This is a genomic window from Burkholderia sp. Tr-20355 (assembly GCF_017104685.1).
Taxonomy (GTDB): domain Bacteria; phylum Pseudomonadota; class Gammaproteobacteria; order Burkholderiales; family Burkholderiaceae; genus Burkholderia; species Burkholderia seminalis.
Map to the genome: position 1 here is coordinate 1 of NZ_JAAGPK010000045.1, position 51,256 is coordinate 51,256.

The following is a 51,256-nucleotide window of genomic DNA, read 5'->3' on the forward strand; positions in this document are numbered from 1 at the left end:
GGCGGGCAACGGCGCACGACGCCGGACGGCGCCGTCGCCGCGCGCGCACGCTCGCGCCCGGCCCGGCGCAAGGCCGAACCGGCGGGCGCGAAGCGGATGCCGTTGCCGTGTCTCATCTGTCTAGCGTTCCTCGATGCGGGCCGTCACGCGGCCTGCCAGTACGCGTCGAGGCGCGCGTACAGTGCGTCGCGCTGCGCCGGTTCGATGAACGACGCCTCGAAGCCGTTGCGGATCACCGCATGGACTTCGGCATCCGTGAGCTGCAGCCCTTCGGCCGTCGCGAAGTAGTTTTCGTTGACGTAGCCGCCGAAATAGGCGGGATCGTCGGAGTTGATCGTCACCGCGACGCCGCGATCGAGCAGCGCCTTCAGCGTGTGCTTCGTCATGTCGTCGAACACGCACAGCTTCAGGTTCGACAGCGGGCAGACGGTCAGCGCGGTGCGCGTTTTCGCGAGGCGCTCGACGAGCGCCGCGTCTTCGATGCTGCGCACGCCGTGGTCGATCCGGTCGACCTTCAGCACGTCGAGCGCTTCGTGGATGTAGGCGGGCGGGCCTTCCTCGCCCGCATGCGCGACGAGCTTCAGCCCGAGCGCACGCGCCTTCTCGAACACGCGCGCGAACTTGGCCGGCGGATGGCCGAGCTCGGACGAATCGAGGCCCACGCCGATCAGCCGGTGGCGATAGCGCTCGAACAGCGGCAACGCGGATTCGAACGTCGCGAGCGCGTCCTCTTCGGACAGGTGGCGCAGGAAGCACAGGATCAGCCTGCTCGACAGCCCGCGCCGTTCGGCATCGGCGAGTGCGCGCTCGATGCCCGCGACGACCGTCTCGATCGGCACGCCGCGCTCGGTGTGCGTCTGCGGATCGAAGAACAGTTCGGTATGGACGACGTGGTCGGCGAGCGCGCGTTCGCAGTACGCGGCCGTCATGTCGTAGAAATCCTGCTCGGTCAGCAGCACGCTCGCGCCGGCGTAATAGATGTCGAGGAACGACTGCAGGTCGGTGAACGCGTACGCGGCGCGCAGCGCGTCGATCGAGTCGTACGCGAGCTTCACGCCGTTGCGCTGCGCGAGCGCGAAAATCAGTTCGGGCTCGAGCGAGCCTTCGATGTGGATGTGCAGCTCCGCTTTCGGCGCGCGGGCAATCTTGTCCTTGAATGTCGGGGTCATGGCGTCGTTCTTGGTCGGTCAGTAGGTAGGGGAAGCCTGCGCGGACGCATTCGCCTCGACGGCCTGCAGCAATTGCGCGGCCACCGAGATCGCGATCACTTCGGGCGCCTTGTCGATGATGCCTTCGACGCCGATCGGGCAGCGCATCCGCGCGACCTGGGCCGGGTCGATGCCGATCGCCGCGAGGCGATGATCGAACTGTACGCGTTTCGCCTGCGAGCCGGTCATCCCGAAGTACGCATAGTCGCCGCGTCGCAGGATGCGTTCGGCCAGCACGAAATCGAGTGCATGATCGTGCGTCATCACGACGAAGTAGGACTGCGGCGGCGCGGCGTCGACCGCGTCGGCCGGGGCAGCGGCCGCTTCGATCGCGAGGTTGCCGATGCCGGCGAGCGCGTCGGCCGGCGGGAACACCGCAGCGGGCCCGTCGATCCAGCGCACGTGGCACGGCAGCGTCGCCAGCACCTTCACGAGCGCGGTGCCGATGTGCCCGGCGCCGAACAGCACGACGGGGAACGCAAACGGCGCGATCGTCTCGGTCATCAGCGACACGCCGCCGGTTTCCCACAGCAGGCAGTCGGCCCGCGCGGCTTCCGGTTCGGGCTCGCTCAACAGCGGCGCGCCCGGCGAGGGGCCGAATGATACGCTACGCACGGTCGCGGCGCCGGCCGCGACGCGCTTCGCGAGCGACATGATCCAGCCGAGATCGCCGACGTCGAGCCGCTCGAACGCGAGCACCACGGCGCCGCCGCAGCACTGGCCGAGACTCGGGCCGAGCGCGAGCCGTTCGAGCCGGCGCGCGTGCGGCACGTGCGCGCCATCCTTCAGCAGGTGTCGCGCGATCTCGATCGCCTTCCATTCCAGATGACCGCCGCCGATCGTATGGCGGGCCGTGTCGCGCGTGACGAGCATCTTGGTGCCGGCCTCGCGCGGCGCGGAGCCGTCGGTATGCGCGACCGTCACGAGCACGGCCGCTTCGCCGTGCGCGAGCAGTTGCTGCAGATCGCCGAGCCAGGCTTCCATCAGCACACCCCGTTCGGAACGACGCGGCACGACACGCGGCGCGGGCCGGCGGGCGTGGCGATGACGGACGGGAGCAGGGCCGGCCGGCCGCACGGCTGATGCGGGACGACGGCAGCGCGCCGACGCTGCGCGCGAACGGCGCCGCCGGACACGCGGACGCCATGAGGGTGACGGATGCGGATGGTTTGCGTTGTCATGAGGAATCCAGTCGACATTGCGGATCGGGCGCGCGTTACGCAGGGGTGGTGAGACCGCCTGGCCTCGCGCACGTAGATCGCCATCCAGTCCCGAAGATAGCATCGCCGCGCGGCGCGAACATGGCCGGGCAGTGATCCGGGCTATCAGGAGGCGATCATGTCGATCATAGGCCCGCCGCGCGGGATCGGGGCGCCGATGCGTGCGCATCGGGCCGAAACGCACGCGTGACGGGGCGGGGGCGCGTCGGTTGCGCGACGCGCGTTCGTCCGGCGATCCGGGCGGCGGCGGGGTAGGGGTTTACGCGCGGCCGGCCGGACAGGGCGGGCGGAAGCGGCGGTTCGCGTCGCCGGCGTGCGGCCCGATCGGCCGGGCCGCACTTGCCGGCGGCCGCAACAGCGGCCGGTCAGCGGGCGAGCTTGCGGCGATGACGCCAGAGGCTCGCGACGACCGCGGCCAGGATCACGGCGAAGCCGATCAGCGCCCAGCCGGGCAGCAGGATGCCGAGGATCGGCGGGTAGACGGTCTCGCACAGCCCGGCGACCTTGAACATGCCGGGGAACCACTGCGCGGGCGGCAGGCTGTCGACGATCGGCTGCAGCGTGTCGAAGCCGCAGCTGAAGCCCGGATTCATCTGGATCGACAGGTGCCGCGCGGCCGTGCCGACACCGCCGGCCGCGGCGATCGCGATCAGCAGCTCGAGCACCCAGATGCCGCGCCAGTTGCGGATCCCGGCGGCCAGGAACGCGAAGATCCCGATCGCGCAGAAGAAGTAGCGCTGGATGATGCACAGCGGGCACGGATCTTCGTTCTTCACGTACTGCAGGTACAGCGCGCCGGCCAGCAGGGCGATGCACGCCCATCCGAGCAGCATCAGCAGGCGGCGTTCACGGCGTAGCGCAAGCGTGTAGTCGTTCATGTCGGCGGGGTTCCTCGTCGGTCGGTCCGGAAAACAATCGCGCGATTTTAGCGCGAACGGTCTGGCACGAAACTGACAGCGCGCGTGCGGCAACCTGCCGCACCGCGCGCATCGCCCGCCGGCGATCGGCGATGCGGTCAGCGGATCGTGTTCAGCACGGCCTCGACTGCCTGGCCGATCGCGAGCAGCGCGTCGTCGCGATGCGGCGCCGCCGCGAGCATCAGGCCGACCGGCGCCGCGTCGCGCGGATGGCACGGCAGCGACAGTCCGCACGCATCGAGGAAGTTGAATGCGCTCGGGTTGCGCAGGATCAGCGCATTGGTGCGCGTGAACGCGTCGTCGTCCGTTTCGAGGTCGGCGATGCGCGGCGGCACGACCGGCACCGTCGGCGCGACGAGCGCATCGAAGCGCGCCCAGACCGTGTGCGCGGCTTCGTCGAGCATCGCGGCGCGCGCGGCGAGCAGGTCGAGATAGTCGGCCGCGCTCGCGGGTTCGCCCTTCAGGATCCGCGTCAGCACGCGCGGGTCGTACTGGTCGCGATGTCGGGCGAGCAGCGGCCGATGCCAGGCGTACGCCTCGATCGGCGAGAAGCCGAAGCGGTTGATCTCCGGCAGCCGGTCGAGCGCGGCGAAGCGCACGTCGGTGACGATCGCGCCGGCGGCTTCGAGATGCTTGAGCGCGGTGTCGAGCGCGGCCGCGACGTCGGCGTCGACGCCATCCGTCACGTAGTTCGTCAGCACGCCGAGCCGCACGCCTTCGAGCGGCCGGGCGGCCGGCACGTGCGGCTCGAGGCCCGCGAGCATCCGGTCGACGAGGGCGCAGCACGCGACCGTCAGGCCGATCGGGCCGAACGAGTCGAGCGTCGTCGACAGCGGCACGCCGCCTTGCGTCGGGATCCGGCTCGCGGTCGGCTTGAAGCCCGTCAGCCCGCACAGCGCGGCCGGAATGCGGATCGAGCCGCCCGTGTCGGTGCCGAGCGCGACGGCGGCCATCCCGTCGGCGACGGACGCGGCCGCGCCCGACGACGAACCGCCGGAAATCCGCGCATCGCCCGGCACGTCGCGATGGTACGGCGAGCGCGGATTGCCGAAGTGCGGATTCAGCCCGAGCCCCGAGAATGCGAATTCGCTCATGTTGGTGCGGCCGACCAGCACCGCGCCCGCACGCTTGAGCCGCGCGACGGCGACTGCATCGGTGCGCGCGGCCGGCGCGCCGTCGAGCACGCGCGAACCCGCGCGCGTCACCTGGCCCGCGACGTCGAACAGGTCCTTCACCGACACCGGGATGCCCGCGAGCGGCGACAGCACGGTGCCCGCGGCGCGCAGCCGGTCGTGCGCGTCGGCGGCCGCGCGCGCGTTGTCGGCGTCGACTTCGGTGAAGACGACGGCGCCCTGGCCCGACGGATCGGCGATCCGGTCGAGCGCGGTATCGACGAGCGCGCGGCTCGTGGTGCGGCCGGCCGCGAGGTCGGCGGCGAGCTGGGCGAGCGGGGGGAACGGCGTGAACGTGGTCATGAGCGGCTCAGGGGCGAAGATGTTGAAGAAGGGTGGAGCGAAACGAATCGATATGGCGCTCGACGGCGTCGCGCGCGCCGGCGGCGTCGCGGGCGGACAGCCGGTCGAACAACGCGCGGTGTTCGTGCTGGACGTCGGCGAGATGATGCGGTTCGGACAGCGTGACGAACCAGAAGCGCAGCGAGCGCTCGTGCAGCGCGCGCAGGATCTCGGCGAGGACCGCGTTGCGCGCGGCGGCGGCGATCGCCTGGTGAAACGCGCGGTCGAGTTCCATCATCCCCTCCACGTCATGCGTGTCGACGCAGGCCTGTCCGTCGTCGAGCAGCGCGGCCAGGCGCGCGAGATCGTCCGGCGTCGCGTGGCGCGCGGCGAGTTCGGCGCAGTGCGCTTCATTGATGCGCCGCACGTCGATCACCGCGACGATGTCGTCGAGCGACAGCGGCTGCACCATCAAGCCCTTGCGCGGCATCACCGACAGCAGCCCCTCGAGCACGAGCCGATGCACGGCCTGGTGCACCGGCGTGCGGCCGATCCCCGTGCGCGCGACGAGGTCGGCTTCGTTGAGCGCGGCGCCCGGCTTCAGGCGCATCGTGATGATGTCGCGCTGGATCAGCGCGTACGCACGGTCGGCGAGGCTGGCCGCCGGCGCGGCGAACCGGTCGCGGGTGACGTCGGTCAGGGTATTCATGCGATGAGCGGCGCGGCGGCCGGGCGGGGCGCGATCATGGCGCGGGCGATCGGGAGGCGTGGACGATGTCTGGATATTATTGTGATATATCACTGATGTCCAGTGCGGGCGCGCGGCCGGGGGACACGCCCCGGCGCCGCCGGCAACCACTTGCAACAATGGCGACAGGATGTTGCAGGTTTGCCGCGCGATCGTGCACTGAAGCATAATGAATCCTCGTCTATCCATACGCGTGAGCGACGTACCAGACCATCGTCATGAGCGAACACACGCCTTCCCCGGCCGGTCTGCCCGGCACCTCTTCCGCTTCCTCCGATTCCCTCCGTCCCGAGCCGGCGAAAATGCCCGATGCGCCGGCCGCGCAAGCCGCCGCGCAGAACGTCGCCGTGGACGGTGCGTCGCCGGTCACGATCGCGTCCGAGCCCGGTGCGCCCGGCGCCCCCGATGGCGCGGTCGCACCGCCGAAGCCGGGTGCGCCGCCTCCCGGCTTCGGTGCGCCGCCTGATTTCGAAACGTCGCGGCCGCCGCCCGCGAGCGCGCAGAATGCGCCGCCGGCCTACCTGAAGCAGAGCGACACGCCATGGTCGGTGTTCGGCCGGATCGTCGCGGCGCGGGCGCGCCGGCTGTTCGATCGCGCCGGCCAGCGCATCACGCAACGCACGCTGCGCATCGGCGTGTCGGCGCGGATCTTCCATCCGGAACCGGGTGCGAAAGGGCTGCGCGGCAAGACGCTGCAGTATCTCGAGGAATCGATCGCCCACTGGGTGATGTCGCGCGACGTGCTCGTGTTCATGATTCCGACCGTCGGCCACCAGGGGATGATCCACCCGAGCAACATCCGTCTGCGCGACTACGCGAAGCATCTCGACGGCCTGCTGCTGCAAGGCGGGGCCGACGTGTCGCCGCAAACCTACGCGGCCTCGGATGTGCGCCCCGAATGGCCGGGCGATCGCGTGCGCGACATGTACGAACTCGAGCTGCTGCATGAATTCGTCGAGTCCGGCAAACCCGTCCTCGGCGTGTGCCGCGGCTGCCAGCTGATCAACGTCGCGTTCGGCGGCTCGCTGTACCAGGACATCGCCACCGATGTGCCGACCGCGAATGCGCACGTGAGCGAGCATTACGACCAGCATCGTCACGCGATCCGCTTCCCGGACACGTCGACGCTGGCGAGCATGTTCCCCGGGCGCAGCGAAGCGATCGTCAACTCGATCCACCACCAGGCGATCCGCGATCTCGGCCGCGACCTGAACATCGAGGCCGTGTCGGCCGGCGACTGGATCATCGAGGGCATCCGCCATCGTCGTTCGCCGTTCGTCGTCGGCGTGCAATGGCACCCCGAGTTCCATCGTGCGGGCGGCGCGGAGTTGCTCGACTGCACGCCGCTGCTCGATGCATTCCTGCGCGCGGCGCGTGAAACGCGTCTGTAGCCAGCCGTATTTCCGGCGTTGTCCGAAGGCCGGCCGCTTCCCGATAAATTCGAGATGCGGCCGTTTCTTTTTGAACGATAATCGCGAGTTCCGATTCGTTCGCCGGAGTCCGACGTTGGCTTTCCGAAATATTTCCCCTGCACGATGCGCTGCGTGGATCGTTGCGCTGGCTGCCTGCGCGCAAGCGGGCGCGGCCTGGTCGGCCGACGCGACCGCACCCGTCGCCGGAACGCGCCCGGCAGTCACGAGCCTGAGCGGTGCCGAGGCGCCGGCGCCGGCCGCGACGGACGCAACCGCGCAAGGCAACGTCGCCGAGCTGACGCGGATGCTGCACGACGGCCGGATCGTCGAAATGCGCACGACGTACAACGGCAGCTACGGCGCGAGCCTGATGTTCGATCCGCGCGAGATGACGTACTACGTCGCGCTGTTCCAGGACAAGAATCTGTGGCGCGTGATCCGGTCGCAGGAAAAGAACCGCGCGGAGATGGTCTACGCAAACTTCGTCCAGCAGACCGTGCAACTCGCCGATATCGAGATCCGCCGTACCGAACTGCAGGCGCAGAAAGCCTTTCTCGAACGCGTGATCGCGCTGCAGGCGAACCGCGCGCAGCAGTTGCAGGCGGACCTGAGCGTCGCGCGCAGCCAGCAAGCCGAAGTCGCGCAGCGCCAGAAGTCGGCGCAGGAACAGACGCAGGCGCTGCAGGTCGAGAAGCGTGCCGCGCAGATGCAGTTGCGCGATCTGCAGGAGCAGGTGCGGCAACTCGAGAAGCAGACCGAATCGGGGCTGCCCGCGCACAAGTAACGGTTCGTCGGACGCACGGCGAAAACGACCGGAACCCGGCGAAGCGATCTTCGCCGGGTTTTTTGTTGGGCGGGCCCGGGATGGGGCGTCGTCAGTGTGCGAACGCGTCGGGCGTATCGGTCAGTCGGCGGTGGGACAGCCGGGACGTCCAGTCGAACCCGGCGGCGGGGGCGTGCATGGCACGCTCAGGCTGGGTGATGCGCAGCGCGTTTGCCGTCGCGATGAGCGTGAGCGGATCGTCCGGCGTGGCGCCGGCTTCGCGTGTGTCCGTTGCATGTGGTGGCGGGGCAAGCCGATCGCGTGTTTGGGCGCGCGGTGGTTCGGTGCCGGATGGACGGCGCGCCGCCACATGCGCGGTGCCTGGTGTCCGGGCCGGCGCCGCTGCCGTGCGCGAGCCGGCGGTTCGATGCGGGGACGCCGGTGGTGGCGTCGTAGCGCGCTGGACACCGGAGCTTGCCTGCGGTTGAAGCGGCGCCGGGCGACGCGTATCGCGATGCGCGGCCGATCGCGGCGCCGCAGTTTTCGCCGTTGGCGCTGCTGCCGTGTGCCGCGGTGAAGTGTGCCGCGGTGAAGTGTGCGCCGGCGTGTCCGGCTGAACTGGCGCGACCCGTACGGTACCGGTCGAAAACGTTGCATGGTCGCGCGCACCGTCGGTCGCTTGAAGCGCGTATGCAGGCCCGAAACCCGTGAACGGTTCATGCGCGGCGATCAGCCAGCCGATGATGCCGAACGCGCCGATGCTCCAGCAGGTTGCGTATATCGCGCGCCGGTCCCGGCGGTTGCCTGAAGGACGCGGGACGCGCCGGCCGGCGACGACGGGCGCGGCAAGCGATCCGGCCGCCGCCGTCGGCTGCCAGCGGCACTCGCGGTGCGGCCGGTCGACGTCGATGCAGGACGTCGTCAGCGTCGCGAGGCAGTTCTTGCTGGGCCGTGCACCGGATGCGCCGCGAAACTTCCAATCGCGGCCGAACGGCGGCACGTGGTCGAGCGGGGCGACGCGAGGGCGGGCGAGCGCGCCTTCGACGGGGACAAGAGGCGAGTGGGTCATGAGGGCGGCGCGGACATGTCGTCGCAAATCGTGACATTGTGGTCAGCCGACGAAGGCCGGTCGATCAGATCAATCTGATTCTTTTGCCCGTTTCAGGGCGACTCGTACGAGGCGAATGCCACGAAGGCAACGACAGCGGCGCTCCAAGGCAAATGTCGGCTTCGCGTGGCATCATTCGCGAACCATGCCGGTGCAAGCGTCGTTGTGCGATGCGCCACCGGCGGGCAGCGATGCCCGTGCGCGCCGGCCCGGCGCGGCGCGCATCGCCGGGTCCATGCGGCGCGCATTCGCGCCATCCGAGCTGAGCGAGAAAAACATGTCCACAGCGTCACACGCCATCGCGCAGGAATCGAAAGTCCGCACCGTGTTCCGGGTCGTCAGCGGCAACTTCCTGGAAATGTACGACTTCATGGTCTACGGGTACTACGCGTCGGCCATCGCGAAAACCTATTTCCCGAGCGGCAACGCATTCGCGTCGTTGATGCTGTCGCTGTCGGTGTTCGGCGCCGGCTTCCTGATGCGGCCGGTCGGCGCGATCGTGCTCGGCGCATACATCGACCATCACGGCCGCCGCAAGGGGCTGATCCTGACGCTCGGGCTGATGGCGATCGGCACGCTCGCGGTGGCCGCGATACCGGGCTATGCGACGATCGGCGTGCTCGCGCCGGTGCTCGTGCTGCTCGGCCGGCTGCTGCAGGGTTTCTCGGCCGGCGTCGAACTCGGCGGCGTGTCGGTGTACCTGTCGGAGATCGCGACGAAGGGCCACAAGGGGTTCTATACGTCGTGGCAGTCGGGCAGCCAGCAGGTGGCGGTGGTGTTCGCCGCGCTCGTCGGCGTGCTGCTGAATCGCGTACTGCCTGCCGAGGAGATGACCGCGTGGGGCTGGCGCATCCCGTTCCTGATCGGCTGCCTGATCGTGCCGTTCCTGTTCCTGATCCGCCGTTCGCTGAAGGAGACCGACGAATTCCTCGCGAAGCGTCATCGCCCGACGATGGGCGAGATCATGCGCTCGATGCTCGACAACTGGGGCGTCGTGGTCGCCGGCATGGGGATGGTGATCATGACGACGGTGTCGTTCTACATGATCACCGCGTATACGCCGACCTTCGGCAAGGAAGTGCTGCACCTGTCGTCGCTCGACGCGCTGGTCGTGACCGTCTGCGTCGGTGTTTCGAACCTCGTGTGGCTGCCGCTGTCCGGCGCGCTGTCCGACCGTGTCGGCCGCCGCCCCGTGCTGATCGCGTTCACCGTGCTGACGCTGCTGACGGCTTACCCGGCCGTGCTGTGGCTCGTCGGCGATCCGTCGTTCCTGAGGCTGCTCGCGGTCGAGCTGTGGCTGTCGTTCCTGTACGGGTCGTACAACGGCGCGATGGTCGTCGCGCTGACCGAAGTGATGCCGGCCGACGTGCGCACGGCCGGCTTCTCGCTCGCCTACAGCCTGGCGACGACGATCGGGGGCTTCACGCCCGCGATCTCGACGCTGCTGATCCACCAGACCGGCAACAAGGCGGCGCCGGGACTGTGGCTGAGCGTGGCGGCCATCTGCGGGCTGATCGCGACGCTCGTGCTGTATCGCACGTCCGAAGCGCGCAACCAGTACAAGGCGGCCTGACGGGCACCATTCCGTCGCGCACGTCGCGCGGCACGGGCCGCGTGGATCGTATTGAAAAAGGGAGCGCACCGCGCTCCCTTTTTTCGTCTGCGTTCAGGCGTCGCGTCGCAACTGGCCGGCAACCGTGGCCGCGACGTCGAGCCATTCGCCCGGCGCGGGCTGGCGGGCGATCCGGGCCTGCGGATACCACGGGCAGTCGTCGCCGGTGAACCAGCGCCAGTCGGGCGCGAACGGCAGCATGACCCACAGCGGCTTGCCGAGGGCGCCCGCGAGGTGCGCGACGGCCGTGTCGATCGTGACGACGCCGTCGAGCCGCTCGATCAGCGCAGCCGTGTCGGCGAAGTCGTTCAACCGGCCGTCGAAGCGATGCACGCGCGGATGCGCGTCGACGCGCGCGCGTTCGTCGTCGTCGAGCGCGGGTTGCAGCACGATCCAGTCGATGTCCGGCAGCGCGAGCAGCGGCGCGAGCGCATCGAACGGCATCGAGCGGTTTTCCTGCGCCTGCCGGCGCCCCGACCAGGCAAGCCCGAACTTGCGCTTCGACTGCCCGCCGAGCGAGCCGCGAAAGCGCCGACGGGCACTGTCGGGCGCATCGAGGTAGCGCGAGCCGCCGACGATGTCGTCCGGCTGCAGCCCAAGCAGGAACGGCAGGCTCATCAGCGTGCAGGCAACATCCGCCGCGGGCGGCCTGGCGGCACCCGGTGCGACGAGCGTCACGCGCCAGCGCGACGCGGCCGGCGCCAGCAGCGGCACGAGTTCCGGCTGGACTTCGAGCACGAGGTGCGCGCAGCGTGCGCGGGCAAGCGGCACGAAGCGGACGAACTGCAGCGTGTCGCCGAACCCCTGTTCCGCACGGATCAGCAGCGTGCGTGACGCAATCGGCTCGCCTTGCCAGCGCGGCAGCGTGCCGAGCGACGTCGCGCCGGGCGTCTCGTGGCGCGCTTCGTAGGCCGGCAGCCCGCGCGTGAAGTCGCCGAGCGTCAGCAGCGTGACCGCGCGGTGCAGCCGCGCGAGCGTGAGATCGGGCGCGACGCGCAGTGCCTGGTCGAACGCGCGCAGTGCCATCTCGTATGCGCGGAGCGCGTGATGCGCGTTGCCGAGGTTCAGCCACGCGAGGCCGAACGACGGATCGAGACCGACCGCGCGCTCGTAGTAGGGCAGTGCGTCGCGGTGGCGCCCCTGGGCGCACAGGGCGTTCGCGAGCCCGAACAGCGCGAGCGGAAACGGCGGGTGCAGCGCGAGCGCCGCTTCGAACGCGGCGGCCGCCTCCGCATGCCGGCCGACCGCGTCGAACGTGTTGCCGAGATTGAAATGCGCGGCGACGAAGCGCGGCTGCGCGGCGATCGCGGCCTGGAAGTGCGTGATCGCGTCGTCGGCGCGGCCCATCGCGTTCAGCGCCATCGCGAGGTTGTTGTGCGCGCCCGCATGCCCGGGCCGCAGTTCGAGCGCGCGACCGAACGCGGCGAGCGCATCGTCGTGGCGGCCGAGCGCGTTCAGCGCGTTGCCGAGATTGTTGTGGATCGATGCGTCGTCGGGCGTGAGCCGCAGCGCGCGGCCGAACGCATCGATCGCGTCGTCGTGCCGCTGCAGCGCCGCATACGCATTGCCGAGGTTGTAGTGCGCGAGCGGGAATTCGGGCGCGAGTGTCAGCGCGTTGCGAAAGCGGTCGATCGCTTCGTCGAGCCGGCCGAGCGCCTTCAGCGCGTTGCCGAGATTGAGTTGCAGCGCGGCATCGTCCGGGCGCAGCGCGACCGCGCGGCCGACGAGGTCGGCCGCTTCGGCATGCTGGCCCTGCTGGTGCCGCAGCACGCCGAACAGGTGCAGCGCGTCGGCGTTGGCGGGGTCGGAGGCGAGCGCGTTGCGATAGCCGTGCTCGGCCTCGGCGAGGCGGCCTGCGCGGTGTGCGGCGTACGCCCGGTCGAATGCGGAATCCATGACGCGAAAACTGACGGAAAGCGCGTATTTTCCCACACCGCGTGGGGGGGCCGCCGGTCGGCCGGTCGGCATATGGCCCCGTCACGCGGAGCGGCGTAGACTGGCAGGGTCGCGTGTCATCGAGGTTCTCATGGCTGACACACTGTCCGATATCCCGCCCGTGCTGATCGTCGGCGCGGGGCCGACCGGTCTCGCCGCGGCGATGAGCCTTGTGCGTGCCCGCGTGCCGGTGCGCATCATCGATCGTCTCGCGGCGCCCGCGCCGTATTCGCGCGCGATCGGCATCCAGGCGCGCACGCTCGAGCTGCTGGAGCAGCATCGCGCGGTCGAACCGTTTCTCGCGCTCGGTCATCGCGCGCATGCGGCCGCGCTGCATGCCGACGGCCGCGAGATCGCGCGGCTCGATTTCGATCCGCTGCAAACGCGCTATCCGTATCTGCTGTTTCTCGATCAGAGCATCACCGAGCGCCTGCTGGCCGAACACCTGGCGCAGCTCGGCGTGACGGTCGAGCGCGGCGCGACGCTGACCGCGTGCGACGCGGGCGGCACGTCGCTCGACGTGTCGATCCGCCGCGCGGACGGCCGCGACGAGTCGTTCGCGCCGTCGTACCTGATCGCGGCGGACGGCGCGCACAGCACGGTCAGGCATCTGCTCGGCCTGGGCTTTGCCGGGCAGGCGTTCGAACAGACGTTCCTGCTTGCCGATTTCGCGGCGATCCCCGATTGGCCGGACGAAGAGATCCACCTGTTCACGTCGTCCGACGGCATGGCCGGCCTGTTTCCGATGGGCGACGGCCGTTACCGGCTCGTGGCCGACCGTCCACCCGGCAGCGACGCGTCGTCCGATGCGCCGACGCCGACGCTCGCGGAGTGCGACGCGATCGTGCGTCGCCGTGCCGGCGTGTCGATCTCCCCGAGCGATCTCGCGTGGTCGTCCTATTTTCACCTGCATAGCCGAATGGTCGACCGGTTGCGTCACGGCCGCGTCTTTTTCGCGGGCGACGCCGCGCACGTCCACAGCCCGGCCGGCGCGCAGGGCATGAACACCGGCATCCAGGAAGCGTTCAATCTCGGCTGGAAGCTAGCGCGCGTGCTGGGCGCCGGCACGCCCGAGCGGCTGCTCGACACGTACCACGCGGAGCGCCATCCGATCGAGCGCGACGTGTTGCGGCAGACCGGATTCGTCACGCAGATGGTCGAAGCCGAGCGCGGTGCGATGCGGCTGCTGCGCGATCATGTCGTACCGCTGCTGGCGTCGTTCGGGCCGATGCGCGACGCGGTGCGGCGCACGGTCAGCGAGCTCGGCGTGCAGTACCGGAAAAGTCCGCTCACGCTCGAGCGCGTGCTCGACGGCGGCCCGCGCGCGGGCGAGCGGGCACCCGATGCACTCGTGCATGTGCTCGACGGGCCGCTCGGCCGCGCACCGGGGACGGCGCGGTTATACGATCTTCACGATCCGGCGAGCTTCACGCTGTTGCTGCTGGAAGAACCGGCGGATGCCGATACCGGCGAGGTGCCGCCGATGTCGGCCGACGCGCGGGCGCTCGTGCAGGGGCTCGAACGGATCATGCCGGAAGCGGTGCGCGCGTGGCGCGTCACCGATGCCGCAGGCGATGGCGCCGCCGGCCTGGCGCAGGAATACGGCCGCTCGCGGCCGTCGTTCTACCTGTTGCGGCCCGACGGTTATGTCGCCGTGCGCGGGCGCACGGCAACCGACGCGAACGCGCTGCTGCGCCACTGCGAAACCTGGTTCGCGGGCATGACGCAGTCCGCGTAGCGGCGCGATCAGACGCTCGCGGCGGCGGGCACGAGCGAGGCCCGATGCGCGGCGACCGCGTCGCGCACGATCGGTGCCGCGCGTTGCGCGCCTTCGCTCGACGGATTGTCGAGCGCTGCGAGCAACGCGCGGCGCATCCGCGGTTCCCAGAAGCGCCGGAGATGGTCGGCGATGCCGGCCAGCGCTTCGTCGCGATCGGGCATCGATTCGAAGAATGCGCCGATCTGGTTGGCCATGTCGATCAGGTGTCCTTGATCCATCGCTGCCTCACTTGCCTGTCGTCACGGTGTCGGGCGTCGCCGCGCGGCGCTCGAGCAGGTCGATCTGCTCCGCGTTGAAACGCGCATACGCACGCTGCCAGTCGGACGGTTGCGCGACCGGCAGCACCTGCACGGCCGTCACCTTGTATTCGGGGCAGTTCGTCGCCCAGTCGGAACTGTCGGTCGTGATCACGTTCGCGCCCGATTCCGGGAAGTGGAACGTCGTGTACACGACGCCCGGCTGCATGCGCTCCGTCACGAGCGCGCGCAGCACCGTCTGCCCGGCGCGCGATTCGATGCCGACCCAGTCGTCGGTCCGGATCCCGCGATCCTGGGCGTCGTGCGGATGGATCTCGAGGCGGTCCTCTTCGTGCCACCGGACGTTTTCGGTCCGGCGCGTCTGCGCGCCGACGTTGTATTGCGACAGGATGCGGCCCGTCGTCAGGATCAGCGGATAGCGCTGCGTGACCTTCTCCGGCGTCGGAATGAACTTGGTGATCACGAACCGGCCCTTGCCGCGCACGAATGCGTCGATGTGCATGGTCGGCGTGCCGTCCGGCGCGTGCTCGTTGCACGGCCACTGGATGCTGCCGAGCGCGTCGAGCTTCTCGTACGACACGCCCGAGAAGGTCGGCGTGAGCCGCGCGATCTCGTCCATGATTTCCGACGGATGCGTGTAGTGCATGTCGTAGCCGAGCGCCTGCGACAGCAGCAGCGTCACTTCCCAGTCCGCGTAGCCCGCGAGCGGCGGCATCACCTTGCGCACGCGCGAGATGCGGCGCTCGGCGTTCGTGAACGTGCCGTCCTTCTCGAGGAACGTCGAACCCGGCAGCAGCACGTGCGCATATTTCGCGGTCTCGTTCAGGAAGATGTCCTGCACGACGATGCATTCCATCGCCGACAGCGCGGCCGCCACGTGTTGCGTGTTCGGGTCCGACTGGACGATGTCCTCCCCCTGGCAGTAGAGCCCCTTGAAGCTGCCGTCGAGCGCCGCGTCGAACATGTTCGGGATGCGCAGCCCCGGTTCCGGTTGCAGCGTGGCCGACCACGCCTGCTCGAACTGCGCGCGCACGACCGCGTCGCTGATGTGCCGGTAGCCGGGCAGTTCGTGCGGGAACGAGCCCATGTCGCACGACCCCTGCACGTTGTTCTGGCCGCGCAGCGGATTGACGCCGACGCCCTCGCGGCCGATGTTGCCGGTCGCCATCGCGAGGTTCGCGATGCCCATCACCGTCGTCGAGCCTTGCGCGTGTTCGGTGACGCCCAGCCCGTAATAGATCGCCGCGTTGCCGCCCGTCGCATAGAGGCGCGCGGCTTCGCGCACGCGTTCGGCCGGCACGCCCGTCACGTCGGCGGTCGCCTCCGGCGAATTCTCGTCGCGCGACACGAATTCGCGCCATTGCTCGAATGCGCGGGTATCGCAGCGTTCGGCGACGAAGACGTCGGCGACGAGCCCCTCGGTGACGATCACGTGCGCGAGCGCGTTGACGATCGCGACGTTGGTGCCGGGGCGCAGTTGCAGGTGGTGCGTGGCCTTCACGTGCGGGCCGTCGACGACGTCGATGCGGCGCGGGTCGATCACGATCAGCTTCGCGCCTTCGCGCACGCGGCGCTTCATCCGCGAGCCGAACACCGGGTGGCCGTCGGTCGGGTTCGCGCCCATCACGACGATCACGTCGGCCTGGCCGACCGAGGCGAACGTCTGCGTGCCGGCCGATTCGCCGAGCGTCGTCTTGAGACCATAGCCGGTCGGCGAATGGCACACGCGCGCGCAGGTATCGACGTTGTTGTTGCCGAACGCGGCACGCACGAGCTTCTGCACGAGATAGGTTTCCTCGTTCGTGCAGCGCGACGACGTGATGCCGCCGATCGAGTCACGGCCGTACTTCTGCTGCAGCTTGCGGAATTGCGTAGCCGCATACGTGAGGGCTTCGTCCCAGCTCACTTCGCGCCACGGGTCGGTGATCTTCTCGCGGATCATCGGCTTCGTGATGCGGTCCTTGTGCGTCGCGTAGCCCCAGGCGAAACGTCCCTTCACGCACGCGTGGCCTTCGTTGGCGAGGCCGTTCTTGTGCGGCGTCATGCGCACGACCTGCGTGCCCTTCATCTCGGCCTTGAACGAGCAGCCGACACCGCAGTACGCGCAGGTCGTGACGACCGAGTGTTCGGCCTGCCCGAGCTGCACGACGGATTTTTCCTGCAGCGTGGCCGTCGGGCATGCGGCGACGCACGCGCCGCACGACACGCATTCCGATGCCATGAACGATTCGCTTTCGCCCGCGGCGACACGCGATTCGAAACCGCGTGCGGCGATCGTCAGGGCGAACGTGCCCTGCGTTTCCTCGCATGCGCGGACGCAGCGGTTGCAGACGATGCACTTCGACGGGTCGTACGTGAAATACGGATTCGATTCGTCCTTGCGGTCCTTCAGGTGATTCGCGCCGTCGAAGCCGTAGCGCACTTCGCGCAGCCCGACCACGCCCGCCATGTCCTGCAATTCGCAGTCGCCGTTGGCGGGGCAGGTGAGGCAGTCGAGCGGATGGTCGGAGATGTACAGCTCCATCACGTTGCGACGCAGCGACTGCAGCCGGTCCGACTGCGTGCGCACCTTCATGCCGGCTTCGGCGGGTGTCGTGCACGACGCCGGATAACCGCGCCGGCCTTCGATCTCGACGAGACACAGCCGGCACGAGCCGAACGGCTCGAGCGAATCGGTTGCGCAGAGCTTCGGGACGTTGACGCCGGCCTCGATCGCCGCGCGCATCACCGATGTGCCGGCCGGCACCGTCACCGGCTGGCCGTCGATTTCGAGCGTGACGTCGGTGTCGGCATGCCGTTGCGGCGTGCCGTAGTCGGTATCGTCGAACGGATCGCGGGCACGCGCCTGAGCGGCGCTCTTGCACGCGCATTGGCCCGAGCCGCAGCCGCCTTGGCGGACGTTGTTCGTGTCGAGGGACATGCAGGGCTCCTTCTGGGTCAGGCCGCGGCCTTGACCGGACCCGCTGCGGCATCCTTGCCGGCAGCGAGCCCGAAATCTTCGGGGAAATGGTCGAGCGCGGACAGCACCGGGTACGGCGTCATGCCGCCCATCGCGCACAGCGAGCCGGCCAGCATCGTGTCGCACAGGTCGCGCAGCAGCGTGACCTGACGCTCCGACGTGTCGCCGTCGCGGATGCGTGCGATCGTCTCGACACCGCGCGTCGAGCCGATCCGGCACGGCGTGCACTTGCCGCACGATTCGATCGCGCAGAACTTCATCGCGTATTCGGCCAGTTCGGCGAGGTTCGAGGTGTCGTCGTGCAGCACGATGCCGCCGTGACCGACGACCGCGCCGATCGCCGCATACGCCTCGTAGTCGAGCGGCACGTCCCACTGATGGTCGGGCAGGTAGGTGCCGAGCGGGCCGCCGACTTGCGCGGCGCGAGCGGGCCGGCCGCTGGCCGTGCCGCCGCCGAAGTCGAACAGCAGTTCGCGCAGCGTGACGCCGAACGCGAGTTCGACGAGGCCGCCTTGACGGATATTGCCCGCCAGCTGGAACGGCAGCGTGCCGCGCGAGCGGCCCATCCCGTAGTCGCGGTAGAACGCCGCGCCGCGCGCGAAAATCACCGGCGCCGTCGCGAGCGTGATCACGTTGTTGATGACGGTCGGCTGGCCGAACAGGCCCGCGAGCGCCGGCAGCGGCGGCTTCGCGCGCACGACGCCGCGCTTGCCCTCGAGCGATTCGAGCAGCGCGGTTTCCTCGCCGCACACGTACGAGCCCGCGCCTTTCGCGACGTGCAGCTCGAACGCGTGCGCGGAGCCGAGCACGTGCTCGCCGAGCCAGCCGGCTTCGCGCGCGCGGACGATCGCGGCTTCGAGTGTCGCGATCGCGTGCGGGTATTCGCTGCGCACGTAGATGTAGCCGACCGTCGCGCCCGTCGCGATGCCTGCGATGATCATCCCTTCGATCAGGCAGTACGGATCGCACTCCATGATCAGGCGGTCGGAGAACGTGCCCGAATCGCCTTCGTCCGCGTTGCAGACGATGTATTTCTGCGCGGCGTGCGCGTGCCGCACGGTGCGCCACTTGATGCCGGCCGGGAACGCCGCGCCGCCGCGGCCGCGCAGCCCCGATTCGATCAGCGTCTCGCAGGCGGCGTCGCCGTCGAGCGACAGTGCGTTCTTCAGGCCGGCGAGTCCTTCGTACCGCAGGTAGTCGTCGATCGACAGCGGGTCGGTCAGGCCGATCCGCGCGAACGTGAGGCGCTGCTGGCGCGCGAGATAGGGCAGTGCGTCGACGAGGCCGACGCTGCTCGGGTGCGTGCCGCCCTCGAGCCAGTGGGCGTCGAACAGCGCGGGCACGTCGGTGGCCGACAGGTTTGCATAGCCGACGCGGCCCGCGGCCGTGCCGATCTCGACGAGCGGCTCGAGCCACAGCAGCCCGCGCGAGCCGTTGCGGACCAGTTCGATCGCGACGCCGCGCCGTTCGGCCTCCGCGACGATCGCGGCGGCGAGCGCGTCCGCGCCGAGCGCCAGCGCGGACGAATCGCGTGGAACGTAGATGCGGGTCGTCATGCGGCCTCCTGCGAGTGGGCGACCGCGTCGGCGAGCAACGCGTCGAATTTCTCCGGCGTGACCTTCGCGTGCAGCACGCCGTTGACCGTCAGCGACGGCGACTGCGCGCACAATCCGAGGCAGTACACCGATTCGAGCGCGACGGCGTCCGGCGCGCGCGCAGCGGCGGCATCGCCGTGTGCCGCGTCGAACCGGCAGCCCGTGCGCGCCTCCGCATGGGCGGCGAGCGTTTCGCCACCCATGCTGCGGCACGCTTCGGCGCGGCACATCTGGATCGTCACGCGCGCGGGCGGCGCGGTGCGGAAGTGATGGTAGTAAGTCAGTACGCCGTGGACTTCCGCACGCGACAGGTTGAGTGCCTTGGCGAGCGGTGCGACGCAACCCGGCGGCACGTAGCCCGCGTCGTCCTGGATCGCGTGCAGGATCGCGACGAGCGACCGGCCGGCGCGCGCATGACGCTCGACGAGCGCGTCGGGCGCAGGGGAATTCGGGGACATCGGTTATGCTCCTCCAAAATCTCATATGCGCTTGCAGTTCATATAGTGCGCATCTCGACTTCGTTCTGATTGATTTTTATCAACCATAAGCGGAACATTCCGCGGTCGCAATAGGAAATCGGAGTGCATAATTGATTCGGATCGAATGCGACGCGTATCTGACCGTACGCGACACGGAAGGCCGGTCGGCCAGCCTGTCGGACGTCGCGCCGTTGCTCGAACTCGTGGCCGACACGGGCAGCATTGCGCAGGCGGCACAGGCCAAGGGGCTGTCGTACCGGCACGCGTGGGGCATGCTCCGCGCGCTGGAAGCGTGCATCGGCGGCGAGTTGATCGAAACGGCACGCGGCAAGGGCTCGACGCTGTCGGCGCTCGGGCAGGCGGTCGTCGATGCGCAGCGCCTCGCGCGCAGCCGGCTCGACGGGAATTTGCGCACGCTGGCGGCCGAAGTGGCGAGCGACCTGAACCGGCGGCTCGCGCAGCGCGACGGCGCCGTGCGCATCCATGCGTCGCACGGCTACGCGGTCGCGACGCTCGTCTCCGCGCTCGTCGATGCGCAGGCGGCCGTCGATATCAAGTATCGCGAGAGCATCGAGGCCGTACAGGCGCTCTCGCGCGGCGAATGCGACCTGGCGGGCTTCCATCTGCCGCGCGGCGCGTTCCGCGCGCAGTGCGCGCAGATCTACCGGCCGTGGCTCGACGACACGCGCCACGTGCTGATCCACCTGACGCGTCGTCAACAGGGGCTGTTCGTGCTGCGTGGCAACCCGAAGCAGGTCCGCGGTCTCGCGGATCTCGCGCGCAACGACATCCGCTTCGTCAACCGGCAGCCGGGGTCGGGCACGCGCATGTTGCTGGACCTCGCGCTGCGTGCGATCGGCATCGATCCGGAGCGCGTCGACGGCTATGCATCGGCCGAGCTCACGCATTCGGCGATCGCGGCATTCGTCGCGAGCGGGATGGCCGATCTCGGCTTCGGCGTCGAGCCGGCCGCGCATCATTTCGGGCTCGACTTCATCCCGGTCGTCGACGAGGACTATTACTTCGCATGCGAACGTGCGCGGCTCGACGCCCGGCCGCTCGCCGGCGTACTGGCGCTGCTGCGCGACGCACGTTTCGTCGAGCGTGTCGCGCATCTGGACGGCTACGATCCGGCCGCGTGCGGCACGCTGACGGGCATCGCGGCCGGGCTGGCCGGCGACGACGGCGCGCAGGCGCGGCACGGCAATTCCCGGTAACGGGGACGCGATCGGGTCGCGCTGCAACAGCGGGGGATTTGCGCTACGCTTGGCGCTTGATCAACGTTCCAACAAGCACGCCGTTCAGGCGTCATTCCGCCATGAAATTTTCCGTTCCCCACGCCGCGGCAGCGTTGACCGCGGGGCTGCTGGTCGTCGTTTCGCCGTTTGCGTCCGCGCAGAATTCCCCGGGTGTGCCGGGCGGCATCCTGAGCGAACAGTTTCGTTTGAACGAGCATCCGCAGATGCCGTTCGCGGCGTCGGCGCCATCGCAGAAATACCAGGGCGGCAAGAAGTCGGCGTTGCGCCGCAAGGGCGACCTGGGTGACCCGAACGGCTGCAACCTGAAGTGCCCGATGGATACCCAGTAATGCGCTGACCGGCGCGTTTGTGCCCGGGGTGAGGCGCCGTGCTTTCGCACGACTGCCCATCATCTGACCGCGGGTGGACGAGCGTCGATTCCGGGCCTGATGATGGTCGAGCCCCGCAAAGCGTTACCGCTTTGCGGGGCTCGTGCTTTTCGACGGGCCCGCATCCAACGGGGTGCCGGGCGGAGCTGCCGTACGCACGTCTGGCCGTCCCGCTCATTGATCTAGGGTTAACCCGTAATTCAGGAAGGATGTCTTCCAGAAACCTGCCTTATTCTTAAGCATCTGCCTACATAAACTTCGGTTTGTCAGCGATGAACAAGGTGTTCACCGCGAACACAGACAAATCTGGAGGTAGGTCATCATGAAGTCGCTCGTTCAAGCCGTCGTCGTTGCTGCTGCGCTCGTTGCCCCGGTCGTGTCGTTCGCCCAGTCGGGCTCGACGATCACCCGCGCGCAGGTTCGTGCCGAACTGGTCCAGCTCCAGCAGGCCGGTTACAACTCCGCCCGCGGCGAAGATCCGCATTATCCGGAAGCGATCCAGGCCGCGACGGCCCGGGTTGCAGAGCAGCAGCGTGCGCTGGCGCAAGCGCAAGGCGCCGACGTCAGCGGCTACGGCGCACAGGCGCAGGGCGCATCGGCATCGGGTTCGCGTGCGATGGGCGTGCGTCCCGCCAGCGCTGAAGAAATGAAGTCGCTGTATCGCGGCAGCTGAGCCGCGCGTCGCCCGGCGCGAACCGGTCGCGACGACGCGTCGTGGCCGGGGCCGCGGTAGCCGGGCTGGCCGCCGTCAGGCGCAGCGAGTGACTGCGCGGGGGCGGCCGACCATCCGTCACCTCCTGCCGCCGGAGTACCGGCGGCATTCCGCCCGGCCGCCCGTCCGTCAGTGGCTGGGCGCTTTTTCGGCAGGAGAGGGAGGCATGCGTTTCGCCGGCAACAAAAAACCCCGCAGACTTGCGTCATGCGGGGTTCGTGCGACGAGCGCGGAATTTGGTGGAGGCGGCGGGAATCGAACCCGCGTCCAGAAGCGCTCCACGACTAGTTCTACATGTTTAGTCCAGTCTTTTGATTTAACCGCAGCGACGCGGACGAACACGCTGCACTACGGCGATTCGCTAGATTTTCGACCCTGGCGTCGCGACGCCGACAGGGCTTAACTGACGTAAATGACCTCTGGCGGTATTGCTACCGGTCTTGCGACACTAGCCCGTCAGTGAACTAGGCAGAGGACGGCGGCCCTTAGGCTGCCAGTGCGAACGTATCGTCGTTTGCAGTTACGATTTTCCCATTGATTAACGAGGTGACGGGTCCTCGACATGCCCTAGCCGCTTCACAACCCCTGTCGAAACCAGGTCGCCCCCGCGGATAAGATCAATCATTATAGCCCAACATCGCGCAGCAGTTCGCGCAGTTCCTGCGTCGTATCGACGAGATGCTGCGCCTGCCAGTCGGTCGGTGCGACGCCGTCGCCGCAATAGCCGTACGCGGCCGCGACCGTCGCCATGCCGGCCGCGCTGCCGGCCTGAATGTCGCGCAGGTCGTCGCCGACGTAGACGATGCGCGCGGGCGCGAGCGTCAACTGGTCGGCCGCGTGCAGCAGCGGGGCCGGGTGCGGCTTCGGGTGCGGCGTTGTGTCGCCCCCGACGATGCAAGCGGCGCGCGGTGCGAGACCGAGCAGGTCGACGAGTGGCGCCGTGAGCCGCATCGCCTTGTTCGTGACGATCCCCCAGCGCACGCCGCGCGCATCGAGTTCGTCGAGCACGTCGCCGATGCCCGGGAACAGCACCGTATGCACGCAGAGATCCGTCGCGTAGTTGGCCAGGAACTCGTCGCGCATCGCTTCGTAGCCGGGCGTGCGCGGATCGATGCCGAACGCGCCGCCGAGCAGGCCGCGCGCGCCGGCCGAGGCCAGCGGCCGCAACACGTCGAGCGACGTTTCGGGCAGGCCGCGCTCGCGTTGCATCTTGTTGACGGCCGCCGCGAGATCGGGCGCCGTGTCGGCGAGCGTGCCGTCGAGGTCGAACAGCACGGCATCGCAGTGCAGCAGGCGCGGTTCGTCGGCTGCCCGCGCGGTCGAAAGGGGAGTCGTCATGCCGGTCGGAAGGTCACGCGCCGCGGCGGCACGCGATGAGGTAGTTGATGTCGGTGTCGTTCGACAGCGCGAAGCGCTTGCCGATCGGGTGATACGTGATGCCCTTGATCTCCACGATGTGCAGATCGGTCGCGCGCACGAAGCCCGCCAGTTCCGACGGACGGATGAAACGCGCGTAGTCGTGCGTGCCCTTCGGCAGCATCTGCGCGATGTACTCCGCACCGATCACCGCGAACAGGTAGGACTTCAGGTTGCGGTTCAGCGTCGAGAAGAACACCCAGCCGCCCGGCTTCACGAGCGTCGCGCATGCGGCGACGATATCGCCGGGCGACGGCACGTGCTCGAGCATTTCCATGCACGTGACGACGTCGTAGGTGCCCGGTTCGCGCGCGGCGATCGCTTCGGCGGCGATCGCCTCGTAGTCGACCATGATGCCGCTTTCGAGGCTGTGGAGGTCGGCGACGCCAAGCGCTTCGGTCGACAGGTCGATGCCCTTCACCTGGGCGCCGAGTCCGGCCATCGATTCGGACAGGATGCCGCCGCCGCAGCCGATGTCGAGCGCGCGTTTGCCGGCCAGGTGCGCGTGCGCATCGATCCAGCCGAGCCGGACCGGGTTCAGGTCGTGCAGCGGCTTGAATTCGGCATTCGGATCCCACCACCGGTGGGCGAGGTCGCTGAATTTCTGGAGTTCGTGCGGATCGGCGTTGGTCATGTCGGCAAACGGGCTACAGGAGGAGGGCGGTGCTGCGGTTCGTCAGACCCGAGTATATAAGAAGCAGGCGAGCGGCGAAGCGACGAGCGCCCGGACGGGCATCAATGAAAAAGCCCCGCCGGAGCGGGGCTTTGAAGCAGTCGAAAACCGCGGCTTAGTTTGCCGGAACGGTCGTCTTCTGCACTTGCTGCGTACCAACCACTTCGACTTCCACGCGGCGGTCCGGTGCGAGGCAGGCGATGAGCTGCTTGCGGTTCTTCTGGTTGCAGCCAGTCGTAACCGGGTTGCGCTTGCCCTTGCCTTCCGTGTAGATCTTGTTGGCCGGCACACCCTTGCTGACCAGGTACGACTTCACGGCTTGCGCACGGCGCAGCGACAGACGGTCGTTGTACTTGTCCGAACCGATGCGGTCCGTGTAGCCCGTTGCAACGACGACTTCCGTGTTCATGCCTTCGATCTTCGAAGCCAGTTCGTCCAGCTTTTGCTTGCCCAGCGGCTTGAGCGTTGCCTTGTCGAAGTCGAACAGTGCGTCGGCTTGATACGTGATCTTCTGGCTCGTGATGGCCGGAGCGACCGGAGCGACCGGCGGCTGCGGTGCCTGGGCGACCAGTGCGCCATCGCACTTCGCGTTGGCGGTGGCCGGCGTCCAGAACGCATCGCGCCAGCAGAGCTCGTTCGTGCCGTTCATCCACACCCATTCGCCCGTGCCGTTCACCCAGTTGTCATTGACGGCTTGACGCGACGCCGGCACCGACTGTGCCGAAGCGGATGCAGCCATAACTGCGGTAGCTGCAATGAACGCGAGCTTTGAAAGTTTATTCATATTTCTCCTCTCGAAATTGAGATTACCGCAGGTTTACTGCGAGCCTGTTGACGGTGACAAGTCATACATTGCTCGAAGTATAACATTGGTGCGGCACAAAAAACGCGGCACCGCTCTGTGTAGACTTCGAGCAGCGTCTAACTTTCAGTGCGTTGGCATTTTGCCATATCGTTCCCTTCCTACGAAAAAAAATCCTCCCCACCCTAAGATCGCTTCAACTTTGTGGTGCATGCGCAACACCGCCCTGCCGCAACTTTTAGAGATTGTCAAGAGTGTGTCGGCGAAATTGCGCGAATGTGTGCTGTTGTTTACACGTGCGCGCGAAACACGCGTGACGGGATGGCCTGCGACGTCGCGTCGCGTGCGATGTCGGTCGAATTGCCGCTGCCGCGATTTTTGCTATTTATATATAGAGGGGTCGCGAATTGGCGGCTGATGGGCGCATGTTAGAATCTCGCGTTGCGTTGCGCATGCAGCGCCCACGCGAAAGGCGTTCGCCGTCTTCGCTCCGAAACGATACGGATACATGGATCAATTCGCCAAAGAGACCCTGCCCACCTCCCTAGAGGAGGAAATGCGCCGTTCGTATCTCGATTACGCGATGAGCGTGATCGTCGGACGTGCCCTCCCGGATGTCCGCGATGGCCTGAAGCCCGTGCACCGGCGCGTGTTGTTCGCGATGCACGAACTGAACAACGACTGGAACCGTGCGTACAAGAAGTCGGCGCGTATCGTCGGCGACGTGATCGGTAAGTACCACCCTCACGGCGATACCGCGGTCTACGACACGATCGTGCGGATGGCGCAGGACTTCTCGCTGCGCTACATGCTGATCGACGGGCAAGGCAACTTCGGCTCGATCGACGGCGACAATGCCGCGGCGATGCGTTACACCGAAATTCGCATGGCGAAGATCGGTCACGAGCTGCTCGCCGACATCGACAAGGAAACGGTCGATTTCGAGCCGAACTACGACGGCAACGAAACGCAGCCGTCCGTCCTGCCGGCGCGCATCCCGAACCTGCTGATCAACGGCTCGTCGGGCATCGCGGTCGGCATGGCGACCAACATCCCGCCGCACAACCTGAACGAAGTCGTCGACGCGTGTCAGCACCTGCTGGGCAACCCCGAAGCGACGATCGACGAACTGATCGAGATCATCCCGGCGCCGGACTTCCCGACGGCCGGCATCATCTACGGCGTCGCCGGCGTGCGCGACGGCTACCGCACCGGGCGCGGGCGCGTCGTGATGCGCGCGGCCACCCACTTCGAGGAGATCGACCGCGGCCAGCGGATGGCGATCATCGTCGACGAGCTGCCGTACCAGGTGAACAAGCGCTCGCTGCTCGAGCGGATCGCCGAGCTCGTCAACGAGAAGAAGCTGGAAGGCATCTCCGACATCCGCGACGAGTCCGACAAGAGCGGCATGCGCGTCGTGATCGAGCTCAAGCGCGGTGAAGTGCCGGAAGTGGTGCTGAACAACCTGTACAAGGCGACGCAGCTCCAGGACACGTTCGGCATGAACATGGTCGCGCTCGTCGACGGCCAGCCGAAGCTGCTGAACCTGAAGGAAATCCTGCAGTGCTTCCTGTCGCACCGACGCGAAGTGCTGACGCGCCGCACGATCTACGAACTGCGCAAGGCCCGCGAACGCGGCCACGTGCTCGAGGGTCTCGCGGTCGCGCTCGCGAACATCGACGAGTTCATCGCGATCATCAAGGCCGCGCCGACGCCGCCGATCGCGAAGCAGGAGCTGATGGCGAAGCCGTGGGATTCGTCGCTCGTGCGCGAGATGCTGACCCGTGCCGAAGCCGAGAACGCGTCGGCGGGCGGCCGTTCCGCGTATCGTCCGGAAGGCCTGAACCCGGCGTTCGGCATGCAGGGCGACGGGTTGTACCGCCTGTCCGACACGCAGGCCCAGGAAATCCTGCAGATGCGTCTGCAGCGCCTGACCGGCCTCGAGCAGGACAAGATCATCGGCGAGTACCGCGAAGTGATGGCGCAGATCGCCGATCTGCTGGACATCCTCGCGCGCCCCGAGCGGATCACGACGATGATCGGCGAGGAGCTGACTTCGGTGAAGGCCGAATTCGGCGACGCGCGCCGCTCGAGGATCGAGCTGAACGCGACCGAGCTGAACACCGAGGATCTGATCACGCCGCAGGACATGGTCGTCACGATGTCGCATGCGGGCTACGTGAAGTCGCAGCCGCTGTCCGAGTACCGCGCGCAGAAGCGCGGCGGCCGCGGCAAGCAGGCGACGCAGATGAAGGAAGACGACTGGATCGAGACGCTGTTCATCGCGAACACGCACGACTACATCCTGTGCTTCTCGAACCGCGGCCGCGTGTACTGGGTCAAGGTCTACGAAGTGCCGCAGGGCTCGCGCAACTCGCGCGGCCGCCCGATCGTCAACATGTTCCCGCTGCAGGAAGGCGAGAAGATCAACGTCGTGCTGCCGGTCAAGGAGTTCTCGGCCGACAAGTTCATCTTCATGGCGACGTCGCTCGGCACCGTGAAGAAGACGCCGCTCGAGGCATTCAGCCGTCCGATGAAGAAGGGCATCATCGCGGTCGGCCTCGACGACGGCGACTACCTGATCGGTGCGTCGATCACCGACGGCGCGCACGACGTGATGCTGTTCTCCGACGCCGGCAAGGCCGTGCGCTTCGACGAGAACGACGTGCGTCCGATGGGGCGCGAGGCGCGCGGCGTGCGCGGCATGCAGCTCGAGGACGGGCAGCAGGTCATCGCGATGCTGGTTGCCGGCAGCGAGGAGCAGACCGTGCTCACCGCGACCGAGAACGGCTATGGCAAGCGCACGCCGATCACCGAATACACGCGTCACGGCCGCGGCACGAAGGGTATGATCGCGATCCAGACGTCGGAGCGTAACGGCAAGGTCGTCGCGGCGACGCTCGTCGACGCCGAAGATCAGATCATGCTGATCACGACGGCGGGCGTGTTGATTCGCACCCGCGTTTCCGAGATTCGCGAGATGGGACGGGCCACGCAAGGTGTTACACTCATCAGTCTCGATGAAGGTACCAAGCTCTCCGGCCTGCAGCAGATCGCGGAGGCAGAAGAGGGCGATGGCGAGGCCGACGAGGCGTCGGACGGCGAAGCCTGAAGAACGGATGAGACTCTGACCGCCGCGGGCGCGAAGCGCCGCGGCCGGCGAGCAACCATTCATATTTCCAAAAGGGAGTGATGATGCAAAAGCAATTCAAGCAACTGGTCCTGCTGGCCGCACTGGTGCCGACGTTCGCGATGGCGCAAGCGCTGTCGAATTCCGCACCGGCGCCCGCCGCGGCAGCTGCGCCGATCGACGCTGATAAGAAGGCGGCGATCAAGGATCTGCTCGACGCGATCGACGCGCCGAAGCTCGTGTCGGCAATCGGCAACAGCGCCGAAATGCAGGCCAAGCAACTCGTGCCGGCGATCCTGTCGGACGCGCTGTCGGAAAACAAGACGCTGAACGACAAGCAGAAGCAGGCTGCCGTTCCGACGCTGCAGAAGAACGCCGTGCCGAAGCTGGTCGACGGCGCGGGCAAGGTGTTCGGTACGCAGCAGTTCCAGAGCGACGCGATGTCGGCTCAGTACGACGCGTACGCGAAGTACTACAGCACGTCGGAGATCAAGGATCTGACGACGTTCTACAAGAGCCCGACGGGCCGCAAGTTCATCCAGGTGCAGGATCAGGTCGGTCGCGACGTGGTCAACGGCCTGATGCAGAAGTACATGCCGCAAGCGATCCAGGCAACGCGTACGCAGGCTGACAAGGAAGTCGCAGCAGTCAAGCCGGGCAAGTAAAGCCGTCCGGGCACGCCCCCGGCCGTTCGGCCGGGTTTGGCGGGAGCCTGACGACAGTGCGATAATGGCCGTTTGCGCGCGAGCGCAAACGGCCATTTCTTTTCTGGCGCGTTCTGCCGGCGGCGAGCCGGTCGCGTCCCTCCGAGGTTTTCACGATGCGCGTCTTTAATTTCTCCGCCGGCCCTGCGGCGATGCCCGAGGAAGTGCTGCGGCAAGCGGCCGACGAAATGCTCGACTGGCACGGCAGCGGCATGAGCGTGATGGAGATGAGCCATCGCGGCAAGGAGTTCATGTCGATCCACGAGGCCGCGCTGACCGACCTGCGCGACCTGCTCGGCGTGCCGGCCAGCCACCGGATCCTGTTCCTGCAGGGGGGCGGCATCGCGGAAAACGCGATCGTGCCGATGAACCTGCTCGGCTCGCGCAAGACGGCCGACTTCGTCGTGACGGGATCGTGGTCGCAGAAGTCGTTCAATGAGGCGAAGAAGTTCTGCACGCCGCATCTCGCCGCAACCGGCAAGACGGAAGACGGCTTCACGCGTGCGCCCGCACGCGCCGAATGGCAGCTGTCGGACGATCCGGCCTACGTGCATCTGTGCACCAACGAGACGATCGACGGCGTCGAGACGTTCGAGATTCCCGATCTCGGCGACGTGCCGCTGGTCGCGGACGTCTCGTCGCACATCCTGTCGCGCCCGATGGACGTCGCGAAATACGGCGTGCTGTTCGGCGGCGCGCAGAAGAACATCGGGATGGCCGGCGTGACGGTCGTGATCGTGCGCGAGGATCTGCTCGATCGCGCGCTGTCGATCTGCCCGTCCGCGTTCGAGTGGAAGACCGTCGCCGCGAACAACTCGCTGTACAACACGCCGCCCACCTACGCGATCTACATCGCGGGCCTCGTGTTCCAGTGGCTGAAGCGGCAGGGCGGCCTCGAGGCGATCGAGGCCCGCAACATCGAAAAGGCGAAGCTGCTCTACGACACGATCGATGCGAGCAGCTTCTATCTGAACAAGGTCGAGCCGGCAGCGCGTTCGCGGATGAACGTGCCGTTTTTCCTGGCCGACGAAACGCGCAATGAAGACTTCCTCGCCGGCGCAAAGGCGCGCGGGCTGCTGCAGCTGAAGGGCCACAAGTCCGTCGGCGGCATGCGGGCGTCGATCTACAACGCGGTGCCGCTCGAGGGCGTGAAAGCGCTCGTCGAGTACATGAAGGACTTCGAGCAGCGCGGCGCCTGACGGCGGCGCTGCTCAAACAGCACGGCAAAACGCATGGACGACGAACTGAATTCCCGCCTGAAACCGCTGCGCGATCGCATCGACGCGATCGACGCGCAGCTGATCGCGCTCCTGAACCAGCGCGCCGCGGTGGCGCTGGAGGTGGGCGAGGTCAAGAAGCATTTCAACGCGCCGGTGTTCCGGCCGGAGCGCGAGCTGCAGGTGATCGCACGGCTGCAGGACATGAGCGCGGGGCCGCTCGCGAGCGAGCACATCAGCGCCATCTGGCGCGAGATCATGGCCGCGAGCCGCGCGCTCGAGCAGACGATCCACGTCGCATTCCTCGGGCCGGTCGGCACGTACAGCGAACAGGCGATGCTCGAGTATTTCGGCCAGTCGATCGAAGGGCTGCCGTGCCCGTCGATCGACGAGGTGTTCCGCTCGGTCGAGGCCGGTGCGTCCGCGTTCGGCATCGCGCCGGTCGAGAATTCGACCGAAGGGGCCGTATCGCGTACGCTCGACCTGCTGCTGCAGACGCAACTGCTGATCAGCGGCGAGCTGGCGCTGCCGATCCACCACAACCTGCTGACGCAAAGCGGCACGCTCGACGGCGTGAAGCGTGTCTGCGCGCATGCGCAGGCGCTCGCGCAATGCCAGCAGTGGCTCGCGGCGAACGCGCCGCAGCTCGAGCGGCAGGCGGTGGCGAGCAATGCCGAGGCCGCCCGCCTCGCGGCGGCCGATCCGACCGTCGCCGCGATCGCGGGCGACCGCGCGGCCGCGCACTACGGCCTGCAGATCGCGTTCTCGCTGATCCAGGACGATCCGCACAACCGCACGCGTTTCGTGATCATCGGCAAGCAGCCGGCCGGGCAAAGCGGTCACGACCAGACGTCGCTGATCGTGTCGGTGAAGAACGAGCCGGGCGCCGTGTTCAAGCTGCTCGAGCCGCTCGCGCGGCACGGCGTGTCGATGACGCGTTTCGAGTCGCGTCCGGCGCGCGTCGGCACCTGGGAGTACTACTTCTACATCGACATCGAAGGGCACCGCGACGATGCGGCGGTGGCGGCCGCGCTTGCGGAACTCGGCCAGAAGGCCGCGTTCCTGAAGATACTTGGTTCGTATCCGCGCGCACGCTGACGCGCGCTGGTCCGCCGCCTGCTCGCGCGGGCGTGGCGGCCAGGCGGGCAGGGCAGGCCGTTCGGCGCTGCCGAAGGCGGGTTCGGGCGGCATCCGGTGCTGGTTGCGCCGGGTGCGGACCCGTGGCCCGGAATCTGGAATTCCGCGTGCGGGGCGTCGTTCCGCGCGCGTAACTTGGCTCTTCTCGTGTCAGGCTTTGCATTCAACAAACTGGTCATCTTCGGCGTCGGCCTGATCGGCGGCTCGCTGGCGCGCGCGTTGCGCGAGCGCGCGCCGGGCGGTGCGGGCGAGGTCGTCGGCGTGGGCCGTTCGCGTCGCTCGGTCGAGCGCGCGCTGACGCTCGGCGTGATCGATCGCGCGGCGGCACTCGACGACGATGCGCAGTTGCGCGACGCGCTCGCCGGCGCCGATCTCGTGCTGCTGGCGGCACCGGTCGCCCAGACGGGCCCGTTGCTCGCGCGCATCGCGCCGTGGCTCGACGATGCGACGATCGTCACCGATGCCGGCAGCACCAAGTCCGACGTCGTCGCGGCCGCGCGCGCGGCGCTCGGCGCGCGGATCGCGCAGTTCGTGCCGGGGCATCCGATCGCCGGCCGCGAATCGAGCGGCGTCGAGGCCGCGTTGCCGGACCTGTACGTCGGCCGCAACGTCGTGCTGTGCCCGCTGCCGGAGAACGCGCCCGAGTCGGTCGCGCGGATCGACGCGATGTGGCGCGCGAGCGGCGCCGACGTGCGCACGATGAGCACCGAGCAGCACGATCGCGTGTTCGCGTCGATCAGCCATCTGCCGCACGTGCTGTCGTTCGCGCTCGTCGAGCAGATTCTCGGCGAGGCCGACGCGGAACTGAAATTCTCGTACGCGGCGGGCGGCTTCCGCGATTTCACGCGCATCGCGGCGTCGAGCCCGGAGATGTGGCGCGACGTCTGCGTCGCGAACCGCGCGGCGCTGCTCGACGAACTCGACGGCTACACGCGTGTGCTCGCGCGGCTGCGCGCGGCGATCGAGGCCGGCGACGGCGCGGCGCTCGAAGCCGTGTTCACGCGCTCGCGCGCCGCACGCAAGGCATGGCAGGAGCGCGGCGGCGCGCCCGCTGCCGAACCGGTCAAGAAATAACAGGACGATTCCCATGGACTATCTCGATCTCGGCCCGTACTCCAGCGCATCGGGCACCGTGCGCCTGCCCGGCTCGAAAAGCATCTCGAACCGCGTGCTGCTGCTTGCGGCGCTGGCCGAAGGCGAAACGACGATTACCAACCTGCTCGACTCCGACGACACGCGCGTGATGCTCGACGCGCTCGGCAAGCTCGGCGTGAAGCTCGCGCGCGACGGCGACACCTGTGTCGTCACGGGCACGCGCGGCGCCTTCACCGCGAAGACGGCCGACCTGTTCCTCGGCAACGCGGGCACGGCCGTGCGGCCGCTGACCGCGGCGCTCGCGGTGAATGGCGGCGACTATCGCGTGCACGGCGTGCCGCGCATGCACGAGCGGCCGATCGGCGATCTCGTCGACGGCCTGCGCCAGATCGGCGCGCAGATCGACTACGAGCTGAACGAAGGCTACCCGCCGTTGCGGATCAAGCCCGCGACGATCTCGGTCGATGCGCCGATCCGCGTGCGCGGCGACGTGTCGAGCCAGTTCCTCACGGCGCTCCTGATGACGCTGCCGCTCGTGAAGGCGAAGGACGGCCGGACCGTCGTCGAGGTCGACGGCGAGCTGATCTCGAAGCCGTACATCGACATCACGATCCGGCTGATGGAGCGCTTCGGCGTGACCGTCGAGCGCGACGGCTGGCAGCGTTTCGTCGTGCCGGCCGGCGTCCGCTACCGCTCGCCGGGGCGGATCATGGTCGAGGGCGACGCGTCGTCCGCATCGTACTTCCTCGCGGCCGGCGCGCTCGGCGGCGGCCCGCTGCGCGTCGAGGGCGTGGGGCGCGCGAGCATCCAGGGCGACGTCGGCTTCGCGAACGCGCTGATGCAGATGGGCGCGAACGTGACGATGGGCGACGACTGGATCGACGTGCGCGGCATCGGCCACGACCACGGCAAGCTCGAACCGATCGACATGGACTTCAACCTGATTCCCGATGCGGCGATGACCATCGCGGTCGCGGCGCTGTTCGCGAGCGGCACGAGCACGCTGCGCAACATCGCGAGCTGGCGCGTGAAGGAGACCGACCGCATCGCCGCGATGGCGACCGAGTTGCGCAAGGTCGGCGCGATCGTCGAGGAAGGCCCCGATTATCTCGTCGTCACGCCGCCGGAAAAGCTCACGCCGAACGCGGCGATCGATACGTACGACGATCACCGGATGGCGATGTGCTTCTCGCTCGTCAGCCTGGGCGGCGTGCCGGTGCGGATCAACGACCCGAAGTGCGTCGGCAAGACGTTCCCCGACTATTTCGACCGCTTCGCCGCGCTCGCCAAAGCCTGACCCGACTGTACCGATGAAATCGACCCGACCCTTTCACCCGACTCCCGTCATCACGATCGACGGCCCGACCGCCTCCGGCAAGGGCACCGTTGCCGCGCTCGTCGCCGCGCACCTTGGCTTCCACCTGCTCGACAGCGGCGCGCTGTACCGGCTCGCCGCGCTCGCGAGCGTGCGCTACGGCATCGCGGCGGAGGACATCGACGCGCTGGTGAAGCTGATCGACGATCTCCACATCACCTTTCGTGAAGGCTGTGCGCAGCTCGACGGCGTCGACGTGTCGAACGACATCCGCGCCGAAGCGGTCGGCAACCGCGCGTCGGCCATTGCCGTGCACGGGCCCGTGCGCACCGCGCTCGTCGCGCGCCAGCGCGCGTTCCGCAAGACGCCGGGCCTCGTCGCGGACGGGCGCGACATGGGGACGGTGATCTTCCCGGATGCCGTGCTGAAGGTGTTCCTGACGGCCAGCGCGGAGGCTCGCGCGACCAGACGGCATAAGCAATTGATGCAAAAAGGTTTTTCTGCTAATATAGATGACTTGCTCCGGGATCTTCGTGAACGTGACGCGCGCGACAGCAATCGCGCGGCCGCGCCGCTGAAGCCTGCGGCAGATGCCAAGCTGCTCGATACGTCGGCGCTGTCGGTCGATGAAGCCGTCGATCAAGTGCTGCAGTGGTACCGGGCGCTCGGCCAGCCCGCCTGAGAAGGCGGGCAGCGGTAGGTGTTCCGCGTCGCAAGCGCGGAGCGTGTTTCGAACCCTTAACCCCGTGTGGTCATCGATCTGGCCCTTTCAGCCTGCCATTCCGGCCGGCGTGGCACAGCGATCCATGCACAATCAGATTTTTATGTCCGACCTGCAAACCTCCACCCCGAATACCGAATCCTTTGCGGCTCTGTTCGAAGAGTCGCTGACCCGCCAAGACATGCGCGCCGGCGAAGTGATTTCCGCCGAAGTCGTGCGCGTCGACCACAACTTCGTGGTCGTCAATGCAGGCCTGAAGTCCGAGGCTTACATTCCGATCGAGGAATTCCTGAACGATCAGGGCGAGGTTGAGGTGCAGTCGGGCGATTTCGTGTCCGTCGCGATCGACGCACTCGAAAACGGCTACGGCGACACGATCCTGTCGCGCGACAAGGCAAAGCGCCTTGCATCGTGGCTGTCGCTGGAAAAGGCACTCGACAACAACGAACTCGTCACCGGCACGATCACCGGCAAGGTGAAGGGCGGCATGACCGTGATGGTCAACGGCATCCGCGCGTTCCTGCCGGGTTCGCTGGTCGACACGCGTCCGGTCAAGGACACGACCCCGTACGAAGGCAAGACGCTCGAGTTCCGCGTGATCAAGCTCGATCGCAAGCGTAACAACGTCGTGCTGTCGCGTCGTGCCGTGATCGAAGCAACGCAAGGCGAAGAGCGCGCGAAGCTGCTCGAGACGCTGAAGGAAGGCGCGATCGTCAACGGCGTGGTCAAGAACATCACCGACTACGGCGCGTTCGTCGACCTCGGCGGCATCGACGGCCTGCTGCACATCACCGACATCGCATGGCGTCGCGTGCGTCACCCGAGCGAAGTCCTGTCGGTTGGCCAGGAAGTCACCGCGAAGATCCTCAAGTTCGACCAAGAGAAGAACCGCGTCTCGCTGGGCATCAAGCAACTGGGCGACGATCCGTGGGAAGGCATCTCGCGCCGTTACCCGTCGGGCACGCGCCTGTTCGGCAAGGTCACGAACATCACCGACTACGGCGCATTCGTCGAAGTGGAATCGGGCATCGAAGGCCTCGTCCACGTGTCGGAAATGGACTGGACCAACAAGAACGTTGCGCCGTCGAAGGTTGTCCAGCTGGGCGACGAAGTCGAAGTCATGGTCCTCGAGATCGACGAAGACCGTCGTCGTATCAGCCTCGGCATGAAGCAGTGCAAGCCGAATCCGTGGGATGACTTCAGCCGCAACTTCAAGAAGGGCGACAAGATCACGGGCGCAATCAAGTCGATCACCGACTTCGGCGTGTTCATCGGTCTGCCGGGCGGCATCGACGGCCTGGTCCACCTGTCGGACCTGTCGTGGAGCGAAGCCGGCGAAGAAGCCGTTCGCAAGTACAAGAAGGGCGACGAAGTCGAAGCCATCGTGCTCGGTATCGACGTCGAGAAGGAGCGTATTTCGCTCGGCATCAAGCAACTCGAAGGCGACCCGTTCAGCAACTACGTTGCAATGAACGACAAGGGCTCGATCGTCGACGGCGTCGTGAAGACGGTCGATGCGAAGGGTGCGGTCATCACGCTGACGGGCGACATCGAAGGCTACCTGCGTGCGTCGGAAATCTCGCAGGATCGCGTCGAAGATGCACGCAACGTGCTGAAGGAAGGCGACAAGGTCAACGCGATGGTGATCAACATCGATCGCAAGTCGCGCGGCATCAACCTGTCGATCAAGGCAAAGGACTCGGCTGAGCAACAGGAAGCGATCCGCGGCCTGCAGTCGGACACGAGCGCTGCTGCGACCGGTACGACCAACCTCGGCGCGCTGCTGAAGGCGAAGCTCGACGGCCAGAACCAGTAAGCCTCACGAGGTCTGCTGAAGTATGACCAAATCCGAGTTGGTCGCGCAGCTGGCATTGCGATTTCCGCAACTTGTCCTCAAGGATGCGGATTTCGCGGTGAAAACGATGCTCGATGCGATGTCCGATGCCCTGGCGAAAGGGCATCGCATCGAAATTCGGGGTTTCGGCAGCTTCGGCCTCAACCGTCGCCCGGCGCGCGTCGGACGCAACCCGAAGTCGGGGGAGAAAGTGCAGGTGCCCGAGAAGTTCGTGCCGCACTTCAAGCCTGGCAAGGAATTGCGCGAACGCGTCGACGGCCGCGCCGGTGAACCGCTGAAGGCTGACGATCCGGACGACGAGCGTTGAACGTCGTTTGGTGTGCCCGGAACCCGTCCGGCGAAGGCTGAAAAGAAAAGCGCCCCTTGGGGCGCTTTTTTCATTTCCGGCGGCAGCGATGCAACGGCCGGCGCAGGATGTGCGCAGTCGCGGAAACGCTTCCTTTACAATACGGGTCGATTCGGTGCGACGAAGGGGAGTCGCGCGCCGCAGCAAACCTCAACAAAGAGAGGGCTTCATGAAGTTTATCGTCTGGCTGATCCGGGTATTGGTGTTCGTCCTGCTGCTGGTGCTCGCGCTGGCCAATACGCAAACCGCGACGCTGAATTTCGTTGCCGGCTACGCATGGCAAGCGCCGCTGATCCTGATCGGCCTGGCGTTTTTCGCCGTGGGGCTGCTGGCGGGCCTGCTGTCCGCGCTGCCTTCGATCTTCCGCCTGCGTCTCGAGAACGGGCGCCTGAAGCGCGATCTGCGCGCGGCGCGTGAAACGCCCGCCGTCATCGATCAGCCGCCGATGCCGCCCGTCATTTAACACGGACGCCGCGCGATCATCGCGCGGTTTTCGTCTCTGCTTCGATATTTCGCATGGATCTGGATTTCTGGTGGTTGCTCGCGATTCCGGTCGCGTTCGCGCTCGGGTGGGCGGCGTCACGCTATGACCTGAAGAATCTCCTGTCGGAGAGCGCCAACCTGCCGCGCTCGTATTTCCGCGGCCTGAATTTTCTGTTGAACGAACAACCCGACAAGGCGATCGACGCATTCATCGAGGTCGCCAAGCTCGATCCCGAGACGGTCGAGCTGCACTTCGCGCTCGGCAACCTGTTTCGCCGCCGCGGCGAGACCGACCGCGCGATCCGCGTGCACCAGAACCTGCTGAGCCGCACGGACCTGCCGGTCAACGAGCGTGACCACGCGTTGTACGAGCTCGGCCAGGATTTCCTGAAGGCCGGCCTGCTCGATCGCGCCGAGGAGGCGTTCCACAAGCTCGCCGACGGCGACTATGCGCTCGGCGCGCAGCGGGCGCTGCTGACGATCTACGAGATCGAGAAGGACTGGAACAAGTCGATCGATACCGCGAAGCGCATCGAATCGATGAGCGACAAACCGCTCGGCGTCGAAATTGCGCAGTTCCACTGCGAACTCGCGCAGGAAGCGCTGCAGCGCAAGAATGCGGCCGCGGCAGCCGAACAGTTGCGCCTGGCGCTGACCGTGAACCCGCAGAACGTGCGTGCGACGATCCTGTCGGGCGACGCGGCGGAGGCGGCAGGTGACCACACCGCCGCGATCGGGCACTGGAAGCGTGTCGAAGCGCAGAACCCCGCGTATCTGCCGCTCGTCGCCGACAAGCTGATGAAGGCGTATGTCGCGCTCGGCAAGAACGGGGAAGGCGCCGAGCTGCTGATGGGGTATGTCGACCGCTATCCGTCGAACGACCTGCTCGACATCGCGTACCAGCATATCGCCGGGTTGCGCGGCCAGGAAGCGGCGCACACGCTGGCGCGCCTGCAGATGGAGAAGTCACCGAACCTGTCGGGGATGCTGCACCTGCTCGATGCGCAGATCGCGGCGGCCGACGAACCGCGCCGTAAGGAACTTGAAATGATGCGTGCGCTGATCAAGCAGCGCACGAAAAATCTGCCACGGTATACGTGCCAGAATTGCGGTTTCCGGGCACGGCTTTTCTACTGGCAGTGCCCCGGATGCAGCGGCTGGGAAACCTATGCGCCGCGCCGCGTCGAACCTGCGATGCCGGGCTGATCCCGGCACGCGGAGCCAACGCGCTGCGGTTGCCGCCGGGCTGGCCCCGGCGGCCAAGTTAGTCAATTACCGGGAAGTACCGGAACATCTATGAAAATCACCATCATCGGCACCGGCTATGTCGGCCTCGTCACGGGCGCCTGCCTCGCGGAGATCGGTCACGACGTCTTCTGTCTCGACGTCGATCCGCGCAAGATCGACATCCTGAACAACGGCGGCATGCCGATTCACGAACCGGGGCTGCTGGACATCATCGCGCGCAACCGCGCGGCGGGGCGCCTGCGCTTCTCGACCGACATCGAGGCGAGCGTCGCGCACGGCGAGATCCAGTTCATCGCGGTCGGCACGCCGCCCGACGAGGACGGCTCGGCCGACCTGCAGTACGTGCTCGAGGCCGCACGCAACATCGGCCGCTACATGACGGGCTTCAAGGTGATCGTCGACAAGTCGACGGTACCGGTCGGCACCGCGCAGCGCGTGCGCGGCGTGGTCGACGAGGCGCTTGCCGCACGCGGGCTCGCGGGCAGCGTCGCGCATCGCTTCTCGGTCGTGTCGAATCCGGAGTTCCTCAAGGAAGGCGCCGCGGTCGAGGACTTCATGCGTCCGGACCGGATCATCATCGGCGTCGACGACGACGAGACCGGCACGATCGCGCGCGAGAAGATGAAGAAGCTCTACGCGCCGTTCAACCGCAACCACGAGCGCACGATCTACATGGACGTGCGCTCGGCCGAATTCGCGAAGTATGCGGCGAACGCGATGCTCGCGACGCGCATCTCGTTCATGAACGAGATGTCGAATCTCGCCGACAAGGTCGGTGCCGACATCGAGGCCGTGCGCCGCGGGATCGGCTCCGATCCGCGCATCGGCTATCACTTCCTGTACGCCGGCGTCGGCTACGGCGGCTCGTGTTTCCCGAAGGACGTCCAGGCGCTGATTCGCACCGCCGGCGAGAACGGCCAGCCGCTGCGCATCCTGGAAGCCGTCGAGGCCGCCAACCATGCGCAGAAGGACGTGCTGATCGGCAAGATCGAGCAACGCTTCGGCGCCGACCTGACGGGCCGCGAGTTCGCGGTGTGGGGCCTCGCGTTCAAGCCGAACACCGACGACATGCGCGAGGCGCCGAGCCGGCGTCTGATCGCCGCGCTGCTCGAGCGCGGTGCGACCGTGCGCGCGTACGATCCGGTCGCGATCGACGAAGCGCGGCGCGTGTTCGAGCTCGATTTCGGCCACGATGCCGATGCGCTGGCGCGGCTGCATCTCGTCGACACGCAGGATATCGCCGTGACGGGCGCGGATGCCCTCGTGATCGTGACCGAATGGAAGGAATTCCGGAGCCCCGATTTCACGCGCCTGAAGGCCGAACTGAAGGCGCCGGTCATCTTCGACGGCCGCAACCTGTACGAGCCGGACGCGATGGCCGAGCTGGGCATCGACTACTATGCGATCGGCCGCCCGTATGTCGATCCGCAGTCGTCCTCCCGCGGCTGACCACACGATGAATACTCTTCACGAAATCGTATCGGTGCCGCGCGCGCAGCTCGCGCGCTCGCGCGTGCTCGTCGTCGGCGACGTGATGCTCGACCGTTACTGGTTCGGCAACGTCGATCGCATTTCGCCTGAAGCGCCGGTGCCGGTCGTGCACGTGCAGCGTCAGGAGGAGCGGCTCGGCGGCGCGGCCAACGTCGCGCGCAATGCCGTGACGCTCGGCGGCCAGGCGGGATTGCTGTGCGTCGTCGGGTGCGACGAGCCCGGCGAGCGGATCGTCGAACTGCTCGCCGGCAGCGGCGTGACGCCGCATCTCGAGCGCGACCCGGCGCTGCCGACCACGATCAAGCTGCGCGTGCTTGCGCGCCAGCAGCAACTGCTGCGCGTCGACTTCGAGGCGATGCCGACGCACGAGGTGCTGCTCGCGGGGCTCGCGCGCTTCGACGCGCTGCTGCCGCAGCACGACGTCGTGCTGATGTCGGATTACGCGAAAGGCGGCCTGACGCACGTCACGACGATGATCGAGAAGGCGCGTGCGGCTGGCAAGGCCGTCCTCGTCGACCCGAAGGGCGACGACTGGGCGCGCTATCGCGGCGCGTCGCTGATCACGCCGAACCGCGCGGAGCTGCGTGAAGTGGTCGGCCAGTGGAAGTCGGAAGACGACCTGCGCGCGCGCGTCGCGAACCTGCGCGCGGAGCTCGACATCGATGCGCTGCTGCTCACGCGCTCGGAAGAGGGGATGACGCTTTTTTCCGCGACCGGCGAACTGCACGCACCGGCGCTCGCGCGCGAGGTGTTCGACGTGTCGGGCGCGGGGGACACCGTGATCGCGACGGTCGCGACGATGCTCGGCGCCGGCGTGCCGCTGGTCGACGCGGTCGTGCTCGCGAATCGCGCGGCAGGCATCGTGGTGGGCAAGCTCGGCACGGCCACGGTGGACTACGACGAACTGTTTCACTGAGCGCATTCGGCGGCGCGACGAGCGCGTCGCACGAGTGGCTCGCACTTTTCAGGCAGGACGATCATGACCCTCATCGTCACCGGCGCGGCCGGTTTTATCGGCGCGAACATCGTCAAGGCGCTCAACGAGCGCGGCGAATCGCGCATCATCGCGGTCGACAACCTGACGCGCGCGGACAAGTTCCGCAATCTCGTCGATTGCGAGATCGACGACTATCTCGACAAGACGGAATTCGTCGAGCGCTTCGCGCGCGGCGATTTCGGCAAGGTGCGCGCGGTGTTCCACGAAGGCGCCTGTTCGGACACGATGGAAACCGACGGCCGCTACATGATGGACAACAACTTCCGCTACAGCCGCGCGGTGCTCGATACCTGTCTCGCGCACGGCACGCAGTTCCTGTACGCGTCGTCGGCCGCGATCTACGGCGGCTCGACGCGTTTCGTCGAGGAGCGCGACGTCGAGGCGCCGCTGAACGTGTACGGCTATTCGAAGTTCCTGTTCGACCAGGTGATCCGCCGCGTGCTGCCGAGCGCGAAGAGCCAGATCGCGGGCTTTCGTTATTTCAACGTGTACGGCCCGCGCGAGACGCACAAGGGGCGCATGGCGTCGGTCGCGTTCCACAACTTCAACCAGTTCCGCGCTGAAGGCAAGGTGAAGCTGTTTGGCGAGTACAACGGTTATGCGCCGGGCGAGCAGACGCGTGACTTCGTGTCGGTCGAGGACGTGACGAAGGTGAACCTGTTCTTCTTCGACCACCCGGAGAAGTCGGGCATCTTCAACCTCGGCACGGGCCGGGCGCAGCCGTTCAACGATATCGCGTCGACGGTCGTGAACACGCTGCGCGCGCTCGACAACCAGCCGCCGCTGACGCTCGCGCAGCAGGTCGAGCAGGGGCTGATCGAATACGTGCCGTTCCCCGATGCGCTGCGCGGCAAGTACCAGTGCTTCACGCAGGCCGACCAGACGAAACTGCGCGCAGCCGGCTACGACGCGCCGTTCCTGACCGTGCAGGAAGGCGTCGACCGCTACGTCCGTTGGCTATCCGGCCAGGTTTAAACGCAGGCGTTGCGTCGCTAGACTGGGTCTCACGGTCGGCAGCCGCCGGCCGTTTTTCTTCGGAGATCCAGCACATGATCAGGAAATGGTTTGCCGCAGCGGTCATGCTCGGCGCAGTCGCGTCGGCCTGGGCGGCCGTCGATGTCAATACCGCGAGCGAGGATGCGCTCGTCGGCATCAAGGGCATCGGTCCGGCGCGGGCGAAGGCGATCGTCGATGAACGCGGCACGCGCGGTCCGTTCAGGAATGCGGAAGATCTCACCGCGCGCGTGAAAGGCATGGGCGGGCATATCGTCGAGCGGCTTCAGCAGGAAGGGCTGACGATCGGCGCGGCGGGCGCAGCCGGCGCGGCCGCGGCGCCGCCCGCCGCGGGCAAGCCTGCGGCGGCCAAGCCTGCCGCCGCGCCCGCCCGCACCGCACAGAAGTAACGCATCGCGCGCGACCGACAACGAGCTCCTTCAGCCGCCGTCGTCATGACGGCTTCCCGCGGCATGCCGCGGGTTTTTTGCGTGGGGGAGCGCGTGCGATACGGGGGGGCGATCACGTGTCGCGCGGCATGCGTATTCCATCGTCGTAATGGGGGTTGCCGGCGCGAGCGGCGGTGCTGGTTTACAATCGATCGATTGATCGGCCTCGCACTGACGGTATATCCATGGCTTACAAAACTATCGAAGACACGATCGGCAATACGCCGCTCGTGCAACTGGTCCGCTTGCCGGACGACGAGATTCGCGCGCGCAACAACGTGGTGCTCGCGAAGCTCGAAGGCAACAACCCGGCCGGTTCCGTGAAGGATCGCCCGGCGCTGTCGATGATCAGCAAGGCCGAGGCACGCGGGCGCATCAAGCCGGGCGATACGCTGATCGAGGCGACCAGCGGCAACACGGGTATCGCGCTCGCGATGGCCGCCGCGATCCGCGGCTACAAGATGGTGCTGATCATGCCGGAGGACCTGTCGGTCGAGCGCCGCCAGAGCATGGCCGCCTACGGTGCCGAAATCATCCTGACACCGGTGAAGGGCGGGATGGAGCTGGCGCGCGATCTCGCGGACGAGATGCAGCGCGAAGGCAAGGGCGTGATCCTCGACCAGTTCGCGAACCCCGACAATCCCGTTGCGCACTACGAAGCGACGGGGCCGGAGATCTGGCGCGATACCGAAGGGCGCATCACGCACTTCGTGTCGGCCATGGGCACGACGGGTACGATCATGGGCACGTCGCGCTATCTGAAGGAACAGAACCCGGCGATCGAGATCATCGGCGCGCAGCCGGAAGACGGTTCGCGCATTCCGGGCATCCGCAAGTGGCCGGAAGCGTACCTGCCGACGATCTTCGATCGCAGCCGCGTCGACCGTGTCGAGAGCGTGAGCCAGGCCGCGTCGGAAACGATGACGCGCCGGCTGGCGGCGGTCGAAGGCATCTTCGCGGGCATTTCGTCGGGCGGCGCGTGCGAAGTCGCGATGCGCATCGCGCGTCAGGTCGAGAACGCGACGATCGTGTTCATCGTCTGCGATCGTGGCGACCGCTATCTGTCCACGGGCGTGTTTCCCGCCTGAACACGGGTTGGCGTGCGCCGCGCGCCAGCCATGTAAAAAGCGCCGCTCGTGCGGCGCTTTTTCTTTGGGCGGGCAGATCTTACTGCGACTGCGCGTCGTCGTCGGCGGCGGCCGGCTTCAGCGCGCCGCTCGCTTCCATCTGCGCCTTCACGGCTTCGCCGAGCTGGTACACGGTGAGCGCGTAGAAGAAGCTGCGGTTGTAGCGCGTCAGCACGTAGAAATTCTTGAGCCCGAGCATGTACTCGGTCGCGCGCCCCGGCGACGGCAGGTCGACCACGGTCACCGGCGTGCCGGCTTCGGTCGTGATGTTGACCGTCGGCTCGTTCAGCGTCATGCCCGCGCGCGTCAGTTGCGACAGCGCCCAGTGCGGCTCGGGCTGGCCGTCGGCGGCGGCCTGCGCAATGCCCAGGCTGCCCGTATCGGGCGTGATCTGCCAGACCACCGGCCGGTCGGTTTCCCAGCCGTGCTGCTTCAGGTAGTTCGCGACGCTGCCGATCGCATCGACAGGACTGCTGCGCAGATCGACGTGGCCCGTGCCGTCGAAGTCGACCGCATACTCGCGGATGCTGCTCGGCAAGAACTGCGGGATCCCGATCGCGCCCGTGTACGAGCCGAGCACGGTGGTCGGGTCGAGCTGGTTGTCGCGGGTCCAGACCAGGAAGTCCTCGAGGTTCTTGCGGAACGTTGCCTGGCGGCTGTCGCGATTCGGCGTGTCCGGATAATCGAACGTGAGCGTCGTCAGCGCGTCGAGCACGCGGAAATTGCCCATGTAGCGGCCATAGATCGTCTCGACGCCGATGATGCCGACGATCACCTCGGGCGGCACGCCGAACTGCTCGGACGCGCGCTGCAGCGTTGCCTGGTTCGCCTTCCAGAACTTCACGCCCGCGTTGATGCGGATCGGCTCGATGAAGCGCGAGCGATAGACGCGCCAGTTCTTGACCGTCGGCGACGGGGCCGGCTTCACGAGCTTGACGGCCGTCGCCGAGTAGCTGATGCGCGAGAACAGCGCATGCAGGCTCGCGGAGTCGAAGCCGTTGCGGCTCACCATCTCGTCGATGAAGGCGTCGACCTTGGCGTTGTTCGCATAACGCTGCGGAACAATTTCCTCCTCGAAGGTCTGGCCTTGCGGCAACGGCTGCTGCGGCTGGGCCTGGGCGACGAGCTTGCCGGCGGGCTTCGCCGGCTGCGTCTGCGCGCCGGCAGGCGCGGTGCCGAGGGCCGCGACGACAGCGGCGGCGACGAGCGGGACGCGGACACGGGACAGCGCGGAGAGGAGGGCGGCAGGCTTGCTGGAATTCATGTCGAAGCGGGCGGACAGGGCGATTGTGTTCGGCGCAGTATACCCGACGGATCCGGCGCGCCGGGGCGTGGCGGGCCCCCGTTGTGGTAAGTTAGCGGCGAATTCGCGACAGACGATGGACATCATTGATGGAGACCTGCGGCGCACCGAGCGTCGTGGATGACAGCTTATGGCAACCGCTTTCTATACGCACCCCGACTGCATGCTGCACGAGATGGGGGAATGGCATCCGGAGTGCCCGGCCCGCCTGTCGGCGATCCAGGATCAACTGATCGCGAGCCGCATCGACGATCTGATCGTGCACGAAACCGCGCCGTTCGCGAGCGAGGTCGCGCTGGGTCGTGTGCATACGCAGGCGCACATCGATTACATCCGGAGCATGACGCCGGTCGACGGCTACGTAGAGATCGATCCCGATACGCTGATGAATCGCGACACGTGGCGCGCGGCGCTGCGCGCGGCCGGCGCCGCGATCGCGGCGACCGACGCGGTGATCGAAGGCCGCTATGCGAATGCGTTCTGCGGCGTGCGCCCGCCCGGCCACCACGCGGAGCCCGCCCGTGCGATGGGCTTCTGCTTCTTCAACAACGTCGCGATCGCCGCGCGGCATGCGCTCGACGTACACGGTCTCGAGCGTGTCGCGATCGTCGATTTCGACGTGCACCACGGCAACGGCACCGAGGCGGCGTTCGCGAACGACGAGCGCGTGCTGATGTGCAGCTTCTTTCAGCATCCGCTGTATCCGTTCTCCGGCGTCGATCACCAGGCGCCGAACATGGTCAACCTGCCGATGCCCGCGCGCAGCAACGGCATGGCGATCCGCGAAGCCGTCGACATGTTCTGGCTGCCGCGCCTCGACGCATTCAAGCCGCAGATGCTGTTCGTGTCGGCCGGCTTCGACGCGCATCGCGAGGACGACATCGGCAGCCTCGGCCTCGTCGAGGCCGATTTCGAATGGCTGACCGCGCAGATCGTCGACGTGGCGCGCCGGCATGCGCAGGGCCGCATCGTGAGTTGCCTCGAAGGCGGCTACAACCTGTCCGCGCTCGGGCGCAGCGTCGTCGCGCACCTGCGCGTGCTGGCCGGCATCTGATTCCCGACGCCTGACGGGCAGGACGTGCGGGCGCGCTCAGCGTGCCGGCACGCGCGCGTGAATCCACGCGATCAGCGCGTCGATCACGCGGTCGCGATCGAGATCGTTCATCGTTTCGTGGAAACCGCCTTCGTATAGCGTCAGCGTACGATCGGGCGAGCCGACGCGTGCGCCGAAGGCGCGGCTGCCGTCGGGTTCGGTCAGCTTGTCCTCGGTGCCGTGATAGACGAGTACCGGCACGCGCAGCGCGCCGCGGCCGCTTTCGATACGCGCCATCGCGTCGAGAATCTCCGCGCCGGTGCGCGCGGGCACCGCGCCGTGATGCACGAGCGGATCGGCGCGATTGGCCGCGACGACGGCCGGGTCGCGCGACAGCAGCGCCGCATCGATCCTGATCGCCGGGAAGGTCGGCCAGACGCGACTGATGACGCGGCTCACCGCGAGCATCCAGCGCGGCACGTCGCGCCCCGGCGCGAGCGCCGGGCTCGACAGCACGAGGCCCGTCAGCACATGGCCGCGGGCCGGCGCACGCTCGATCGCGTAGAGCGCCGCGACCGCGCCGCCCATACTGTGCCCCATCAGGAACAGCGGCGCATTGCCGCGGGCGGCTTCGGCGACCAGCGCATCCGCATCGTTCAGGTATCCGTCGAAACGGTCGACCCACGCGCGCTGGCCGGGCGACTGGCCGTGCCCGCGCAGATCGATCGCGTGCACGTCGATGCCGGCCGCGTTCAGCCGGCCGGCGAGCGCGGCGTAGCGACCCGCGTGTTCGGCGAGGCCGTGCACGAGCGCGATCGTCGCGCGCGGCGGTACCGTGTCGTCGCCGGCCGGCCAGCGGTACGACGCCAGTTCGAGCCCGTCCGCGGTACGCAGCCGGCCCATTGTCGGTGCGGGTGGCGACGCGGGCGCGGCGCCGGCGATGGCGGGTGCGGCAGCCGGCGTGGTGGTAGCGGTCATCTGGCGTGTCCCCTGTTGGTTGGCATAGGTGTTCCGGATCATAGTCGCGGCCTTCGCGCGGCGGGTCAGCGGCGCCCCTCTAATTTCGTGTAGTTATGAAAAGATCGAAATCGATTATTAAGTGGAATGAGGGGTTTGCGGTAAAATCGCCGGCTATTCCAGATGCATCGGCGGCCGACTGGCGGGCCAACTCGCCGGCCGGCCGCCGTTTTGTTTACATGATCGAATTACGCAATCTTTCGCAGCGTTTCCCCGGGCCGAGCGGCTGGGTCGAGGCGTTGCGCAACGTCAACCTGACGATCCCGCAGGGCGAGGTGTTCGGCATCATCGGCCGAAGCGGCGCCGGCAAGAGCACGCTCGTGCGCACCATCAACCTGCTCACGCGGCCGACCGAAGGCAGCGTCGTCGTCGGCGGGCGCGATCTCATGCTGCTGCCGGCGGGCGCGCTGCGCGAGGCGCGCCGCGAGATCGGCATGATCTTCCAGCACTTCAACCTGCTGTCGTCGCGCACGGTGTTCGACAACGTCGCGCTGCCGCTCGAGCTGGCCGGTGCGAGCCGTGCCGAGATCGAGGCCGCCGTGCTGCCGCTGCTCGACCTCGTCGGGCTGTCCGCGCAGAAGGACCGCTACCCGTCGCAGATCAGCGGCGGGCAGAAGCAGCGCGTCGGCATTGCCCGCGCGCTCGCGAGCCAGCCGAAGGTGCTGCTGTCGGACGAAGCGACGTCCGCGCTCGATCCCGAAACCACGCGTTCGATCCTCGATCTGCTGAAGCGCATCAACCGCGAGCTCGGCCTGACGATCGTGCTGATCACGCACCAGATGGAAGTGATCAAGCAGGTATGCGATCGCGTCGCGGTGCTCGATGCCGGGCGCGTGGTCGAGGAGGGCCGCGTGATCGACGTGTTCCTGCAGCCGCATCATGAGGTGACGCGCGCGCTGATCGGCGACGTGATCGCGCAGGAACTCCCGCCCGCGCTGAAGGCACGCGTGGCCGAGCGGCTGAAGACGGGCAGCGGGCACCTGCTGCGGCTCGCGTTCACGGGCTCGGGGGTCGACCAGCCGATCCTGTCGGAGACGATTCGCCGGTACGAACTCGATTTCAACATCCTGCACGGTCAGATCGACGAGATCCAGGGGCAGGCATTCGGTTCGCTCGCGGTGCTCGCGGGCGGCGAGCCGGGCAAGGTCGGGCAGGCGCTCGCGTTCCTGCGCGAGCAAGGTGTGGTGGTAGAGGAGCTTTCGTATGTTGAGTGAGATGTTCGATATGTTCGTGCAGTCGTTCTGGGAGACGCTGATCATGGTCGGCATCTCCGGAGCGGTCGGCGCGCTCGTCGGCCTGCCGCTCGGCGTGCTGCTCTACCTGACCGATCGCCAGGGCGTGCTGCAGAACCTCGCGGTGAACCGCGTGCTCGGCGGCATCGTGAATGCCGTCCGCTCGACGCCGTTCATCATCCTGCTGGTCGCGGTGATTCCGTTCACGCGTCTCGTCACGGGTTCGTCGATCGGCACGGCCGCGGCGGTCGTGCCGCTGACGCTCGCGGCCGCGCCGTTCATCGCGCGTCTCGTCGAGACGGCGTTGCGCGAAGTCGACCGCGGGCTGATCGAGGCCGCGCAATCGATGGGCGCGACCACGTCGCAGATCGTCTTCAAGGTGCTGTTGCCCGAATCGCTGCCGGGCGTCGTCGCGGGCCTGACGATCACGTTCGTGTCGCTGGTCGGTTACTCGGCGATGGCGGGCGCCATCGGCGGCGGCGGGCTCGGCGATCTCGGGATCCGCTACGGGTACCAGCGCTATCTGCCGGAAGTGATGTGGACGGTCGTCGCGATCCTGATCGTGTTCGTGCAGATCGTCCAGTCGTTCGGCGACTGGCTCGTGCGCCGGCTGAGCCACAAATAAGATCAAACCGGTCCGTAAGGGGGACACGATGCAACGACGTTTCATGCTGAAGTTCGCGGCGGCACTGGGTGCGGCCGCACTGTTCGCGGGCGCGCACGCGCAGGCCGAAACCATCAAGGTGGGCGTGACGGGCGGACCGCACGCGCAGATCATGGAAGTGGTGAAGAAGGTCGCGGCGAAGAGCGGCCTCGATATCCGTATCGTCGAATTCTCCGATTACGTGCAGCCGAACGCCGCGCTCGCGTCGGGCGACCTCGACGCGAACAGCTACCAGCACGATCCGTATCTGCAGGCGCAGGTGAAGGATCGCGGCTACAAGCTGATCAAGGTCGCGGATACCGTGACGTTTCCGATGGGTATCTATTCGAAGCGCGTGAAATCGCTGGCCGAACTGAAGCCGGGCGCGCGCGTCGCGGTGCCGAACGACCCGACCAACGGCGGCCGCGCGCTGCTGTTGCTGCAGAAGCAGGGGCTGCTGAAGCTGCGTGCGGATGCGGGGCTGAAGGCGACGCCGCTCGACATCGTCGACAATCCGCGCAAGCTGAAGATCGTCGAGCTCGATGCGGCGCAGATTCCGCGCTCGCTCGGCGACGTCGACGCGGCCGCGATCAACACCAACTATGCGATGGAAGCGGGGTTGAAACCGAATCAGGATGCGATCGCGATCGAGGGCCCGAACGGCCCTTACGCAAACATTCTCGCGATTCGCGACGCCGACCGGAACAAGCCGTGGGTCGCGAAACTGATCGCGGCCTATCATTCGGCCGACGTGAAGCAATTCATCGAGGGCAAGTTCGGCGGGGCGGTCATCGCCGCCTGGTGACGGGCAGAGGACGGACGCCCGGCGGGATTAGAGTCGATGATCGAAAACCCGGGCTTTGCGTCCGGGTTTTTTCTCTTTTAAAATAGAACGACCGTTCGCTATCATTGGCGCGTCGCCAAGAAGCGGTATCCTCGACAGCCACGATGGATGGGTCCGCTTGGCCGCGCAGTCATGAGGCCTCGCTATAGAATGGCCTCTGGTCGTATTCGTAACTTTGGAGCGTGTGCATGAAAATCCTGGTGCCAGTGAAAAGAGTGGTCGATTACAACGTGAAGGTCCGCGTGAAGTCGGACAACACGGGCGTCGACATCGCGAACGTGAAGATGTCGATGAACCCGTTCGACGAAATCGCCGTTGAAGAAGCCGTGCGCCTGAAGGAAGCGGGCGTCGCGACCGAAGTGATCGCGGTGTCGGTGGGCGTGACGCAAGCGCAGGAAACGCTGCGCACGGCGCTGGCGATCGGCGCGGATCGCGCGATCCTCGTCGAATCGAACGACAGCGTCGAGCCGCTGGCCGTCGCGAAGATCCTGAAGGCGCTGGTCGACAAGGAGCAGCCGCAGCTGGTGATCCTCGGCAAGCAGGCGATCGACGACGATTCGAACCAGACGGGCCAGATGCTGGCCGCGCTGGCCGGCCTGCCGCAAGCGACGTTCGCGTCGAAGGTCACGATCGCGGACGGCAAGGCAACGGTTGCACGCGAAGTCGACGGCGGCGCGGAAACGCTGTCGCTGACGCTGCCGGCGGTCGTGACGACCGACCTGCGCCTGAACGAGCCGCGTTACGTGACGCTGCCGAACATCATGAAGGCGAAGAAGAAGCCGCTGGAAACCGTGAAGCCGGAAGACCTCGGTGTGGACGTCGCGCCGCGTCTGAAGACGCTGAAGGTGGTCGAGCCGCCGAAGCGCGCGGCCGGCGTGAAGGTGCCGGACGTGAAGACGCTGGTCGAGAAGCTGAAGACCGAAGCCAAGGTGCTGTAAGAGGGAGCGGAAAGAAATGACGATTCTGGTGATTGCAGAACACGACAACGCGTCGATCAAGGCCGCGACGCTGAACACGGTGGCGGCGGCAGCGAAGATCGGCGGTGACATCCACGTGCTGGTCGCGGGCCACAATGCACAAGCAGCGGCCGACGCGGCAGCAAAGATCGCAGGCGTGTCCAAGGTGCTGCTGGCCGACGCGCCGCAACTGGCCGCGGGCCTGGCGGAAAACGTCGAGGCAACCGCGCTGAACATCGCGAAGGACTACTCGCACATCCTCGCGCCGGCCACCGCGTACGGCAAGAACATCGCGCCGCGTATCGCCGCGAAGCTGGACGTCGCGCAGATCTCGGACATCACGGCGGTCGACAGTGCCGACACGTTCGAGCGCCCGATCTACGCGGGCAACGCGATCGCGACGGTGCAGTCGAGCGACCCGATCAAGGTCATCACGGTGCGTGCGACGGGTTTCGATCCGGTGGCAGCGGAAGGCGGCAGCGCAGCGGTCGAGAAGATCGAAGCGGCGGCGGATGCCGGCAAGTCGCAGTTCGTGAGCCGTGAAGTGACGAAGCTGGACCGTCCGGAGCTGACGTCGGCGAGCATCATCGTGTCGGGCGGCCGCGGTCTGGGCAGCGGCGAGAACTACACGAAGGTGCTGGAGCCGCTGGCCGACAAGCTGTCGGCGGCACTGGGCGCATCGCGCGCGGCAGTCGACGCCGGCTACGTGCCGAACGACTATCAGGTCGGCCAGACCGGCAAGATCGTCGCCCCGCAGCTGTACATCGCGGTCGGCATCTCGGGTGCGATCCAGCATCTGGCCGGCATGAAGGATTCGAAGGTGATCGTCGCGATCAACAAGGATCCGGAAGCGCCGATCTTCAGCGTGGCCGACTACGGCCTCGTCGGCGATCTGTTCTCGCTGGTGCCGGAGCTCGTGAGCGAGCTCGGCTGACGCGGCGTGACGCTTCAGCGTTAAGCACACGGGAAAAGGGGCGCGCCGAGCGCCCCTTTTTTTACGCCATCGACAAAAGAGAGAAGAGGAGACGTGCCATGAGTTATGTCGCCCCCGTCAAGGACATGCTGTTCGTGCTGAAGGAACTCGCGGGCATCGACGCCGTCGCGCAGTTGCCGGGTTTCGAGGATGCCGGTTACGACACGGCGCAGGCCGTGCTCGAGGAGTCCGCGAAATTCTGCGGCGAGGTGCTGGCGCCGCTGAACGTCGAGGGCGACCGCCACCCGAGCAGCTGGAAGGACGGTGTGG

Annotated in this window: 46 protein-coding genes and 1 other RNA gene; 30 read left to right on the forward strand and 17 right to left on the reverse strand. The window is 67.2% G+C overall.

Annotated features, from left to right (window positions below; translation table 11 throughout):
• Window positions 1-143 precede the first annotated feature (143 nt).
• From G3N62_RS14565 to G3N62_RS14585, 5 genes are all read right to left on the reverse strand, one after another.
• Window positions 144-1,169 carry an adenosine deaminase gene (locus G3N62_RS14565; RefSeq protein ID WP_034187403.1) on the reverse strand — a complete coding sequence of 342 codons (1,026 nt, stop codon included), beginning with the start codon at window positions 1,167-1,169 and terminating at the stop codon, window positions 144-146.
• An 18-nt stretch (window positions 1,170-1,187) separates the two neighbouring features.
• On the reverse strand, window positions 1,188-2,192 hold the full coding sequence (gene xdhC, locus G3N62_RS14570) for a xanthine dehydrogenase accessory protein XdhC (protein WP_124669196.1): 1,005 nt from the start codon (window positions 2,190-2,192) through the stop codon (window positions 1,188-1,190).
• 601 nt (window positions 2,193-2,793) lie between these two features.
• Window positions 2,794-3,306: a disulfide bond formation protein B gene (locus G3N62_RS14575; RefSeq protein ID WP_034187405.1), complete on the reverse strand. Its 513-nt coding sequence runs from the start codon at window positions 3,304-3,306 to the stop codon at window positions 2,794-2,796.
• A 137-nt stretch (window positions 3,307-3,443) separates the two neighbouring features.
• Complete coding sequence (locus tag G3N62_RS14580; RefSeq protein ID WP_034187406.1) at window positions 3,444-4,820, reverse strand: amidase; 1,377 nt, start codon at window positions 4,818-4,820, stop codon at window positions 3,444-3,446.
• Window positions 4,821-4,827: 7 nt separating this feature from the next.
• Window positions 4,828-5,508 (reverse strand): GntR family transcriptional regulator, encoded by a 681-nt coding sequence (locus tag G3N62_RS14585; protein ID WP_034187407.1) that lies wholly within the window; start codon window positions 5,506-5,508, stop codon window positions 4,828-4,830.
• Window positions 5,509-5,765: 257 nt separating this feature from the next.
• On the opposite strand from G3N62_RS14585, the gene G3N62_RS14590 reads away from it, so the two are divergent.
• Both G3N62_RS14590 and G3N62_RS14595 read left to right on the forward strand, forming a co-directional pair.
• Window positions 5,766-6,938: a type 1 glutamine amidotransferase gene (locus tag G3N62_RS14590; protein WP_124669195.1), complete on the forward strand. Its 1,173-nt coding sequence runs from the start codon at window positions 5,766-5,768 to the stop codon at window positions 6,936-6,938.
• 115 nt (window positions 6,939-7,053) lie between these two features.
• Window positions 7,054-7,743 carry a DUF2968 domain-containing protein gene (locus G3N62_RS14595; RefSeq protein WP_034187409.1) on the forward strand — a complete coding sequence of 230 codons (690 nt, stop codon included), beginning with the start codon at window positions 7,054-7,056 and terminating at the stop codon, window positions 7,741-7,743.
• A gap of 91 nt (window positions 7,744-7,834) precedes the next feature.
• On the opposite strand, the gene G3N62_RS14600 is transcribed toward G3N62_RS14595, so the two are convergent.
• Window positions 7,835-8,791, reverse strand: coding sequence for a hypothetical protein (locus G3N62_RS14600; protein WP_124669194.1), 957 nt, complete (start codon window positions 8,789-8,791; stop codon window positions 7,835-7,837).
• Window positions 8,792-9,107: 316 nt separating this feature from the next.
• Here G3N62_RS14600 and G3N62_RS14605 point away from each other — a divergent pair, with 316 nt between their 5' ends.
• Window positions 9,108-10,403, forward strand: coding sequence for an MFS transporter (locus G3N62_RS14605; RefSeq protein ID WP_124669193.1), 1,296 nt, complete (start codon window positions 9,108-9,110; stop codon window positions 10,401-10,403).
• Between the two features lie 93 nt (window positions 10,404-10,496).
• Here the strand turns inward: G3N62_RS14605 and G3N62_RS14610 are convergent, their stop codons facing one another.
• The gene (locus tag G3N62_RS14610; RefSeq protein ID WP_034187412.1) at window positions 10,497-12,410 is read right to left on the reverse strand and encodes a tetratricopeptide repeat protein; all 1,914 of its coding nucleotides are present in this window, start codon (window positions 12,408-12,410) and stop codon (window positions 10,497-10,499) included.
• Between the two features lie 58 nt (window positions 12,411-12,468).
• Between G3N62_RS14610 and G3N62_RS14615 the strand changes: the two genes are divergently transcribed.
• Window positions 12,469-14,115, forward strand: a complete 1,647-nt coding sequence (locus G3N62_RS14615; RefSeq protein ID WP_124669192.1) for an FAD-dependent monooxygenase — start codon at window positions 12,469-12,471, stop codon at window positions 14,113-14,115.
• Window positions 14,116-14,123: 8 nt separating this feature from the next.
• Here the strand turns inward: G3N62_RS14615 and G3N62_RS14620 are convergent, their stop codons facing one another.
• From G3N62_RS14620 to G3N62_RS14635, 4 genes are read right to left on the reverse strand one after another with little or no spacing between them, the layout of a single operon-like run.
• Complete coding sequence (locus G3N62_RS14620; protein WP_124669191.1) at window positions 14,124-14,375, reverse strand: formate dehydrogenase subunit delta; 252 nt, start codon at window positions 14,373-14,375, stop codon at window positions 14,124-14,126.
• 7 nt (window positions 14,376-14,382) lie between these two features.
• Window positions 14,383-17,334 carry a formate dehydrogenase subunit alpha gene (gene fdhF, locus G3N62_RS14625; protein ID WP_124669190.1) on the reverse strand — a complete coding sequence of 984 codons (2,952 nt, stop codon included), beginning with the start codon at window positions 17,332-17,334 and terminating at the stop codon, window positions 14,383-14,385.
• Window positions 17,335-17,351: 17 nt separating this feature from the next.
• Window positions 17,352-18,929 (reverse strand): formate dehydrogenase beta subunit, encoded by a 1,578-nt coding sequence (locus G3N62_RS14630; protein WP_034187416.1) that lies wholly within the window; start codon window positions 18,927-18,929, stop codon window positions 17,352-17,354.
• Window positions 18,926-19,426 (reverse strand): NAD(P)H-dependent oxidoreductase subunit E, encoded by a 501-nt coding sequence (locus G3N62_RS14635; RefSeq protein WP_049033191.1) that lies wholly within the window; start codon window positions 19,424-19,426, stop codon window positions 18,926-18,928. Before G3N62_RS14635 ends, G3N62_RS14630 begins: the two co-directional genes overlap by 4 nt.
• A gap of 131 nt (window positions 19,427-19,557) precedes the next feature.
• Between G3N62_RS14635 and G3N62_RS14640 the strand changes: the two genes are divergently transcribed.
• The 3 genes from G3N62_RS14640 to G3N62_RS14650 all read left to right on the forward strand — a co-directional run bounded on the left by G3N62_RS14640 (window position 19,558) and on the right by G3N62_RS14650 (window position 21,747).
• The gene (locus G3N62_RS14640; RefSeq protein ID WP_124669189.1) at window positions 19,558-20,664 is read left to right on the forward strand and encodes a substrate-binding domain-containing protein; all 1,107 of its coding nucleotides are present in this window, start codon (window positions 19,558-19,560) and stop codon (window positions 20,662-20,664) included.
• Between the two features lie 101 nt (window positions 20,665-20,765).
• Window positions 20,766-21,035: a hypothetical protein gene (locus tag G3N62_RS14645; RefSeq protein ID WP_049033188.1), complete on the forward strand. Its 270-nt coding sequence runs from the start codon at window positions 20,766-20,768 to the stop codon at window positions 21,033-21,035.
• 361 nt (window positions 21,036-21,396) lie between these two features.
• Window positions 21,397-21,747, forward strand: a complete 351-nt coding sequence (locus tag G3N62_RS14650) for a DUF4148 domain-containing protein (protein ID WP_034187420.1) — start codon at window positions 21,397-21,399, stop codon at window positions 21,745-21,747.
• Window positions 21,748-22,023: 276 nt separating this feature from the next.
• Here the strand turns inward: G3N62_RS14650 and ssrA are convergent.
• The 4 genes from ssrA to ompA form a co-directional block, all read right to left on the reverse strand.
• Window positions 22,024-22,393: a transfer-messenger RNA gene (gene ssrA, locus G3N62_RS14655) on the reverse strand.
• Between the two features lie 17 nt (window positions 22,394-22,410).
• Window positions 22,411-23,124, reverse strand: coding sequence for a phosphoglycolate phosphatase (gene gph, locus G3N62_RS14660; protein WP_049033186.1), 714 nt, complete (start codon window positions 23,122-23,124; stop codon window positions 22,411-22,413).
• Between the two features lie 13 nt (window positions 23,125-23,137).
• Window positions 23,138-23,836 (reverse strand): bifunctional 2-polyprenyl-6-hydroxyphenol methylase/3-demethylubiquinol 3-O-methyltransferase UbiG, encoded by a 699-nt coding sequence (gene ubiG, locus G3N62_RS14665; RefSeq protein WP_034187422.1) that lies wholly within the window; start codon window positions 23,834-23,836, stop codon window positions 23,138-23,140.
• Between the two features lie 154 nt (window positions 23,837-23,990).
• On the reverse strand, window positions 23,991-24,659 hold the full coding sequence (gene ompA, locus G3N62_RS14670) for an outer membrane protein OmpA (protein WP_006476579.1): 669 nt from the start codon (window positions 24,657-24,659) through the stop codon (window positions 23,991-23,993).
• Between the two features lie 526 nt (window positions 24,660-25,185).
• Between ompA and gyrA the strand changes: the two genes are divergently transcribed.
• The 16 genes from gyrA (at window position 25,186) to cysM (ending at window position 42,946) form a co-directional block, all read left to right on the forward strand.
• On the forward strand, window positions 25,186-27,789 hold the full coding sequence (gyrA, locus tag G3N62_RS14675; protein WP_034187423.1) for a DNA gyrase subunit A: 2,604 nt from the start codon (window positions 25,186-25,188) through the stop codon (window positions 27,787-27,789).
• A gap of 83 nt (window positions 27,790-27,872) precedes the next feature.
• On the forward strand, window positions 27,873-28,472 hold the full coding sequence (locus G3N62_RS14680) for a DUF2059 domain-containing protein (protein WP_034187466.1): 600 nt from the start codon (window positions 27,873-27,875) through the stop codon (window positions 28,470-28,472).
• Window positions 28,473-28,627: 155 nt separating this feature from the next.
• Entirely contained in the window at window positions 28,628-29,710 is a 1,083-nt protein-coding gene (gene serC, locus G3N62_RS14685; RefSeq protein ID WP_034187424.1) for a 3-phosphoserine/phosphohydroxythreonine transaminase, read from the forward strand.
• Between the two features lie 33 nt (window positions 29,711-29,743).
• The gene (gene pheA / locus G3N62_RS14690) at window positions 29,744-30,826 is read left to right on the forward strand and encodes a prephenate dehydratase (protein ID WP_124669188.1); all 1,083 of its coding nucleotides are present in this window, start codon (window positions 29,744-29,746) and stop codon (window positions 30,824-30,826) included.
• 186 nt (window positions 30,827-31,012) lie between these two features.
• Window positions 31,013-31,939, forward strand: a complete 927-nt coding sequence (locus G3N62_RS14695; RefSeq protein WP_124669187.1) for a prephenate dehydrogenase/arogenate dehydrogenase family protein — start codon at window positions 31,013-31,015, stop codon at window positions 31,937-31,939.
• 13 nt (window positions 31,940-31,952) lie between these two features.
• Window positions 31,953-33,257 carry a 3-phosphoshikimate 1-carboxyvinyltransferase gene (gene aroA / locus G3N62_RS14700; RefSeq protein WP_069706144.1) on the forward strand — a complete coding sequence of 435 codons (1,305 nt, stop codon included), beginning with the start codon at window positions 31,953-31,955 and terminating at the stop codon, window positions 33,255-33,257.
• 13 nt (window positions 33,258-33,270) lie between these two features.
• Window positions 33,271-33,957, forward strand: coding sequence for a (d)CMP kinase (gene cmk / locus G3N62_RS14705; protein WP_006476573.1), 687 nt, complete (start codon window positions 33,271-33,273; stop codon window positions 33,955-33,957).
• A gap of 124 nt (window positions 33,958-34,081) precedes the next feature.
• Complete coding sequence (rpsA, locus tag G3N62_RS14710; protein WP_309290345.1) at window positions 34,082-35,812, forward strand: 30S ribosomal protein S1; 1,731 nt, start codon at window positions 34,082-34,084, stop codon at window positions 35,810-35,812.
• A gap of 22 nt (window positions 35,813-35,834) precedes the next feature.
• Window positions 35,835-36,158 (forward strand): integration host factor subunit beta, encoded by a 324-nt coding sequence (locus G3N62_RS14715; RefSeq protein ID WP_034187427.1) that lies wholly within the window; start codon window positions 35,835-35,837, stop codon window positions 36,156-36,158.
• Between the two features lie 208 nt (window positions 36,159-36,366).
• Window positions 36,367-36,660, forward strand: coding sequence for a LapA family protein (locus tag G3N62_RS14720; protein ID WP_012328123.1), 294 nt, complete (start codon window positions 36,367-36,369; stop codon window positions 36,658-36,660).
• A gap of 53 nt (window positions 36,661-36,713) precedes the next feature.
• Window positions 36,714-37,886 carry a lipopolysaccharide assembly protein LapB gene (gene lapB / locus G3N62_RS14725; RefSeq protein ID WP_059557123.1) on the forward strand — a complete coding sequence of 391 codons (1,173 nt, stop codon included), beginning with the start codon at window positions 36,714-36,716 and terminating at the stop codon, window positions 37,884-37,886.
• 90 nt (window positions 37,887-37,976) lie between these two features.
• A complete protein-coding gene (locus G3N62_RS14730; protein ID WP_034187429.1) occupies window positions 37,977-39,377 on the forward strand; it encodes a UDP-glucose/GDP-mannose dehydrogenase family protein in 1,401 nt (466 codons plus the stop codon).
• A gap of 7 nt (window positions 39,378-39,384) precedes the next feature.
• Window positions 39,385-40,335, forward strand: coding sequence for a D-glycero-beta-D-manno-heptose-7-phosphate kinase (rfaE1, locus tag G3N62_RS14735; protein WP_051700958.1), 951 nt, complete (start codon window positions 39,385-39,387; stop codon window positions 40,333-40,335).
• 63 nt (window positions 40,336-40,398) lie between these two features.
• Window positions 40,399-41,391 carry an ADP-glyceromanno-heptose 6-epimerase gene (gene rfaD, locus G3N62_RS14740; RefSeq protein WP_034187430.1) on the forward strand — a complete coding sequence of 331 codons (993 nt, stop codon included), beginning with the start codon at window positions 40,399-40,401 and terminating at the stop codon, window positions 41,389-41,391.
• A gap of 74 nt (window positions 41,392-41,465) precedes the next feature.
• Entirely contained in the window at window positions 41,466-41,819 is a 354-nt protein-coding gene (locus G3N62_RS14745) for a helix-hairpin-helix domain-containing protein (protein WP_034187431.1), read from the forward strand.
• A 224-nt stretch (window positions 41,820-42,043) separates the two neighbouring features.
• Entirely contained in the window at window positions 42,044-42,946 is a 903-nt protein-coding gene (cysM, locus tag G3N62_RS14750; protein WP_034187432.1) for a cysteine synthase CysM, read from the forward strand.
• Window positions 42,947-43,025: 79 nt separating this feature from the next.
• Here the strand turns inward: cysM and mltB are convergent, their stop codons facing one another.
• On the reverse strand, window positions 43,026-44,375 hold the full coding sequence (mltB, locus tag G3N62_RS14755; protein ID WP_080287788.1) for a lytic murein transglycosylase B: 1,350 nt from the start codon (window positions 44,373-44,375) through the stop codon (window positions 43,026-43,028).
• A 43-nt stretch (window positions 44,376-44,418) separates the two neighbouring features.
• On the opposite strand from mltB, the gene G3N62_RS14760 reads away from it, so the two are divergent.
• Window positions 44,419-45,342: a histone deacetylase family protein gene (locus tag G3N62_RS14760; protein ID WP_034187434.1), complete on the forward strand. Its 924-nt coding sequence runs from the start codon at window positions 44,419-44,421 to the stop codon at window positions 45,340-45,342.
• Window positions 45,343-45,378: 36 nt separating this feature from the next.
• Here the strand turns inward: G3N62_RS14760 and G3N62_RS14765 are convergent, their stop codons facing one another.
• Window positions 45,379-46,299, reverse strand: a complete 921-nt coding sequence (locus G3N62_RS14765; protein WP_049029058.1) for an alpha/beta hydrolase — start codon at window positions 46,297-46,299, stop codon at window positions 45,379-45,381.
• A 218-nt stretch (window positions 46,300-46,517) separates the two neighbouring features.
• Here G3N62_RS14765 and G3N62_RS14770 point away from each other — a divergent pair, with 218 nt between their 5' ends.
• The 6 genes from G3N62_RS14770 to G3N62_RS14795 all read left to right on the forward strand — a co-directional run.
• The gene (locus G3N62_RS14770) at window positions 46,518-47,552 is read left to right on the forward strand and encodes a methionine ABC transporter ATP-binding protein (RefSeq protein WP_034187436.1); all 1,035 of its coding nucleotides are present in this window, start codon (window positions 46,518-46,520) and stop codon (window positions 47,550-47,552) included.
• The gene (locus tag G3N62_RS14775) at window positions 47,542-48,195 is read left to right on the forward strand and encodes a methionine ABC transporter permease (RefSeq protein ID WP_006486982.1); all 654 of its coding nucleotides are present in this window, start codon (window positions 47,542-47,544) and stop codon (window positions 48,193-48,195) included. The genes G3N62_RS14770 and G3N62_RS14775 overlap by 11 nt, the downstream gene beginning before the upstream one ends.
• Before the next feature lie 28 nt (window positions 48,196-48,223).
• Complete coding sequence (locus tag G3N62_RS14780) at window positions 48,224-49,018, forward strand: MetQ/NlpA family ABC transporter substrate-binding protein (protein ID WP_034187437.1); 795 nt, start codon at window positions 48,224-48,226, stop codon at window positions 49,016-49,018.
• A gap of 227 nt (window positions 49,019-49,245) precedes the next feature.
• Complete coding sequence (locus G3N62_RS14785; protein WP_014897713.1) at window positions 49,246-49,995, forward strand: electron transfer flavoprotein subunit beta/FixA family protein; 750 nt, start codon at window positions 49,246-49,248, stop codon at window positions 49,993-49,995.
• A 16-nt stretch (window positions 49,996-50,011) separates the two neighbouring features.
• Window positions 50,012-50,947 carry an electron transfer flavoprotein subunit alpha/FixB family protein gene (locus G3N62_RS14790; protein ID WP_049028302.1) on the forward strand — a complete coding sequence of 312 codons (936 nt, stop codon included), beginning with the start codon at window positions 50,012-50,014 and terminating at the stop codon, window positions 50,945-50,947.
• A 98-nt stretch (window positions 50,948-51,045) separates the two neighbouring features.
• On the forward strand, window positions 51,046-51,256 hold a 211-nt coding region (locus G3N62_RS14795; RefSeq protein ID WP_206141248.1), incomplete at its 3' end, for an acyl-CoA dehydrogenase N-terminal domain-containing protein.

Coding starts and splice junctions, on each gene's coding strand:
- aroA (WP_069706144.1), top strand. CDS start 31,953: ATGGACTATCTCGATCTCGGCCCGTACTCCAGCGCATCGGGCACCGTG.
- G3N62_RS14605 (WP_124669193.1), top strand. CDS start 9,108: ATGTCCACAGCGTCACACGCCATCGCGCAGGAATCGAAAGTCCGCACC.
- G3N62_RS14790 (WP_049028302.1), top strand. CDS start 50,012: ATGACGATTCTGGTGATTGCAGAACACGACAACGCGTCGATCAAGGCC.
- ompA (WP_006476579.1), bottom strand. CDS start 24,659: ATGAATAAACTTTCAAAGCTCGCGTTCATTGCAGCTACCGCAGTTATG.
- rfaD (WP_034187430.1), top strand. CDS start 40,399: ATGACCCTCATCGTCACCGGCGCGGCCGGTTTTATCGGCGCGAACATC.
- G3N62_RS14765 (WP_049029058.1), bottom strand. CDS start 46,299: ATGACCGCTACCACCACGCCGGCTGCCGCACCCGCCATCGCCGGCGCC.
- G3N62_RS14565 (WP_034187403.1), bottom strand. CDS start 1,169: ATGACCCCGACATTCAAGGACAAGATTGCCCGCGCGCCGAAAGCGGAG.
- xdhC (WP_124669196.1), bottom strand. CDS start 2,192: ATGGAAGCCTGGCTCGGCGATCTGCAGCAACTGCTCGCGCACGGCGAA.
- gph (WP_049033186.1), bottom strand. CDS start 23,124: ATGACGACTCCCCTTTCGACCGCGCGGGCAGCCGACGAACCGCGCCTG.
- G3N62_RS14780 (WP_034187437.1), top strand. CDS start 48,224: ATGCAACGACGTTTCATGCTGAAGTTCGCGGCGGCACTGGGTGCGGCC.
- G3N62_RS14650 (WP_034187420.1), top strand. CDS start 21,397: ATGAAGTCGCTCGTTCAAGCCGTCGTCGTTGCTGCTGCGCTCGTTGCC.
- G3N62_RS14785 (WP_014897713.1), top strand. CDS start 49,246: ATGAAAATCCTGGTGCCAGTGAAAAGAGTGGTCGATTACAACGTGAAG.
- lapB (WP_059557123.1), top strand. CDS start 36,714: ATGGATCTGGATTTCTGGTGGTTGCTCGCGATTCCGGTCGCGTTCGCG.
- G3N62_RS14600 (WP_124669194.1), bottom strand. CDS start 8,791: ATGACCCACTCGCCTCTTGTCCCCGTCGAAGGCGCGCTCGCCCGCCCT.
- G3N62_RS14590 (WP_124669195.1), top strand. CDS start 5,766: ATGAGCGAACACACGCCTTCCCCGGCCGGTCTGCCCGGCACCTCTTCC.
- G3N62_RS14620 (WP_124669191.1), bottom strand. CDS start 14,375: ATGGATCAAGGACACCTGATCGACATGGCCAACCAGATCGGCGCATTC.
- fdhF (WP_124669190.1), bottom strand. CDS start 17,334: ATGTCCCTCGACACGAACAACGTCCGCCAAGGCGGCTGCGGCTCGGGC.
- mltB (WP_080287788.1), bottom strand. CDS start 44,375: ATGATGTCCATCGTCTGTCGCGAATTCGCCGCTAACTTACCACAACGG.
- cmk (WP_006476573.1), top strand. CDS start 33,271: ATGAAATCGACCCGACCCTTTCACCCGACTCCCGTCATCACGATCGAC.
- ubiG (WP_034187422.1), bottom strand. CDS start 23,836: ATGACCAACGCCGATCCGCACGAACTCCAGAAATTCAGCGACCTCGCC.
- rpsA (WP_309290345.1), top strand. CDS start 34,082: ATGCACAATCAGATTTTTATGTCCGACCTGCAAACCTCCACCCCGAAT.
- G3N62_RS14770 (WP_034187436.1), top strand. CDS start 46,518: ATGATCGAATTACGCAATCTTTCGCAGCGTTTCCCCGGGCCGAGCGGC.
- G3N62_RS14615 (WP_124669192.1), top strand. CDS start 12,469: ATGGCTGACACACTGTCCGATATCCCGCCCGTGCTGATCGTCGGCGCG.
- pheA (WP_124669188.1), top strand. CDS start 29,744: ATGGACGACGAACTGAATTCCCGCCTGAAACCGCTGCGCGATCGCATC.
- G3N62_RS14585 (WP_034187407.1), bottom strand. CDS start 5,508: ATGAATACCCTGACCGACGTCACCCGCGACCGGTTCGCCGCGCCGGCG.
- G3N62_RS14760 (WP_034187434.1), top strand. CDS start 44,419: ATGGCAACCGCTTTCTATACGCACCCCGACTGCATGCTGCACGAGATG.
- G3N62_RS14720 (WP_012328123.1), top strand. CDS start 36,367: ATGAAGTTTATCGTCTGGCTGATCCGGGTATTGGTGTTCGTCCTGCTG.
- G3N62_RS14635 (WP_049033191.1), bottom strand. CDS start 19,426: ATGTCCCCGAATTCCCCTGCGCCCGACGCGCTCGTCGAGCGTCATGCG.
- G3N62_RS14645 (WP_049033188.1), top strand. CDS start 20,766: ATGAAATTTTCCGTTCCCCACGCCGCGGCAGCGTTGACCGCGGGGCTG.
- rfaE1 (WP_051700958.1), top strand. CDS start 39,385: ATGAATACTCTTCACGAAATCGTATCGGTGCCGCGCGCGCAGCTCGCG.
- serC (WP_034187424.1), top strand. CDS start 28,628: ATGCGCGTCTTTAATTTCTCCGCCGGCCCTGCGGCGATGCCCGAGGAA.
- G3N62_RS14575 (WP_034187405.1), bottom strand. CDS start 3,306: ATGAACGACTACACGCTTGCGCTACGCCGTGAACGCCGCCTGCTGATG.
- G3N62_RS14630 (WP_034187416.1), bottom strand. CDS start 18,929: ATGACGACCCGCATCTACGTTCCACGCGATTCGTCCGCGCTGGCGCTC.
- G3N62_RS14610 (WP_034187412.1), bottom strand. CDS start 12,410: ATGCCGACCGGCCGACCGGCGGCCCCCCCACGCGGTGTGGGAAAATAC.
- gyrA (WP_034187423.1), top strand. CDS start 25,186: ATGGATCAATTCGCCAAAGAGACCCTGCCCACCTCCCTAGAGGAGGAA.
- G3N62_RS14580 (WP_034187406.1), bottom strand. CDS start 4,820: ATGACCACGTTCACGCCGTTCCCCCCGCTCGCCCAGCTCGCCGCCGAC.
- G3N62_RS14775 (WP_006486982.1), top strand. CDS start 47,542: ATGTTGAGTGAGATGTTCGATATGTTCGTGCAGTCGTTCTGGGAGACG.
- G3N62_RS14680 (WP_034187466.1), top strand. CDS start 27,873: ATGCAAAAGCAATTCAAGCAACTGGTCCTGCTGGCCGCACTGGTGCCG.
- G3N62_RS14730 (WP_034187429.1), top strand. CDS start 37,977: ATGAAAATCACCATCATCGGCACCGGCTATGTCGGCCTCGTCACGGGC.
- G3N62_RS14745 (WP_034187431.1), top strand. CDS start 41,466: ATGATCAGGAAATGGTTTGCCGCAGCGGTCATGCTCGGCGCAGTCGCG.
- G3N62_RS14715 (WP_034187427.1), top strand. CDS start 35,835: ATGACCAAATCCGAGTTGGTCGCGCAGCTGGCATTGCGATTTCCGCAA.
- cysM (WP_034187432.1), top strand. CDS start 42,044: ATGGCTTACAAAACTATCGAAGACACGATCGGCAATACGCCGCTCGTG.